This is a genomic window from Marinobacter antarcticus (assembly GCF_900142385.1).
Classification (GTDB): domain Bacteria; phylum Pseudomonadota; class Gammaproteobacteria; order Pseudomonadales; family Oleiphilaceae; genus Marinobacter; species Marinobacter antarcticus.
In genome coordinates this window covers 1,144,312-1,201,982 of record NZ_FRAQ01000001.1, presented here as the reverse complement: position 1 = coordinate 1,201,982, position 57,671 = coordinate 1,144,312, and the positions used below count along the sequence as shown (strand labels likewise).

General features: G+C 55.5%; 45 protein-coding genes and 1 tRNA gene (1 of these 46 running past the window's edge). 17 read left to right on the top strand and 29 right to left on the bottom strand.

Annotation, left to right across the window (positions count from 1 at the left end; all coding sequences use genetic code 11):
• Positions 1-43 precede the first annotated feature (43 nt).
• The 4 genes from BUA49_RS05590 (at position 44) to astE (ending at position 3,359) form a co-directional block, all read left to right on the top strand.
• Positions 44-796 carry a transporter substrate-binding domain-containing protein gene (locus BUA49_RS05590; RefSeq protein ID WP_072796177.1) on the top strand — a complete coding sequence of 251 codons (753 nt, stop codon included), beginning with the start codon at positions 44-46 and terminating at the stop codon, positions 794-796.
• 69 nt (positions 797-865) lie between these two features.
• Positions 866-1,570, top strand: coding sequence for an ABC transporter permease (locus tag BUA49_RS05585; protein ID WP_072796175.1), 705 nt, complete (start codon positions 866-868; stop codon positions 1,568-1,570).
• A gap of 2 nt (positions 1,571-1,572) precedes the next feature.
• Positions 1,573-2,295, top strand: a complete 723-nt coding sequence (locus BUA49_RS05580) for an ABC transporter permease (protein WP_072797690.1) — start codon at positions 1,573-1,575, stop codon at positions 2,293-2,295.
• 32 nt (positions 2,296-2,327) lie between these two features.
• The gene (astE, locus tag BUA49_RS05575) at positions 2,328-3,359 is read left to right on the top strand and encodes a succinylglutamate desuccinylase (RefSeq protein WP_072796174.1); all 1,032 of its coding nucleotides are present in this window, start codon (positions 2,328-2,330) and stop codon (positions 3,357-3,359) included.
• Between the two features lie 29 nt (positions 3,360-3,388).
• Here the strand turns inward: astE and BUA49_RS05570 are convergent, their stop codons facing one another.
• The gene (locus tag BUA49_RS05570) at positions 3,389-6,415 is read right to left on the bottom strand and encodes an efflux RND transporter permease subunit (protein WP_072796172.1); all 3,027 of its coding nucleotides are present in this window, start codon (positions 6,413-6,415) and stop codon (positions 3,389-3,391) included.
• Positions 6,415-7,494, bottom strand: coding sequence for an efflux RND transporter periplasmic adaptor subunit (locus BUA49_RS05565; RefSeq protein WP_084063495.1), 1,080 nt, complete (start codon positions 7,492-7,494; stop codon positions 6,415-6,417). Before BUA49_RS05565 ends, BUA49_RS05570 begins: the two co-directional genes overlap by 1 nt.
• A gap of 133 nt (positions 7,495-7,627) precedes the next feature.
• On the opposite strand from BUA49_RS05565, the gene BUA49_RS05560 reads away from it, so the two are divergent.
• Entirely contained in the window at positions 7,628-8,266 is a 639-nt protein-coding gene (locus BUA49_RS05560) for a TetR/AcrR family transcriptional regulator (RefSeq protein WP_072796170.1), read from the top strand.
• A gap of 17 nt (positions 8,267-8,283) precedes the next feature.
• On the opposite strand, the gene astB is transcribed toward BUA49_RS05560, so the two are convergent.
• From astB to BUA49_RS05530, 6 genes are all read right to left on the bottom strand, one after another.
• Positions 8,284-9,624, bottom strand: a complete 1,341-nt coding sequence (gene astB, locus BUA49_RS05555; protein ID WP_072796169.1) for an N-succinylarginine dihydrolase — start codon at positions 9,622-9,624, stop codon at positions 8,284-8,286.
• 39 nt (positions 9,625-9,663) lie between these two features.
• Positions 9,664-11,142, bottom strand: a complete 1,479-nt coding sequence (astD, locus tag BUA49_RS05550) for a succinylglutamate-semialdehyde dehydrogenase (RefSeq protein WP_072796168.1) — start codon at positions 11,140-11,142, stop codon at positions 9,664-9,666.
• Between the two features lie 44 nt (positions 11,143-11,186).
• A complete protein-coding gene (astA, locus tag BUA49_RS05545) occupies positions 11,187-12,251 on the bottom strand; it encodes an arginine N-succinyltransferase (RefSeq protein ID WP_072796167.1) in 1,065 nt (354 codons plus the stop codon).
• Complete coding sequence (locus tag BUA49_RS05540; RefSeq protein WP_072796166.1) at positions 12,245-13,273, bottom strand: arginine N-succinyltransferase; 1,029 nt, start codon at positions 13,271-13,273, stop codon at positions 12,245-12,247. The genes astA and BUA49_RS05540 overlap by 7 nt, the downstream gene beginning before the upstream one ends.
• 8 nt (positions 13,274-13,281) lie before the next feature.
• Positions 13,282-14,496, bottom strand: a complete 1,215-nt coding sequence (locus BUA49_RS05535; RefSeq protein ID WP_072796165.1) for an aspartate aminotransferase family protein — start codon at positions 14,494-14,496, stop codon at positions 13,282-13,284.
• A gap of 99 nt (positions 14,497-14,595) precedes the next feature.
• Positions 14,596-16,059 carry an exonuclease domain-containing protein gene (locus BUA49_RS05530; protein WP_072796164.1) on the bottom strand — a complete coding sequence of 488 codons (1,464 nt, stop codon included), beginning with the start codon at positions 16,057-16,059 and terminating at the stop codon, positions 14,596-14,598.
• A gap of 170 nt (positions 16,060-16,229) precedes the next feature.
• Between BUA49_RS05530 and BUA49_RS05525 the strand changes: the two genes are divergently transcribed.
• Entirely contained in the window at positions 16,230-17,360 is a 1,131-nt protein-coding gene (locus BUA49_RS05525; RefSeq protein WP_072796163.1) for a DcaP family trimeric outer membrane transporter, read from the top strand.
• A 62-nt stretch (positions 17,361-17,422) separates the two neighbouring features.
• Here the strand turns inward: BUA49_RS05525 and BUA49_RS05520 are convergent, their stop codons facing one another.
• The 3 genes from BUA49_RS05520 to aceE form a co-directional block, all read right to left on the bottom strand.
• Positions 17,423-17,941: a DUF2478 domain-containing protein gene (locus BUA49_RS05520; RefSeq protein WP_072796162.1), complete on the bottom strand. Its 519-nt coding sequence runs from the start codon at positions 17,939-17,941 to the stop codon at positions 17,423-17,425.
• A 157-nt stretch (positions 17,942-18,098) separates the two neighbouring features.
• On the bottom strand, positions 18,099-19,775 hold the full coding sequence (aceF, locus tag BUA49_RS05515) for a dihydrolipoyllysine-residue acetyltransferase (RefSeq protein WP_072796161.1): 1,677 nt from the start codon (positions 19,773-19,775) through the stop codon (positions 18,099-18,101).
• 10 nt (positions 19,776-19,785) lie between these two features.
• A complete protein-coding gene (gene aceE / locus BUA49_RS05510) occupies positions 19,786-22,452 on the bottom strand; it encodes a pyruvate dehydrogenase (acetyl-transferring), homodimeric type (RefSeq protein WP_072796160.1) in 2,667 nt (888 codons plus the stop codon).
• 653 nt (positions 22,453-23,105) lie between these two features.
• Between aceE and BUA49_RS05505 the strand changes: the two genes are divergently transcribed.
• Positions 23,106-24,470 carry a KamA family radical SAM protein gene (locus BUA49_RS05505; protein ID WP_072796158.1) on the top strand — a complete coding sequence of 455 codons (1,365 nt, stop codon included), beginning with the start codon at positions 23,106-23,108 and terminating at the stop codon, positions 24,468-24,470.
• Positions 24,471-24,578: 108 nt separating this feature from the next.
• Here the strand turns inward: BUA49_RS05505 and BUA49_RS05500 are convergent, their stop codons facing one another.
• Positions 24,579-25,442 carry a thioredoxin family protein gene (locus BUA49_RS05500; RefSeq protein WP_072796156.1) on the bottom strand — a complete coding sequence of 288 codons (864 nt, stop codon included), beginning with the start codon at positions 25,440-25,442 and terminating at the stop codon, positions 24,579-24,581.
• Between the two features lie 165 nt (positions 25,443-25,607).
• On the opposite strand from BUA49_RS05500, the gene lon reads away from it, so the two are divergent.
• Entirely contained in the window at positions 25,608-28,058 is a 2,451-nt protein-coding gene (gene lon, locus BUA49_RS05495; protein WP_072796154.1) for an endopeptidase La, read from the top strand.
• Between the two features lie 21 nt (positions 28,059-28,079).
• Here lon and BUA49_RS05490 read toward each other — a convergent pair whose 3' ends face one another.
• Positions 28,080-28,574 carry a MarR family winged helix-turn-helix transcriptional regulator gene (locus tag BUA49_RS05490; RefSeq protein WP_072796152.1) on the bottom strand — a complete coding sequence of 165 codons (495 nt, stop codon included), beginning with the start codon at positions 28,572-28,574 and terminating at the stop codon, positions 28,080-28,082.
• A gap of 326 nt (positions 28,575-28,900) precedes the next feature.
• On the opposite strand from BUA49_RS05490, the gene BUA49_RS05485 reads away from it, so the two are divergent.
• From BUA49_RS05485 to BUA49_RS05450, 8 genes are all read left to right on the top strand, one after another.
• On the top strand, positions 28,901-30,013 hold the full coding sequence (locus BUA49_RS05485) for a branched-chain amino acid ABC transporter substrate-binding protein (protein WP_072796150.1): 1,113 nt from the start codon (positions 28,901-28,903) through the stop codon (positions 30,011-30,013).
• A gap of 161 nt (positions 30,014-30,174) precedes the next feature.
• Positions 30,175-31,098, top strand: coding sequence for a high-affinity branched-chain amino acid ABC transporter permease LivH (livH, locus tag BUA49_RS05480; RefSeq protein WP_072796148.1), 924 nt, complete (start codon positions 30,175-30,177; stop codon positions 31,096-31,098).
• Entirely contained in the window at positions 31,098-32,369 is a 1,272-nt protein-coding gene (gene livM / locus BUA49_RS05475) for a high-affinity branched-chain amino acid ABC transporter permease LivM (RefSeq protein ID WP_072796146.1), read from the top strand. The genes livH and livM overlap by 1 nt, the downstream gene beginning before the upstream one ends.
• Before the next feature lie 6 nt (positions 32,370-32,375).
• Entirely contained in the window at positions 32,376-33,131 is a 756-nt protein-coding gene (gene livG, locus BUA49_RS05470) for a high-affinity branched-chain amino acid ABC transporter ATP-binding protein LivG (protein ID WP_072796145.1), read from the top strand.
• An 8-nt stretch (positions 33,132-33,139) separates the two neighbouring features.
• On the top strand, positions 33,140-33,841 hold the full coding sequence (locus tag BUA49_RS05465) for an ABC transporter ATP-binding protein (RefSeq protein ID WP_072797688.1): 702 nt from the start codon (positions 33,140-33,142) through the stop codon (positions 33,839-33,841).
• Between the two features lie 271 nt (positions 33,842-34,112).
• Positions 34,113-34,577: a DUF3015 domain-containing protein gene (locus tag BUA49_RS05460; protein ID WP_072796143.1), complete on the top strand. Its 465-nt coding sequence runs from the start codon at positions 34,113-34,115 to the stop codon at positions 34,575-34,577.
• 83 nt (positions 34,578-34,660) lie between these two features.
• Positions 34,661-36,526 (top strand): Lnb N-terminal periplasmic domain-containing protein, encoded by a 1,866-nt coding sequence (locus BUA49_RS05455; protein WP_072796142.1) that lies wholly within the window; start codon positions 34,661-34,663, stop codon positions 36,524-36,526.
• Positions 36,496-37,374 carry an alpha/beta hydrolase gene (locus BUA49_RS05450; protein ID WP_072796140.1) on the top strand — a complete coding sequence of 293 codons (879 nt, stop codon included), beginning with the start codon at positions 36,496-36,498 and terminating at the stop codon, positions 37,372-37,374. The genes BUA49_RS05455 and BUA49_RS05450 overlap by 31 nt, the downstream gene beginning before the upstream one ends.
• A gap of 197 nt (positions 37,375-37,571) precedes the next feature.
• On the opposite strand, the gene pnp is transcribed toward BUA49_RS05450, so the two are convergent.
• The 13 genes from pnp to ftsH all read right to left on the bottom strand — a co-directional run bounded on the left by pnp (position 37,572) and on the right by ftsH (position 52,137).
• Complete coding sequence (gene pnp, locus BUA49_RS05445; RefSeq protein ID WP_175547577.1) at positions 37,572-39,686, bottom strand: polyribonucleotide nucleotidyltransferase; 2,115 nt, start codon at positions 39,684-39,686, stop codon at positions 37,572-37,574.
• A 306-nt stretch (positions 39,687-39,992) separates the two neighbouring features.
• A complete protein-coding gene (gene rpsO / locus BUA49_RS05440) occupies positions 39,993-40,262 on the bottom strand; it encodes a 30S ribosomal protein S15 (protein ID WP_072796136.1) in 270 nt (89 codons plus the stop codon).
• Between the two features lie 77 nt (positions 40,263-40,339).
• Positions 40,340-41,269: a tRNA pseudouridine(55) synthase TruB gene (truB, locus tag BUA49_RS05435; RefSeq protein ID WP_072796134.1), complete on the bottom strand. Its 930-nt coding sequence runs from the start codon at positions 41,267-41,269 to the stop codon at positions 40,340-40,342.
• A complete protein-coding gene (rbfA, locus tag BUA49_RS05430) occupies positions 41,266-41,700 on the bottom strand; it encodes a 30S ribosome-binding factor RbfA (protein ID WP_072796133.1) in 435 nt (144 codons plus the stop codon). The genes truB and rbfA overlap by 4 nt, the downstream gene beginning before the upstream one ends.
• The gene (infB, locus tag BUA49_RS05425; protein ID WP_072796131.1) at positions 41,700-44,249 is read right to left on the bottom strand and encodes a translation initiation factor IF-2; all 2,550 of its coding nucleotides are present in this window, start codon (positions 44,247-44,249) and stop codon (positions 41,700-41,702) included. The genes rbfA and infB overlap by 1 nt, the downstream gene beginning before the upstream one ends.
• A 17-nt stretch (positions 44,250-44,266) precedes the next feature.
• Positions 44,267-45,760 carry a transcription termination factor NusA gene (nusA, locus tag BUA49_RS05420; RefSeq protein ID WP_072796129.1) on the bottom strand — a complete coding sequence of 498 codons (1,494 nt, stop codon included), beginning with the start codon at positions 45,758-45,760 and terminating at the stop codon, positions 44,267-44,269.
• A gap of 54 nt (positions 45,761-45,814) precedes the next feature.
• Positions 45,815-46,276, bottom strand: a complete 462-nt coding sequence (gene rimP / locus BUA49_RS05415) for a ribosome maturation factor RimP (RefSeq protein WP_072796127.1) — start codon at positions 46,274-46,276, stop codon at positions 45,815-45,817.
• A gap of 330 nt (positions 46,277-46,606) precedes the next feature.
• Positions 46,607-46,691: transfer RNA gene (locus tag BUA49_RS05410), tRNA-Leu, on the bottom strand.
• Between the two features lie 7 nt (positions 46,692-46,698).
• The gene (secG, locus tag BUA49_RS05405) at positions 46,699-47,079 is read right to left on the bottom strand and encodes a preprotein translocase subunit SecG (protein ID WP_072796125.1); all 381 of its coding nucleotides are present in this window, start codon (positions 47,077-47,079) and stop codon (positions 46,699-46,701) included.
• Between the two features lie 24 nt (positions 47,080-47,103).
• Complete coding sequence (gene tpiA / locus BUA49_RS05400; protein WP_072796123.1) at positions 47,104-47,862, bottom strand: triose-phosphate isomerase; 759 nt, start codon at positions 47,860-47,862, stop codon at positions 47,104-47,106.
• A gap of 76 nt (positions 47,863-47,938) precedes the next feature.
• On the bottom strand, positions 47,939-49,282 hold the full coding sequence (gene glmM, locus BUA49_RS05395) for a phosphoglucosamine mutase (protein ID WP_072796122.1): 1,344 nt from the start codon (positions 49,280-49,282) through the stop codon (positions 47,939-47,941).
• Complete coding sequence (gene folP / locus BUA49_RS05390) at positions 49,282-50,112, bottom strand: dihydropteroate synthase (RefSeq protein WP_072796120.1); 831 nt, start codon at positions 50,110-50,112, stop codon at positions 49,282-49,284. The genes glmM and folP overlap by 1 nt, the downstream gene beginning before the upstream one ends.
• Positions 50,113-50,190: 78 nt before the next feature.
• Complete coding sequence (gene ftsH, locus BUA49_RS05385) at positions 50,191-52,137, bottom strand: ATP-dependent zinc metalloprotease FtsH (protein ID WP_217650398.1); 1,947 nt, start codon at positions 52,135-52,137, stop codon at positions 50,191-50,193.
• A gap of 323 nt (positions 52,138-52,460) precedes the next feature.
• On the opposite strand from ftsH, the gene yhbY reads away from it, so the two are divergent.
• Positions 52,461-52,772, top strand: a complete 312-nt coding sequence (yhbY, locus tag BUA49_RS05380; protein ID WP_072796119.1) for a ribosome assembly RNA-binding protein YhbY — start codon at positions 52,461-52,463, stop codon at positions 52,770-52,772.
• Positions 52,773-52,857: 85 nt separating this feature from the next.
• Here yhbY and greA read toward each other — a convergent pair whose 3' ends face one another.
• From greA to carA, 3 genes are all read right to left on the bottom strand, one after another.
• Positions 52,858-53,319 (bottom strand): transcription elongation factor GreA, encoded by a 462-nt coding sequence (gene greA, locus BUA49_RS05375; RefSeq protein ID WP_407656687.1) that lies wholly within the window; start codon positions 53,317-53,319, stop codon positions 52,858-52,860.
• A 10-nt stretch (positions 53,320-53,329) separates the two neighbouring features.
• A complete protein-coding gene (gene carB / locus BUA49_RS05370) occupies positions 53,330-56,560 on the bottom strand; it encodes a carbamoyl-phosphate synthase large subunit (protein WP_072796117.1) in 3,231 nt (1,076 codons plus the stop codon).
• Between the two features lie 89 nt (positions 56,561-56,649).
• Positions 56,650-57,671, bottom strand: the 3' portion of a protein-coding gene (gene carA, locus BUA49_RS05365; protein ID WP_175547550.1) for a glutamine-hydrolyzing carbamoyl-phosphate synthase small subunit. It continues 109 nt past the right edge of the window; only the last 1,022 of its 1,131 coding nucleotides appear in the window; its start codon lies off the right edge, out of view — the gene reads right to left on this strand; the stop codon is at positions 56,650-56,652.

Sequence of the window (57,671 nt, the reverse complement as noted above, 5' to 3'; positions counted from 1 at the left end):
AAAAAAATAACGCCCGAGAGGCGATCTACTGGAGTAGTGACACATGAAAAAATTGATGATTGCAGCAAGCTGCGCCCTGGCCATGTTTGCCAGCGGTGCTCAGGCAGAAGAGCGCACTCTGCGCATTGCTTTTGACGTACCTTATGAGCCCTTCGAATACAAAGATGAAAATGGTGAGTTGACCGGCTTTGAAGTTGATCTGGCCACCGCCATGTGTGAAGAAATGAAGGCAGACTGCAAGTTTGTCATCCAGGCGTGGGATGGAATGATTCCCGGTCTGCTGGCTCGTAAATTCGATCTGATCATGTCTTCCATGTCGATCACAGCGGAGCGTGCAGAGCGGGTTCTGTTCTCCGAGCCGTATTACAACACTCCGGGCGGCTGGTTTGGCCCCAATAGCTTTGATACCGATGTCACCGATATGGACGCCATGAAGGGCAAAACCGTGGGCGTGCAGCGTGGCACGACTATGGATACCTTTGTAACCGAGAAAATGACCGGTGTAGTAACAATCAAGCGTTACACCACTGCAGATGACATGGTTCTGGACCTTGAAGGTCAGCGTTTGGACGCCGTATTTGTTGATTATCCGGTGGGCGAGCAGACTGTTCTGACCAAAGACGGTTTCAAGGAAATCGGCGAGCAGGTCAAGCTGGGTCAAGGCGTTGGTGTTGCCATGCGCAAGCGCGACAAAGACATTGCCGAAGAGGTGAATGCTGCTCTGCGCAAGCTGAAGGAAGACGGCACCTACGACGCCATCATGAAGAAGTACTTCGCTTACGATGTAAAGGCCTGACCGTCGAGATCTGATACTACCAGCCTCAGGGGCAGCCATTATGGCTGCCCCTGACTACCGGACACTCCCATGTTTGATCTGAAAGGCTATGGTCCGGCCCTGCTGAACGGGTCAATTATCACCATAGAACTTGCCTTCCTGTCTCTTGCCCTCGCATTAACTCTCGGGCTGATCGGCGCGGCTGCAAAGCTGTCAAACAGCCGAATAGCGGTTGGAATCGCTACGTCATACACCACTCTGATTCGTGGCGTTCCCGATCTGGTGATGATGCTGCTGTTCTATTATGGCGGCCAGGTGGCCGTGAACATGCTCTCGGACTATATCTGGGAAACCTATGAGGTCGACTTTTTCTTTCAGTTTGATCCGTTCATTTCCGGTGTAGTGACGATCGGGCTGATTTTTGGCGCCTATATGACGGAAACCTTCCGGGGCGCCTTTCTGGCAGTTGAAACCGGCCAGATTGAAGCAGCGCGCGCCTACGGCTTCAGCCGTTGGCACACTTTCCGTCGGGTGATGGTTCCGCAAATGCTGCGCCATGCCCTGCCTGGTATCGGCAACAACTGGCAGGTGCTGCTTAAAACCACAGCACTGGTTTCCATTATCGGCCTCACGGATATGGTGCGTGTGGCCGAGGAAGCAGCCAAGGCGGAGCGCATGCCGTTCCACTTTTTCATTCCCGTGGCGTTTGTATACCTCGCCCTCACGGCGGGCTCGGAGCTGTTCATAAAGTGGCTCGATAAACGAGCCAATGTCGGCGTGATTCAGGAGAATTGATGATGCCTGACTTTTTTGCCGCCTGGCTCGACAGGAACGACATTTTCACAGCCATGACCATCATGGAATACTGGAACGGGATGGTTACGACCGTTCAGCTGGTATTTCTGTGCCTCGTTATCGGGCTTGTTTTTGCGGTTCCGCTGGCCATTCTGCGTACGGTTAAAAACCCGTTCGTGTCCGGCCCGGTGTGGTTTTACACCTACCTGTTCCGCGGAACACCACTGCTGATTCAGCTATACATTATCTACTATGGCGTCGCCCAGATTCCCGGCATTCAGGAGACCTTCTGGTGGGAGATTTTCCGGGAACCCTTCTACCCTGCTCTGCTGGCTTTTACTTTGAATACCTGCGCTTACACCACCGAGATTATTCGTGGTGGGATTATTTCAACGCCCCATGGTGAGATTGAGGCTGCTAAGGCGTATGGCATGAGCTGGTTTATGCGGATGCGGCGGATTGTGCTTCCAAGCGCGGCGCGGCGGGCGGTTCAGGCCTACTCCAATGAGGTCATTTTCATGCTGCATTCGAGTGCGATTGCGAGTGTGGTGACCATTGTGGATCTGACGGGTGCAGCGCGGAACATTTACTCACGGTTCTATGCGCCGTTTGATGCGTTTATCTTTGTGGCGCTTTGCTACATGGTGCTGACGTTCATTCTGGTGTTTGTGTTCCGCAAGCTTGAAAATCATTTGTTGAGGCATCAGCAGCCCGCGGGCTCCTGAGCACCTCTCGATCATCAGGCTTTGGGGATTCTATGGCTGCTTATCCGGATCTTTTTGAATCCAGCTCTGACTGGCTATCACATACTCTCACCAATGCCTCTGCTGACCTCCCGGAGGTCAAAACCACGTTTCCTGACGGCACACGTATAAGCCGAAAGAGCGTTGGTGTTTTGCATTTCAGCCCGCCAGCCCGCCGTGTAAATCCGAATCAGGAGGCGCTGATTGTTTCCGCTGGCATTCACGGCAATGAAACCGCACCCATTGAGGTTCTTAACGCACTGGCTAGCGAGCTGCTGAACGGGGAATGGCAGCTGGCTTGTCCACTATTGCTGATTCTGGGCAACCCGCCAGCCATGGTGGCCGGGGCGCGGTTTTTGGATGCAAACCTGAACCGGTTGTTCAATGGGGCCCATGACAGGCCGGAATATGATGGGCTGCCAGAAGCGGCGCGGGCTCAGTTTCTGGAAGAGGCTTGTCGTCAGTTTGCCATGGCGCACCCGCAAGCTTTGTCCCATTACGATTTGCATACGGCCATAAGGCCGTCCCACCGTGAGAAGTTTGCGCTTTATCCGTTTGTTGCGGACCGGAAGGTGCCGGAGATGCAGTGTGACTTTCTGCTGGAGGCCGAGGTGGCGACCTTGTTGCTGCAACATAAGGCAGGCACAACGTTTTCTTCGTTTTCGTCATCCCTTCTGGGTGCAGAGAGCTATACCGTGGAATTGGGCAAGGTCAGGCCGTTTGGTGAGAATGATCTGCACCGTTTTGAGGGGATCAAGAAGGCACTGCGGCGTCGTTTTTGTGGCGAGGAAAGCCCGGCAAAGCAGCCACCGTTCAACCACCTCACGGTCTTTGAGGTGGTGCATGAAATTCTGAATACCGGAAAGAACTTCCAATTCCATATTCCGGATGATGTCGCCAATTTCACCGAGTACCCGCCAGGTACCGTCATCTGGGAGGATGACGATACCTGTTACCGGGTGGAACGCTCGCCTCAGGCGATTGTGTTTCCGAACCGCGATGTACCGGTTGGCCAGCGCGTAGGCCTGATGATCAGACCGCAGTGAACCACACCGGACACTCACATAATAAACCCCTAGGCCGGTGCGTTTTCCGGCTCGGCAACCCCAGCCTTTATCGACTGTGTGCATACCGCCGGGATCACCAGCAGGGTCAGTACGGTTGAAGCCAGCAGCCCCGAGATAATAGCCCAGGCCATGGGTGGCCAGAGTGTAGAACTGGAGAATGCCAGCGGCAACAGGCCCGCCACAGTGGTTGCCGTGGTCAACAGGATCGGCCGGGTTCTCTGCACAACGGCTTTGCGCATGGCTTCGTGGATGTTCTCACCGTTTTCCAGCTCCCTGTCCATCACATCGAGCAGCACGATAGCGTTGTTCACTACAATGCCTACCAATGCAATCACACCAAGCAGCGACTGGAACCCGAAGGGCGAGCCCGAGAGTACAAGACCGGGGAATATGCCAACGGTTGCCAGAGGCACCGTCAGCAGGATAATGCCGACACGCCGGAATGAGTTGAACTGCAGCAGCAGGAAGAAGAGCAGCAAGAGCACACCGATCGGCGCAGCGGTTAACAGAGCCCCGTTAGCATCACCGGAACCTTCGGCATCGCCACCCATTTCCAGGCGAGTGCCTTCAGGCAGGGGGTTGTCTTCCAGTGCGAGATTCAGGCCGCCCAGTGCCTGGCTAAAGCTGTAGCCTGTCAGCAGGTTGGCAGTGACGGTATTGAGACGCGTGCCGTTACGCAAATAGCGCGCGGCGGGCTCCCAGGTAGTTTCCACACTGGCAACAGCTGACAGCGGAACGGCATCACCACGGTCGTTATAGATATTAACGGAGAGCAGGCGTTCCAATGGCAGTGATGTACCTTCTTGCGACCGGAGTACCAGGGGAATCGGGTCTTCTTCCTGGCGGTAACGCTCGGCAACAACGCCAAAGCTCTGGCCATAGAGGCTCTGAGCAACATCAGCCCGGGTAAGTCCGAATCTTGCAGCGGTGGCGTCGTCTACATTAATCGCAATGCTGGGCACGCCGATATCCAGGTCGTGCCGGACATCCACTGTGCCCGCAACCTGGCGTAGCGCGACGAACAACTGCTCCACCGCCTGAGTACGCGCCTGGTCATCCGCGTGGTACACGCGCACCTCTACCGGCGCAATCCGTGGCGGCCCCTGCCCGAGAACGCCGACACTCACGTCCAGCTCCGGCATCTGTTCATTCACATGGGCGCGAATCCAGCGGATCATTTCGGTGGTATCTTCGAGCGTTGGTGTGGTCACCACAAGCCGGCCTCTGTTCGGCGCCTGCGGTGCGCGCTGGAGGTTGTAATAGAACGTGGGGCCGGTAAAACCGACAAACCGGTGAATTTCAAGCGCATTTGCACGGGAGCGGATGGCCTGTTCCAGATTGGCAGCGGCTTCAGCTGTGCGCACCTGATCGGTACCTTCCGGCATGAAGATCTCGACAATAACCTGAGGTCGATCCGCATCAGGGAAAAACTGCTGCGCCATAAACGGCGTCATCGCCAGACTGAGCACGACCAGCAAAGCTCCGGCTGCGATCAGCCGACGAGGATGACGGTAAACCAGACCACCAAGAAACCGCGCCAGACCAATCAGCCGGTCAGCCTCGGCATTGTGACGGGGCTTGAGGAATCGTGCCGCCAGCAGCGGCACCACCGAGATCGCCAGTAAATAACTGACGGACAGGGTCAGCATGATCATCACCGGCACGCCCCGGGTGAAGTCTGCTGCGCCACCTTTGGCGAGCAGCATTGGAGCAAAGGCCGCAAGTGTGGTGCCGGTGGATGCGCCAAGCGGCCCGGCCAGCTCGCCGACGGCTTTGCGCAGCGCGTCCATTCGGCGCATGCCCTCGTCCAGATGGCCCTGAATGTTTTCGACAACCACAATGGCGTTGTCGATCAGAATACCCAGGGAGATCACCATGCCGATCACCGCGATCTGATGCAGAACACCACCGCCAAGATCGTAAAGCCCGACACTGATCAACGCCACCATAGGCAGAATCGAGGCCACCAGTAAGCCCATTCGGATGCCCATGCCGGTGAACACTACCGCCACAATAATCAGGACGGAAAGCAACAGGCTCCAGGCCAGATTGTCCAGGCGCTCTGCAACCTTATCCGGCTGGAAGAACATCTCGCGGATTTCGTAAGGCTCAAAGTCCGGTCGTATCTGGGCAACCCGCTCCCGCACCCGCTCACCAAAGCGGATCGCGTCGGTCGTGCCCTCCTCCATGATCAGCGACAACAGCACCACCCTCTCGCCATCAAACCAGGTCTCTGGCTGGCGCGGCTCAGCAGGGCCGCGCCATACATAGGCAGCCGCTGCCAGCGGTACTTGGGAGCCATCAGGAAGCTCAATGGGGGTGGCGCGAATGGCATCTATATCTGCAAATTCAGTGTTGGGCAGCACCGATAACCGGCGACCATCGACTACAATGAAGCCACCGGGCGTAGTTTGATTGCGCTGCGCCAGGGTTTCCAGAATCCGGGCCGGCGAGATACCCAGCCGATAAAGTGCCGCATCGTCCAGAGCAAGTGTAATCTGTTCGTCCGCATCCCCTTCCAGCTCGATACGGGAAACACCGGTAAGACCGGAGAGATTCTGCTTGAGCCGTTCGGCCACATCCGACAACTCGCTCACTGAAGGCGAACCACCCACTGCGAGCACAATGGCCGGGTTATCGATCAGCCGGTCATCCAGAACCATCCGGCCGACGTCGTCCGGGAAATCCTGCTTTGCACGCTCCATCGCCTGGCGGATGCGATCCCAGGCAGGATCTGTGTCATATATGTCGTCATTGAGGCGCAGCTTGACAAGCGCTACGCCAGTACGAGCTGTGCTCTGGGAAAAGTCTACCTCTTCCACCTGGCGCAGCTCATCTACCAAAGGCCTGAGCACCAATCGCTCTACGGCGTCGGCGCTTGCCCCGGGATAGCTCACGCTAATCAGACCGGCCCGGTAAGGAAAAGAGGGATCTTCCTGGCGTGGCATAGTGCTGTATGCCGCGATACCCAGCAGACACAGCATGGTTACCACCATGCCCAGCAGGCGCTGATAATTGAGCAGCCGACGCGTCATTAACGCACCTCCACGGCATCACCGTCTGCGAGGCGGGTTGTGCCCGCATATACCACCTGATCACCTGGCGCCAGCTCACCCGTGCGCACGACAACGCGTTCACCCACCACACGCTCAACGTCTATTGGCACCCGTCGGGCCACGCCATCGCGCACGCGAAATACCGTCATGTTCCCGGCGCTACGGATCACGGACAGAAGTGGAACGGTGATTGCGGATTCCCGCACCGGTGTAATGCCCACTTCAACCGGCTCGCCCGCTTCAAGGGTATTGATCGGCAGGCTGACCAGAATCGGGTGCAACTCGCCACGGATTGCGCCGGCTTGAGCAATTTCAACAACGGAACCGGTGACCGGGGCCTGACTGCGATTTTGCACAGACCAAACCGGCACTTCCTGATCCAGCGACACATGAGCCAACAGATAGGCAGGCACCCGGGCTTCCACTTCCTTGCCCTCGGGCGAGGACAGCCGCATTACCGGCTGGCCGGCAGCGACAAACTCATCCCGCTCGACCAGAAGCGCCTCAACACGCCCGCCAAACGGCGCCCGCAACGTACTCTCTTGCAACAACTGAGTGGCCTCGGCCAGCGCGGCCCGGGCTGTGGCAACGCTGGCTTTCAGGGAATCACGACGGGCCGCGATCTGCTCAAGGCTCTGCTCGGAAACCACACCACGTTCGCGCAGACGGCTGGAGCGTTCCCACTCGCGCTTAGCCTGATCGTAACGGGTGTTCAGTTCGTCCAGTTTGGCGCTGGCCGAATCCCGCGCCGGCTCCAGTGCCGGGTTATACACCCGGGCGAGCACATCGCCGGCGGCAACAGTCTGGCCCAGCTCTACCGCCCGCTCTTTCAGAGTGCCGCTGACCTGAAATGTCAGTGTTGCCCTTTGGGTCGACCGAACAATGCCGGAAAAGCGCAAGGTTATTTCCTGGGCCTGCCCCCCGGTAACGTCGGAAACGCGCACCGACACCACATGCCTGGCAGACGCCTCCGGCGTATCATCAGTCTCGCAACCGGAAAGAAAAAGGCCGAAAGCAGCTAAAAAAATGAAGGCAACAGGGGTACGGAATGATGTCATAGGGTGTCCTTTCATCCATGCTCATGTGTTGTCGATACCGCTTCCTGCGGAAATCCGGTTTATTGGTTGCGACATAATGTCATTCTTTGACATTATGTCAATATTCCAAGAAGGACCCTGATGAGAGAGACAGATGACTGAACCGCTGAAAACACGCCGCGAACGGGAGAAACAGGCCCGCTATGACGCCATTCTGGATGCCGCCGAGGGGGCCTTCTCGGAGAAGGGTTACGAGCGCACATCCATGGACGATATTGCACGCACGGCCAGCCTGAGCCGGGCGCTGCTGTATGTGTACTTCAAGGATAAGGCCGCCATTCAGCGGGGCATTATGCTGAGGGCCGGGCACAGCCTGTCTGAGCGCTTCCGGGAAGCCAGGCAAACAGCCGACACCGGGCTGGCGCAGATACGGGCGATGGGGGAATCCTACTACCGTTTCTACCTGGAGGAGCCGGACTACTTCTCAGCGCTCACCAAAGCCTCAACCGCCATGGCGGAGGCAGACGAAACCCAGGCCATGGAAATGCTTTGTTCGAAATCAGAACTTATGGAAATGATGACAGAGGCCATCGAAATGGGGCTTGAAGACGGCACCATGAGCCGCCAGCGGATCCAAAGCCCTGAACAAACCGCCCTTTACCTGCGCGGGGCCCTGCATGGAACCATCCTGTTATGCCAGTCAGAAATAAGCGAGAGTGGCGGCAGCTTCCCCGCCGAAAGCCTCATTCGGCATACCATGGATATGCTGACCTCGTCGATCGCAGCCTCCTGATGAGGCTTTGAAAGCGCCTAAATCTGGAAGTCGTAGATAGAGCCCAACCCCAGAATACCGGTCAGCTCATCCAGCGCTTTGCGCACTTCATCCAGCAGCATCGAGTCGGCCAGATCTTCCCGGGCGAGCCGATCACGGTAATGGGCTTCAACCCAAGTGGTCAGGCGCTCGTATAGCGCATCGGTAATAATCACGCCGCGATGCATGGCCTGCAGCTCGTCATCATTCAGAACCACACGCAAACGCAGGCAAGCAGGGCCGCCGCCATTGCGCATGGACTGCTTCACATCAAACACTTCAACCGCCGTAATCGGCCCGCCAGCAGCAAGCAGCTTATCCAGATACTGACTGACAGACGCCACTTCCCTGCACTCGCCCGGAACCGCCAGCAGCATGCCATCGGGCGTATTCAGCAGCTGACTGTTGAACAGATATGAGGCCACTGCATCCTCCAGCGGCACCTCTGCACTGCTCACACGAACAGCCTCCAGTTCAGTTCCGGTCAGGCGGGAACGGATATCTGATAACACCTGCTCTTCGTTCAGGAATGCCATGTCGTGGTAGAACAGCGTGTTGCCGTTGCCCACAGCAATAACGTCGTTATGGAATACCCCGGCATCAATGGCGGCCGGGTTCTGCTGGGCAAACACCCGATTCCCGTCTTTCAGGCCGTGCAGGCGGGCAATGGCCTTTGAGGCCTCCAGGGTCTGCCGGGCCGGGTATTTTTCCGGAGCCGGTGCCTGTTCGTTGAACGCTGCCCGACCATACACAAACAGCTCCACACCCGGCTCTCCGTAATGGCCACAAAGCCGGGTGTGATTGGCCGCGCCCTCATCGCCAAAATGGCTGACCGAAGGCAGTGCGGGGTGATGGGCAAAATACCCCTCATCCGCGAAGATGGACTTCAGAGTGCGGCCAGTCACGGCATGCTCAATGGAACGGTGGAACTTGGCGCTCAGATTGGCAGGCGTAAAATTCACCCTGTGATCTGCGGTATCAGCACTGGGTGAAACGGTTGCGGCATTGGCTGTCCACATAGAGGAAGCCGAAGACACGGCCGCCAGAATCGACGGACTGGACTTTGCTGCCCGCTCCAGAATCTGTGCATCCGTGCCGCTGAACCCGAGCGCTCTGAGGGATGGGATATGAGGGCGCTCATGGGGAGGCAAAATGCCTTGAACATAACCTCGGTCAGCCAGGCGTTTCATTTTTTCCAGCCCCTGAAGTGCCGCCTCACGGGGATTGGATACCGCGTTCACATTGGATTTCGATGCCACGTTACCCCAGGACAGGCCCGCGTAATTGTGGGTGGGGCCAACCAGGCCATCAAAATTTGCTTCTACCGCATGCTTTACCATGACTTCGGCTACCGTCCGTCCGGGTTTAGAAAATAAAACTCAGGCATCAAAATTCAGGCCCGGTGCCAGGCTCTCCGGCACTTCGCTTTTGCCAGACTCAAGAGATGCCATGGGCCAGGCACAGTAATCCGCCGCATAATAGGCGCTGGCGCGATGGTTACCACTGGCGCCCACTCCACCAAAGGGCGCAGCGCTGCTAGCCCCGGTCAGCGGACGGTTCCAGTTCACAATGCCCGCCCTGGCCTCTTCCAGCAACCGCTCGTAAAGCTTTCGGTCGTCGGAAAGCAGGCCCGCCGAAAGCCCGTAGCGGGTGTTATTGGCGAGCTCCAAAGCATGGTCAAAACTCTTGTAACGATAAACCGTGAGCAGTGGCCCGAAGAACTCTTCATCAGGCAACTCCAGCCCGGTTACATCCACAATCCCCGGGGAGAGGAGGCCTGTGTCTGGTTTGATCTGTTTCATTTCCAATAGAGACGTCGCACCTTTCTCCAGCATGTCTGCCTGGGCAGCCAGGAGTTTTCCGGCCGCTTGCGCGGAAATAACCGAACCCATGAATGGCTGGGGCTTGGCATCAAACTCTCCCACCTGAATACGGGCAGACACAGCCACCAGGCGATCCAGAAATTCATCGCCCTTTTTGCCTTTGGGAACCAGTAAACGCCGGGCGCAGGTACAACGCTGGCCAGCCGACAGAAACGCCGATTGCAGGGCGTGGTGCACAGCGCCATCCACATCCGCAACATCCTGAACAATCAGCGGGTTATTACCGCCCATTTCCAAAGCAAGAATTTTTTCTGGCTGACCGCCAAGCTGCTGATGCAGCAAATGGCCAACCGTTGAGCTACCGGTAAAGAACAGGCCATCAATCATCGGGTGACTGGCAAGCGACTTGCCGGTATCGGCAGCACCTTGAACCAGACTGATCACGCCGTCCGGCAGACCGGCTTTTTCCCAGAGTTTAACCGTCAGCTCCGCAACGCCGGGCGTCAGCTCGCTGGGTTTGAATATGACCGTATTGCCTGCAAGCAGAGCCGGCACAATATGGCCATTGGGAAGGTGTCCGGGGAAATTATAGGGCCCAAACACAGCAACAACACCGTGGGGGCGATGCCGCAGCACCGCGTGACCACCTGCCATGTCGGATTCAGAGTGCCCGGTGCGATCGTTATAGGCTTTCACAGAGATGCCTATCTTGCCGATCATCGCCGCCACTTCCGTGCGAGACTCCCACAGGGGCTTGCCGGTCTCCAGACCAATCTGATGGGCAAGCTCCTCCTTGTTGGTTTCCAGAAGATCGCCAAAAGCCTCAACCACAGCCTGGCGCTCGGCAAAGCTCTTGCGCCGCCATTTCAGGAAGGCGGCCCGAGCCTCACGCGCTGCCGCATCCACATCCGCAAGGCTGGCGCCGGTACCTTCCCAGATGGTATCGCCGGTAACGGGCTGAACCGACTCAAACGCGTCGCCGTGGCCCTGAAGCCAAAGCCCGCCGATAAACAGTTCGCCTGTCAGATTTGCCATATAACTACATCTCCCGTTACTGGAATTTTTCAGATTTCCGCCTGCTATCTCTGCCGCTGTGCTTTCCACTTTCCTCTATCCTTCAGAGGGGCCAGCCGCACCGGGTCTCCCGATTCAATCTGTAAGGCTTCCGCCACAGCCGGTGACAAGCTGATTGTGTCGGTGCCAACGCAACTGGCGGGCACCGTCGTTACCCGGAAATTACGGAACGAGCGATTGGACACCATCACCCGTTCCGCAGCCGGCACATCAAGGTTAACGGCATTGCGGGTTACCATGGCGTGGCGATTCCTGCTGTCGCGAACCGTACGAATTGTGTTTACGAACGCTTCAACCACCGGACCACCATCAAATATGTCCACCATGCCGTTGAAGTTAAACCCTTCCGCCTGCAGCATCTTCAGCGCCGGAGCCGTATTGCCATGAACCCGGCCGATAACCGCCCGCGCCGAATCCGGCAACATGGGCAGATAAATCGGGTATTTGGGCATCAGCTCCGCAATAAACGCTTTGTTGCCAAGCCCGGAGAGCATGTCCGCTTCCGTAAACTCCATATCAAAGAACTTGCTGCCCAGTGCATCCCAAAGCGGGCTCAGACCCTGTTCATCAGATACTCCGCGCATTTCCGCAAATACTTTTTCAGAAAAGTGCTTATGGAACTCATCCAGATACATGAAGCGACAGCGCGAGAGTAGCAGTCCGTTCCCACCGCCCTGGTACTCATCGGAGAGCAGCAGGGAGCAAATCTCACTGGTGTCTGTCATATCGTTTGAGAGGTGCAGTGTTGGCGTCCGCACATGAACGCCCAACTCCTTGGAGGCGTTTACCGTAACGCTGAGCCGGTAGTTGTAGAACACCTCATCCAGACCGACCCGTGCCTGAATGCCACTAATACCCACAGCTTTTTTGGTTACCGTATCCTCCAGAGCAAACAGATAAAGACCCGCTTCCGGAGCACAGCGCTGATTGAAGGTTTCCCGGGCAAGGTTGATCTTGCGCTGCAACAGGTCTCGATCGGCAGGCAGCGTGGTCAGCCCCTTACCGGCCTTCTGTGCCATGGCGTAAAGATCGTCAAGATCGGTATCCTGAAGCGGGCGGATCACTAACATGGCGCTACCCTCACTTCGTCACCGGCTGTCTTGTCCAGCAGCTCCCAGATGCTCACCGGCACCTTGAGGGTGCCCTCAAGCGTATCGGCAACCGGGGCCAGGGTACAACGGAACCCGGCACCCTCACCCGCAGAAATCAGGCAGGTGTCTCCGCCTTCTTCGCTGGCACCATGCAAGGTTTTGGAGCGACTGGTGACCAGTGTATGCAAGGCATCTGTGCGCGCCTCAAGTACCGGCCCGGCGTCGAAGATGTCCAGATAGCAGCCAGCCTGAAATCCTTCCCGTTGCAGCAGCTCAAGATTCGGCACGGTCAGCTCATGGGGCTGGCCAAGTGCCGCCTGCGCGGCCTCGGAAAGCAAGGTGACATAGATCGGATTGGGCGGCATGAGTTCAGCAATAAAGGTTCTACTGAGCACGCCGGAGTGCTGATCAGCTGTCTCAAAATCCATATTGAAAAAATGACGCCCCAGACTGTCCCAGAAAGGAACGCCGCCATCCGCAAGCTGAACGCCCTGGATCTCCACCGTAATATGCTGAGCGAACCAGTCGCGATGCCCGGCAATGAACAGTATCCGGGCTCTGGATAGCAGCTCAAACGCCTCGGTATTACGCAGCTCGGGCGTGATGGAAAATGAGCAAAGCAACGTGTGATCGGTCAGCGCATGGCTGGGGTAAAGAACGTCTACCCGGCTGGAGATACCTAGCTCGTGGGACGCATGAATAAGCGCATCGCGGCGATAGTTATAAAACGGCTGGCCGTTACCAGCACGGGCATCGATACCCGCCGTGCCGTGAATCCTGCCGGTGACCGTGTCTTCCAGCACAAACAGGAACCGTGGCGGCTGACCACCGGCTGTGGCTTTACCGGCAAGAGAGGCAAGTGAGTGTTCTATTTTTTCCGCAAGAGCTTCGTGCTGCCTGGGCAGCGTGGATGAGAGGCGCGCGGTTTCTGAACCGGCAGCGCCCGCAATCTCAAGTATCTGGTTCACGTCATCCAATAGTGCCGGACGTACCAGCCACATAAAAACTCCTAGGTGGTAAGTTTCTTCACCGCTGCTTCAAAGCGCTCAAGCGCCTCATCAATATCGGTGTCCGGGATAATCAGCGAGGGCGCCAGTCGAATCACATCGGCGCCTGCGATCAACACCATTACGCCTTCATCCAGACCTGCATTCAGGAATTCCTTGGCCTTACCCTGCCATTTCTCAGTCAGCACACAGCCCAACAGAAGTCCGGCTCCGCGAACCTCACTGAAGATACCGTAGCGCTTCCCGATATCCATCATGCCTTTGCGCAGATAATCGGAGCGAGCCTTCACCCCTTTGAGGATATCCGGCTGACTCACCGTATCGATGACCTTCTGGGCAACGGCGCAGGCGAGCGCGTTGCCACCATAGGTGCTGCCATGGGTACCGACCCCGAGACTGGCCGCAACTTTTGCCGTGGTCAGCATGGCGGCAACCGGGAAACCACCGCCCAGGCCCTTGGCGCTGGTAAGAATGTCCGGCACCACTCCGTACATCTGATAGGCATAAAGATGGCCAGTACGGCCCACACCGGACTGAACCTCATCAAAAACGAGCAGCGCATCGTTGTCATCACAGAGCTGACGCAAACCCTTCAGAAACTCGGGGTCCCCTGGCATTACGCCACCTTCGCCCTGAATGGGCTCCACAACGACAGCGCAGGTTTTTTCCTTCGAGATCAGTTTCTTTACAGATTCGAGATCATTGAAGTCGGCATGGTGAATGCCACCCGGCGCCGGCTCAAAGCCCTCAAGATATTTTGGTTGGCCGCCCACACTCACGGTGAACAGAGTGCGACCGTGGAATGCGTTTTTGAAGGAAATGATCTCGTGCTTTTCCGGCCCGGAGTGTTCCCAGCTATAACGGCGCGCCAGTTTGAACGCCGCTTCGTTGGCCTCGCCTCCGGAGTTGGCAAAAAATACCCTTTCAGCAAAGGTCAGGTCGCAGAGTGTTTTCGCCAGCCGCAGAGCCGGCTCGTTGGTCATCACATTGGAGAGGTGCCAGATCTTCTCTGACTGCTCCTGGAGCGCTCGAACCAGCCCTGGGTGTGAATGCCCAAGGCAATTCACGGCAATACCACCCTGCAGATCTATAAACTCACGGCCGTCCTGATCCCAGATTCGGGAACCCTCGCCTCGCACCGGAATAATCGAACCGGGGGCGTAGTTGGGTACCATAACTTCATCAAAAAGTTCGCGGCTGACAGGTTCTTTGTGCATAGATCTCTCTCAGAAAAGCAGTTAAGCCAGTAAAAATAGTAGAATTGCCGTCGTGGGCAAGTACGTAGGTGTGCGGATCGATGGCTCATGATACGCCACTCAGGGCATAAGCACATCCGGCTCACCAATCGCAGACAGTTCAATCACCGAATATGCCTTCCGGCCCTGGCTCCTGCGCGGCGCCATCAGCGCCTTGACCAGCAGTTTGTAAGAGTCCAGATCAAACGTTATGGACTGGCCTCGCAGTGACAAATCATGGAGCTCCTGCTCATCGTGCAGCGTGGCAACATGCATCCAGTTGTAGACCACCAGAATATCAGGCTTCATCTGATTTTCCCGGCGCTCCACAATCGCTACCGGCCCTTTCCATGGCCAGGTTCGCAAACGCAGCTCGTGGAAGGCAATCTGCACCCGAAGGTTGTAGCGAGCGACATCCTCGGTGCCCTCACAGGCGCCTTTGCATCGCCCCAGCGCGCGTTGGAAACAGGGGCCCTCATGTTCCGGCTCAAGACCCAGCAGTCGGTTGCACAGCTCATTTTTTGCAGCAATTCCACTTAACGCCCGCTCGGCATCCCGCTTGCTGCGAAACAGCCCGAAGTAATTTCCCAGCTGGTGCGGCTCAATTTCCCGAACCAGCCGCGCCTGCAGGTAGCCGGACTCGTTTGAGGCCAGTTCAACACTCACCAGGTTTTTGGCTGCGCGGGAGCGGCGGTTAAAAAGAGGATTCAGGGTTTTGATCTGTCGGAGCTCCAACAGCAAGGCCCCGAGTTCGCCGGCGGTTTCGGTGCACTCCACCCGGCGCAGGCTTTCTGAAATCCGTACACCGCGACTTGTGTTGTGATCCCCGGAAAAGTGCGAAGCCACCCGCTGTGCGATGTTGGTGCTCTTTCCGACATATAAAAGCACATCGTTCTCACCGTAGAACCGGTAAACGCCCGGGTTCTGCGGCAAATCGCTCAAGGTATCCAGAGGCAGGTGCGAGGGAATGCTCGGCCGTTGCAACAGCGCGGCAACAGCCTCCTCAAGTTCCGTATCACCCTTCTCTGCCAGCGCATGAGTAAAGAATGCCAGCATTGCAGAGACATCCCCCATGGCCCGGTGCCGCTGCACCTGCTCCAGCCCGTGGCGCTCAATCAGCGCATCCATGTTGTGTCGGCGATATTCAGGATACAGCCGCCGGGAAAGCTTCACTGTGCACAGCACTCGTGCAGAAAACAGGCGCCCCAGCCTGCGGAACTCCGATTTAATAAAACCGTAATCAAAGCGCGCATTGTGGGCGACAAACACTGTACCCCGCAGCTTTTCTTCCAAAATATCGGCCACCGCTTCAAACGGTGGCGCGCCGGAGACCATTTCGTTGGAAATACCCGTCAATTGCTCGATGAAAGGAGAAATGCGGGCACCCGGGCTCAGCAACGTTTGCCACTCCCCCACCGTCTCACCCGCGCGCCAGAAGCGGATTCCGATCTCGGTAATGCGGTCGTGGGACGAATTGCCGCCGGTAGTCTCGATATCGAGAAACGCAAACGTGGTTTGTCTGAGATGGGTACTTTTGGACGTCATAAAATCATCTTAATGCTGAAAGGAACACGCAGGCATCTGTATAGAAAAGAAAACATTCCATAGACCTTCGTCTAACTATTGCGCAAATTTATTTGAATTGTCATGCAATGGTAACTATCTTGTCTGCGGGTCCTACAAAAATAATTGTCTAATGCGTGGAGACAACAACAATGCAAAGCAACAAATTAAGAATGGCCATTCGTGCAACAGCGGCTGCGGCCGTGCTGAGTATAGCTGGCCAAGCGAATGCCGTGAGCCTGAACGTTGGCGACGACGTTGAAGCCAGCCTCTATGGTTACGCCCGCCTGAACATGAGCTATGATCTGGATGGTAACCGTGCGGTATCTACTCGCGCAGGTACGTTTAGCCCATCTGCTAACGAAGATATTACCGGGCACTTCGGCGCTGACGTTCAGCAAAGCCGTGTGGGCATCAAAATCAATCACGCTTCCGGCGTAGCCATCACCGTTGAAGGTGACTTCCGCGGCTCCGGCAACGGCGCTGGCAGCCTTCGTATGCGTCATGCATACGGCGAATACATGGGGTTTCTGGCTGGTCGCACCTGGTCTAACTCTATCAGCTTCGTAAGCAATACCCCGACTCTGGATTTCGACGGTATCGCAGGTAGCTTCGGCAGCTGGGATCGTACCGAGCAGCTTCGTTACACCACTGGTCCGATGTCCTTCTCTATCGAGGATCCGAGCGCGCAAGCAACCGTTGACGGCCAAGGCCGCACTTCGGCGCCGGCGCTAACGGCCCGCTTTCAACAGTCCACAGATGCGCTTTCGTATGCTGCATCAGCGGTTGTAAACCAGGTCACATCCGACGACGGTACCACCGATGACAGCGCCATGGGCTATGCGGTAGCCGGTGGTCTCAAGCTGAAACTGAGCGACATGTTTTCTGTTCAGGGCACACTTAACTACACCGATGGTGCTACCGGCTATCTGTGGCGCTCCGGCAGCAACTACTATGGCCCAAGCGCATACATGGACGGGAACAGCATCGAAACCATCGCAGCTTATGGTGGTAACGTCGGTGTCAGCATGGCACTGGGTGGCGGCCGCAGCATCAACGTCGCCTATGGCATGACGAAAATGGATCTGGACGACGCGATTGCAAATTCTTCGCTGACCAATGGCGCACCAGAAACCAACCAGAACATGTTCGTCAACTATATGTGGACACCGGTCAAAAACGTGATGATGGGCGTTGAATACGGTTACTTCGATCAGGAAACCGTTGCAGGCGACTCTGCAGACGCAAATCGTCTGATGTTCGCAGCGCAGTACAGCTTCTAAACCGTACTGTTAAGCAAAACACTCATACGCCCCGGATTTCCGGGGCGTATTTGTTTCTGGCCTTACTTGTTCAAAACCTCATCACACCACTGCTGCACCGCCGCCTCAGAAAACGGCAGATCAACCGCTTCCCCACCACTGAACTCATGCCACTGCGTGACAAATTTACGCTTCACCACCGTCAAAACGGGTATGCCCGCATCAAGTAGTTGCAGAAACTCAGCACGACATCCTTTACCACCTATTTCCTGCTGACCAAACCGGTTCACGATTGCCAATTTGGGCGGCTGTTCCAGCAAAGCGCGCAGCGCCCCGGTCGCCTCTGCCAGACCATAAGGGTCCAGGCAACAGGATTGCGATTCTTTTCCCAGGTTCTGGGCAATGGAATATTCCCGGCCAGTCTCCAGATCCTGCAGCGCCATAGGCTTACGCCGCAAGCCCTGCTCATTTAATACCATGGCCAACCCGGCCACTCTGTCGCCACGGCCGTTGAGTCTCGCTGCAACGCTATGCAGCAGTGCATCAACGTGCTGGTCGTTACTATCGTAGATAATGGCTGCCAAGTTAAACTCTGTGCCCATACACGCTCCTAACAGGAAAGCCCTGCTTACACTCTGACTACACTACGAAAAAAGGGGTGCAGATTGCTCTGCACCCCTTTTGCACTTTACATACGCCCAGTCTAGCCGGTTTCAGCCAGCGTCCTGTTGCGCTGGATCAGGAACCTGCAATGCAGATCTACAGCAGCAAGGTACGAATATCTCCAAGCAGCTGGCCAAGCAACGAAGTGAATCGCGCCGCATCGGCGCCGTTCACCGCACGATGATCGTAGGACAGCGACAGCGGCAGCAGCAGCCTTGGCTGGAACTCGCTACCGTCCCACACCGGCTTCATCGCCGCCTTGGAGACACCAAGAATCGCCACCTCCGGAGCATTCACGATTGGTGTAAACGCCGTGCCGCCGATACCACCCAGGCTTGTGATGGTAAAACAGGCACCCTGCATCTCTGCCGGTTTCAACTTCTTGTCCCGGGCTTTCTGGGCAAGCTCTGCGCTTTCTGCCGCCAGTTCCCAGAGGCCCTTCTTGTCCACATCGCGAATCACCGGAACCATCAGCCCGTTCGGCGTATCCACAGCAATACCAATGTGAATGTAGTGCTTGCGAACCACCTCTTTGCGCTCCATGTCCAGAGACACATTAAACTGCGGCAGTTCTGACAGCGCAGTTGCACAGGCCTTCAGCAGGAACGGCAGCGGCGTCATTTTCACACCCTTTTTCTCACCGGCCGCTTTCTGGGATTTGCGGAACGCCTCCATATCGGTGATGTCCGCGTCCTCAAACTGGGTCACGTGGGGCACGTTCAGCCAGCTACGCTGCATATTCGCAGCCGTAACCGCCATCATTCGCGACATTGTTTCTTTCTCAATGTCACCAAACTGACTGAAGTCCGGCAGCTTAACGCCCGGAATACCAGAACCGGTTGCCACAGCGCTGCCCTGCTGAGCCTGTTGCAGCTGGTTCTTCACATAAGCCTGCACATCGTCTTTCAGGATCCGGCTTTTTGGCCCAGAACCCTTGATGCGGGTCATGTCTGCACCCAATTCCCGGGCCAGCTTGCGCACCGCAGGGCCGGCATGAACCTTGGCGCCCGGCGCAGGCGGCTCGTCAGCTGAGGTCTGCGACTGTAGCGTTGGTTCTTTCTGCTGCGCTTTCTCACCTGTTTTAGGCTCAGGCTTTGCCTCCTGGCCAGAGTCAACGGGCGCCTCATCTTGCTCGTCGTCTTCTTCGCCGCCGTCTTCGGCAACGGTCAACTCCAGAAGCTTGTCGCCCTCAGACAACTTGTCGCCTTCGGCCACCAGAATTTTGACCACTTTGCCGCTATAAGGCGACGGGATTTCCATGGAAGCCTTATCGGACTCAACGGTTACCAAGGCATCATCAGCCTCAACGGTATCGCCTTCAGATACGTTGATTTCGATAACCGGCACATTCTCCATGCCATCCAGGGGCGGAACCAGCACGGTTTCGTTGCGGGAGCCTCCGGACTTTTTCTTCGGTGCGGGCTTGCTCTGTTCCGGTTCATCCTGGCTTTTGGAGCTGGGTTTTTTCTCCGGCTTTTCCTCGGTTTTCGCTTCCGGCTCATCACCCGAATCTTCAACAGAGTCATCGGAACCGCCGCTGGATTCGATCACGCCCACGACGTCGCCTTCTTTCACCTTGTCACCTACCTTTACGGTGAGCTTGATGATCTTGCCAGCGCCGGGGGATGGCAGCTCTACAGAGGCTTTATCGGTCTCCACGGTCAGAATCGGATCTTCTGCTTCAACCGAATCGCCGGCGCTTACCAGAAGTTCAATAACCTCAACTTCGTCTGCCCCGCCTAAATCGGGAACCCTGATTTCCTGTTCGCTCATAGCGGTCTCCTTAGCGGTGCGCCGGGTTCGGTGTATTGCGATCGATTCCGTACTTGCGCATGGCTTCAAGAACCTGCTCGTGCTTGATCTCGCCGTCTTTGGCCAGAGCGGACAACGCCGCTACGGCAACGTGGTAGCGATCAACCTCAAAGAAATCACGCAGTTTTTCACGGGTGTCGCTGCGGCCAAAGCCATCCGTACCCAAGGTCAGGAAGGTTTTGGGGATAAACGCACGCAGCTGTTCGGAATGCAGCTTGACGTAGTCAGTGGAAGACACAACCGGGCCAACCTGATTTTCCAGACACTGGGTTACATAGGCTTTACGCCCCTGGTCATCCGGGTGCATCAGATTCCAACGCTCTACGTGCTGGCCGTCGCGGGCCAGTTCGTTAAAGCTGGTTACACTCCACACGTCAGAGCTGACACCCCAGTCGTCTTTCAGCAGATCGGCCGCAGCATTGACCTCGTTCAGAATGGCGCCGGAGCCCAGCAGCTGAACCCGCTGTTTGGTCTTGCTCTTGCCTTTGGCTTCCACCGAGCTGAACTTGTACATGCCCTTGATGATGCCATCTTCACACCCTTCAGGCATCGCCGGCTGAACGTAGTTCTCGTTCTCCATGGTGATGTAGTAGTAGACGTTTATGTTGTCTTCGTACATCTCCTTCATGCCGTGATGAATCACCACCGCCATTTCATAGGCGTAAGCCGGATCGTAGGCTTTGCAGTTAGGAATGGTGTTGGCCAGAATATGGCTGTGACCGTCCTGGTGCTGCAGGCCCTCGCCGTTCAGCGTGGTGCGCCCGGCAGTGCCGCCAATCAGGAAACCCCGGGCCTGCATATCACCGGCCGCCCAAGCCAGATCGCCAACGCGCTGGAAGCCAAACATGGAATAAAATGCGTAAAACGGAATCAGCGGAAAGTTGTTGTTGCTGTAAGACGTGGCAGCCGCAATCCAGGCAGCCATGGAACCGCCTTCGTTAATGCCTTCCTGCAGGATCTGACCTTTTTTGTCCTCACGGTAATACATGATCTGGTCGCGATCCTGCGGCACGTACTTCTGGCCTTCCGAGGTATAAATACCCAGCTGGCGGAACATGCCTTCCATGCCAAAGGTACGGGCCTCATCCGGCACAATCGGCACTACCCGCTTGCCCACACGCTTATCTTTCACCAACGCACTCAGAATGCGCACGAACGACATGGTGGTGGAAATTTCACGGCCGTTGGAGCCTTCCAGCACCTGCTTGAAAATGCTCAGGTCGGGAATCTGCAGCGGCTGGCTGTCTTTGCGACGCTTGGGATAGAAGCCACCCAGATCCTGCCGGCGCTTCTTCATGTACACCAGCTCCGGACTGTCTGGCGCCGGACGGTAGTAAGGCACGTCGTCCAACTCTTCGTCTTTCAGCGGAATCGCAAAGCGATCGCGGAAGTCTTTCAGGGTTTCGGTATCCAGCTTTTTCAGCGAGTGAGCCGTGTTGGTAGCCTCGCCAGCAGCACCAAAGCCATAACCTTTGATGGTGTGGGCCAGAATCACGGTCGGCTTCCCATTGGCTTGTGTGGCCGCTTTTTTGTAAGCCGCATAAACCTTGTACGGGTCGTGGCCGCCACGATTGAGTTTTTTGATGTCGTCGTCAGTCCAGTTTTCAATCATCTTGGCAAGCTTCGGATACTTGCCGAAGAACTGTTTGCGCGTTGCCGCTGGACCACCGTTGGTAAAACTCTGCAGCTCGCCGTCAACCACTTCATCCATGGCGCGCTGCAGGGTGCCGTCTTCATCCTGCTCGAACAGCGGGTCCCACATGCGACCCCAAACCACTTTGATCACGTTCCAGCCAGCACCGCGGAAGGAGCCTTCCAGTTCCTGGATAATTTTGCCATTGCCGCGCACCGGGCCGTCCAGGCGTTGCAGGTTGCAGTTCACTACAAACACCAGGTTATCGAGATTTTCGCGACCGGCTTTAGATATACAACCCAAGGTTTCCGGCTCATCGGTTTCGCCGTCTCCCACAAAGCACCACACTTTGCGATTTCCCATCTCGACCAGCTCGCGGCTGTCGAGATACTTCATGATGTGCGCCTGATAAATGGCCTGAATCGGCCCCAGCCCCATAGACACCGTAGGAAACTGCCAGTAGTCCGGCATCAGCCATGGGTGCGGGTAAGATGACAAACCGCCGCCGTCGACTTCTTCGCGATACTTGTCCAGTTGCGACTCTTCAAACCTGCCTTCCAGATAGGAACGGGCGTAAATGCCCGGCGAAGCGTGACCCTGGAAATACACAAGGTCTGACTCGCGCTCTTCATCACCGCCGTGGAAGAAATAGTTGAAGCCGACATCGTACAGAGTGGCCGCCGAAGAGAACGTGGAAATGTGGCCACCCAGGTCGCCCGGGCGCTTGTTGGCGCGCACCACCATGGCCATCGCGTTCCAGCGAATCAGCGAGCGAATACGACGCTCCATGAACAGATCACCCGGCATGCGCGCTTCCTGCGCGAGCGGGATGGTGTTCCGGAACGGTGTGGTTATTGCATAGGGCAGCTCGGTGCCATCCCGACTGGCGCGCTCAGAGAGCCGCTCCAGAATGTACTTTACCCGGTCTATACCTTCGTTCTCGATCAGTGACTCTAGCGCGTCAAGCCATTCACCGGTTTCAATGGGATCATCATCCTGGTACATCAAACCTCCCCCTTCACATCAAAAAGTGCAGCAGGTGCCGAGACCGGCATCCGCGCTTGCGGTATCGATGAGCTGCGAAAATACAGCTTCTTTGCAATGAGTAATCTGCCGGAAGATGCACCGGCCAACGGCACAAACTGTGTTCATCAAGCATAGAACAGCTTTTACACTTTTACCGCCCGACTCCACGGCGGAATGACCAGTTTCTGACCAGAACCCGCCAAAGGCTTGCCAGTCAAAACCAGATTTCCGTAGTATTTTTACTACGAACAACCCAAGAACTCTGACCGAAACGTGAAACCTTCTGACAAACCATAAAGATAATTACGATTAGTTACGTAATAATGCCTTTTTTTAGAACACCAAACAACCAGACTCAGACCATCGTCGTAGTCGTTGAAGCGTTTATTTTTTCATTACCGTGCTAAATGATATGGACGCAAGCTCTTGTGAATGACTGACATTATTTTTTCTTTAATTTCATGCTGTTAAAATAAAAATGGAAAACCTTTTACACACCTCTCCCGACTTTTTAATTAGACCTGAAACTAAACGCCAATTTATGTATACTCGCCTGCCCATTTTTTGACCACCGGAGCGGCATCAATTTTGCCCTCCTGACATTTCATACTTTCAACCACAGAGGGCGAGCCATGAACTCCATCGTCACCTTTCCCAATCGGATTCCCACCGCAGAATTCGAGGAACGACGCTTCAAGGTTTACACAGACCGCCAGCTAGACAAGATCGAGATAATACAAAACCTCCCCGAGGACACCCTGTTTGAGATGAAGGTGGTTGCAAGCGTGCTGCCCTTCCGGGTGAATGAGTATGTGATCAACGAACTGATCAACTGGGACAAGGTGCCCAACGATCCCATCTATCAGCTGGTCTTCCCACAAAAAGGCATGCTGAAAGACGAGCATTTCGAACGCATGGCCAGGATGCACCGGGAAGGTGCCGAGAAAAAGGAGATTCAGGCGGTCGCAAAAGAAATCCGCGAGGAACTGAACCCTCACCCAGCCGGCCAGATGGAAATGAACATGCCAGAGCTGGAAGGCGAAGTTCTCGACGGTGTACAGCACAAGTACCGCGAGACAGTGCTGTTCTTCCCTGCCCAGGGCCAGACCTGCCACTCTTATTGCACTTTCTGTTTCCGCTGGGCGCAGTTCGTGGGCGATAAAGACCTGAAGATGTCCAGCACCGAGGCCGGGAAACTGCATGGCTATCTGCAGGAGCACACCGAAGTAACCGATCTTCTGGTCACCGGTGGCGATCCCATGGTAATGAAAACCAAGAGCCTGGTTCAGTACCTTGAACCACTGCTACAGCCAGAGTTCGATCACATCCAGACCATCCGCATCGGCACCAAGGCCCTGACCTTCTGGCCATACCGTTTCGTGACCGACAAGGATGCAGATGAGCTGATCGACCTGTTCGCGAGACTTGTGGACGCAGGCAAGCATGTTGCGATCATGGCGCATTACAACCACTGGCAGGAAATCACCACCGACATCGCCGAAGAGGCCATCCGCCGTATCCGCGCTACCGGCGCCGAAATCCGCGCGCAAGGCCCGCTGATCAAACACGTGAACGATGACGCAGATGCCTGGGCCAAGCTCTGGAAGAAGGAAGTCCAACTCGGCATCATTCCTTACTACATGTTTGTAGAGCGCGACACCGGCGCCAAGAACTACTTTGAAGTGCCCCTTGCGGAAGCCTTCCAGATTTACCGCGAAGCCATGAAAAAAGTCAGCGGCCTGGCACGCACCGCCCGCGGCCCCAGCATGAGTGCCGGCCCTGGCAAGGTGGAGATTCAGGGGATAGCTGAGGTTCACGGCGAGAAAGTCTTTGTGCTGCGCTTCCTGCAGGGCCGTAACCCGGACTGGGTGCAGCGTCCGTTCTTTGCCAAGTACAGTGAGACAGCCACCTGGCTGCACGAGCTGGAGCCTGCGTTCGGAGAGGAGAAGTTCTTCTTTGAAGAGGAGTTTGAGCAGATGAAAAGAGGGAACGGATAGGCATTAGCCACACAACTTCTAAAACCCGGGCATCGCGCCCGGCTTTTAGAAACGCTACAAGTCGGGCACACTTTCTCCTGACTTGTTTTTACCCTGTCGGGTCCCGGATCAATGCATCATCGTATAGAGCTTACGCCGATAGGTACGCACATCCGGATTGTTATTACCCAGTTTCTCAAACAGCTCAACCAACGTGGTTCTGGCAACTTCATCCTTGTACTTGCTGTCTACACGCATCAGCCGAATCAGTAACTCCATCGCTTCAGCATTTTTTTCCAGCAACACATTATGAAGTGCCAGCAAGTGCAAAGCATTGGGATCTTTCGGATCCTGCTCCAGTGCCATTTCCAGATCCTTCACGGGCGGCAACTCTGCAGACTGCTTCAGAAACTTTATTCTGGCTGCCAGCTGTTTTGCCTGGTGTTGCAGTTTTTCCTCCGGCGGCAAGCTTTCAAGAACCTGCTCAGCGGTTTCAAGATCACCGGCTTCGGCTTTCAGCTGGGCAAGGTCGATCAGCACCTTCAGGTTCTCCGGATCTTTTTGGTTCATCTCGGTAAGAATACCCAGCGCGCCGTCGGTATCGCCTTCGTCCCAGATGCGATGAGCCTTCTCGTACGGATCCTCCTCAGGCAGCGCCACGTGCTTCTCCAGCACCTTGCGGATTTCGCTCTCTGGCAGGGCTGAGTTAAAGCCATCCACAGCCTGGCCATCTTTCACAAGAATAATCGTGGGCAGGCTGCGCACACCCAGGCTGGATGTGAGCTGTTCCTGCTCATCCGCATTCACTTTGGCAAGCCGGAATGCACCCTGGTATTCGTTTACCAGCTTTTCCAACAGGGGCATAAGCTGTTTACAAGGCGCACACCATTCAGCCCATACATCCACAAGCACGGGTGCGGACGAGGATGCATCCATGACCTCTTGCTGAAAGTTTTCCATGGTGGCTTCAAATATATGGGGAGAGCTGCTCATGTCGGGCACCTGAAATGTTCATTGTTGGTTAGTGCCTAGATGGGGCACCCGGCCTCGGAATTCAAGAGTCTCAAATCAAGGTATTAACCGCACCTATGCTTGAAAATATGACTTTAGGCTCTAGTTAGTGGGAAGACACTCCTCTCTTCAGGAAGCAGATACCGCATGAATCACGACAACGGCAAAGACTCGCTGGAAGATTTCGAGGAAGACGTTACCGAATACATCGGCAAAAACGAACACAGCAAAGACCTGGCTTTGCCCCAGCAATCCATGCCCAAGCGGATGTATGTGCTGCCCGTGTCAAACCGGCCGTTTTTCCCGGCACAGGTGCAGCCTGTCATGGTCAATCAGAACCCGTGGCAGGAGACACTCAAACGCGTGAGTGAAACTGACCACAAAATGCTGGGGATCTGTTTTGTCGATGATCAACAGTCCGGGCAAAACGTACCCCAGAGCAGCGAGCTGGCTACCGTTGGCTGCGCTGTGCGCGTTCATCACGCACAGAATAAAGACGGCAATGTTCAGTTTATTGCACAGGGTCTGCAGCGTTTTCGTATTGTGCAGTGGTTACGCCGCAAGCCTCCGTATCTGGTGGAGGTTGAGTACCCGCAAGAGCCTGAAGAAGATGCTGATGAAACCAAAGCCTATACTCTGGCGATCATCAGTGCGATCAAAGAACTCCTTCGCACCAACCCGCTGTATGGCGAGGAAGTAAAACAGTACCTTTCGCGCTTTGGCCCGGAAGACAGCTCCCCTCTTACAGATTTTGGCGCCTCCATGACCAGCGCCCCCGGCAAGGAACTGCAAGACATCCTTAGCACATTACCCTTGCTGAGGCGCATGGAGAAAGTACTTCTATTGATGCGCAAAGAACTGGAAGTGGCACGCCTGCAGTCTGAAATCAGCGAAGAAGTGAATGAGAAGGTACAGAAGCACCAGCGTGATTTCTTCCTGAAAGAACAGCTAAAAGTTATCCAGCGCGAGCTGGGCATGTCGAAGGACGATAAAACGGCGGATGCCGAGCGCTTTGAAAACCGAATGGCGGAGTTGAACCCGCCTGAGGCAGTGCAAGAGCGTTTTGACGAGGAGTTGCAGAAGCTGCAAATTCTGGAGCAGGGTTCGCCGGAGTATGGTGTTACCCGCAATTATCTGGATTGGCTGACGCAGGTGCCCTGGGGCCAGCACTCTGAGGATCAGTTTGATCTGGCAGAGGGTCGCCGTATCCTGGATCAGGATCACGATGGCCTTGGCGATGTAAAAGATCGAATTATCGAGTTCCTTGCAGAAGGCACATTCAAAGGCGAAGTCAGCGGGTCAATTCTTCTGCTCGTTGGCCCGCCGGGCGTTGGTAAAACCTCCATTGGCCATTCCGTGGCGGATGCTCTCGGGCGCAAGTTCTATCGGTTCAGCGTGGGCGGCATGCGCGATGAGGCTGAGATCAAAGGCCACAGGCGCACCTATATCGGCGCCATGCCCGGCAAGTTTGTGCAGGCCCTGAAAGACACCAAGGTAGCCAACCCGGTAATCATGCTCGACGAGATCGACAAAATCGGCGCCTCCTATCAGGGTGACCCCGCCTCTGCCCTTCTGGAAACTCTGGACCCGGAGCAGAACAAGGAGTTTCTGGATCACTACCTGGATGTCCGCATGGACCTGTCCAAGGTGTTGTTCATCTGCACGGCCAACCAGCTCGATACCATTCCCCGGCCGCTTCTGGACCGTATGGATGTGATCCGTCTGTCTGGCTATATCGGCGAAGAAAAGCTGGCCATCGCGAAGCATCATTTATTGCCGCGCCTGCTGAAGCGGGCCGGGCTTCTGAAGAAGCAATTCAACATTAGCGATGCCGCGATCCGGCAGGTAATCGAGGGCTATGCCCGTGAAGCGGGCGTCCGGAATCTGGAAAAGCTACTGCACAAAGTCATGCGCAAAGGCATCGTAAAACTACTGGAAGCCCCGGACGAACCAGTGAAGGTAGGCGTAGCAGACCTGCAGGAATATCTGGGACAACCGGCGTTCCGGAAAGAGAAATCACTCAAGGGTGTTGGAGTGGTAACCGGCCTCGCCTGGACTGCCATGGGCGGCGTAACACTCAACATAGAAGCCACCCGGGTGCACACCAGCCAGCGTGGCTTCAAACTGACCGGCCAGCTGGGTGATGTAATGAAAGAATCGGCAGAAATCGCCTACAGCTACATCTGCTCAAACCTGAAGCGGTTCAAGGGCGACCCTGGTTTTTTCGATAAATCCTTCGTGCACCTGCATGTACCGGAAGGTGCAACACCCAAGGACGGCCCCAGTGCCGGCGTCACTATGGCAACGGCCCTGCTGTCTATCGCCCGCAGGGAAGCGCCTCAGCAAAATACGGCAATGACCGGCGAGCTGACACTCACCGGCCAGGTTCTTCCCGTGGGAGGCATACGCGAGAAAGTCATCGCAGCCCGTCGGCAGAAAATCAGCAACCTGATTCTGCCTGAAGCGAACCGCGGGGATTACGAGGAGCTGCCGGATTATCTCCGGGAAGGCCTGACCGTCAACTTCGCCAAGCATTACAACGATGTGTTTCAGGTGTGCTTTGGCAATAAGCCCCGCACAGGCTCCTCCGTGCACTGAAGCGATGGAGAAAGAAAAGGCTTACGCCTTTTCTTTCCAGCCATCGTCCTTCAGCACAGGGCCGACGTCGAGCACGGGTGATGCGTCTATGTCGTCAGCATCCATCATGTTCGCGACACGCTGAAGAGACGCGAGGATCATGTTCTGTTCCCACTCATGAAGATTCTGGAACTTCTTGATGAAGTCTTCCTGCAGAGGGTTCGGGGCACGGGAAAGTATGTCCGCACCATCCTCGGTCAAGTGCGCGTGAACCTTGCGCTTGTCCTGCGTGCTGCGAACACGGTAGACCAATTGCCGGTGCTCCAGGCGATCGAGGATGGTCGTAACCGTGGCCTGGCTGAGGCTGACCTTGTCGGCGATGGTGCCGATGGTAACCTCACCCAGATCCCGGATTGTCCGCATGATCAATAGTTGCGGGCCAGTAAGCCCGGCATTCTTGCTAAGACGCTTGGAATGAAGATCCGTTGCCCGGATAACACGTCTGAGTGCCACCAGAACATGCTCATGATTGTTCACTGTGTTACTGCTCCGCTGAAGCCTTCCGACTTTTTGTTTACACCACTAACTATTAGAGGTCCTCGCACCCTCGAATGCAAGTAGCGGTTTCCCCTCAGATGAACTCAAGGCGGTGCGTTGGTCGATGCCAGCTTCGAAAAGTTGCATGACCAAGACAGCTTCCGCACACTGGCGTTCCCGGATCATCCCGACAGCACCAAAGCTTGAACCGGAGAATGTCAAATAATCAAAGAAGCCTCAGGCTAGCTTGACAAGGCAGGATGTGTAGTGTTTGTTTAGCACTCTGAGAACATAAGAATAACCCTGAACCAAACAGGATAGACATAATGACAACTTCACTGAAAAAACTCGTAACCGCCGTTAGCGCTACTGTTGCCCTCATGGGCGCCGGCCACGCAGCCGCGGAAATTCAGATCGGTATCGCAGGCCCAATGACCGGGCCCGTTGCCCAATATGGTGACATGCAGTTCTCCGGCGCGCGTATGGCCATTGAGCGGATCAACGCCAAAGGCGGCGTGATGGGCGAGAAGCTCGTCGCCGTAGAATACGATGACGTGTGTGACCCCAAGCAGGCCGTTACGGTCGCAAACCGACTGGTTAACGACGGCGTCCGATATGTTATCGGCCACCTCTGCTCCAGCTCGACCCAGCCCGCCTCAGACATTTATGAGGACGAAGGCATTCTGATGATAACACCAGCCTCAACCAGCCCGGAGATCACCGAGCGTGGTTATGAGCTGATCTTCCGCACCATTGGCCTCGACAGCATGCAAGGCCCGGTTGCCGGGAACTACATCGCGAGCCAGAACCCGAAGAGTGTTGCGATCATTCACGATAAGCAGCAGTACGGTGAGGGCATTGCGACTGCAGTCCGTGACACGCTGAAAGACAAAGGCATCGAAATTGCCATGTTTGAAGGTGTTACCGCCGGCGCCAAAGACTTCTCATCCCTGGTAACCAAGCTCAAGCAAGCCAATGTGGATTTCGTGTACTATGGTGGCTATCACCCTGAGCTGGGCCTCATCCTGCGCCAGGCGCGTCAGGCAGGCCTGGATGCCAAATTCATGGGTCCTGAAGGTGTTGGTAACAAAGACATCAACACCATTGCGGGTGAAGCCGCTGAAGGGCTTCTGGTAACCCTGCCACCAAGCTTCAACGAAAAAGCAGAAAACCAGGATCTGGTAAAGGCATTCGAAGCCAAGGGTGAAGACCCTTCAGGCCCGTTCGTGCTGACCTCCTACGCCGCCGTTCAGCTGGTTGCTGACGGTATCGAAGCTGCGCAATCGAAAGACCCGTTCGACGTTGCTGCGGCCTTGCGCAGCGGCAGCTTTGAAACACCGATCGGTACTGTGCAGTACGATAAAGCCGGCGATATGAAGTCATTTGAGTTTGTTGTGTTCGAATGGCATTCAGATGGCAGCAAAACTCCGGTAAACTAAGCCTGATCGTTAATAAACGGTAATCATGAGAACACCTTCTCACCGCGATCCGGGAGAAGGTGTTTTTCTAGGCTCCTTTTGATCCTGTCTCACTTTCGGCCCGGTTATCCCGTGTCTGGGGTGTTTCAGGGGAGGGAGCGGGCATCCGGAGTCAAATAACAATGCAAGACCTCCTGTATTTCTCTCAGCAGTTCATCAATGGGCTGACGATCGGGAGCGCCTATGCCCTGATCGCCATCGGTTACACGATGGTCTACGGCATCATAGGCATGATCAACTTTGCCCATGGTGAGATCTATATGATCGGCGCCTATACCGCGCTTATCGCCATTACAGGCCTGACAGCTCTCGGCGCTGCCTGGCTCCCTCTGATTCTTATCGTTGCGCTTCTATGCGCCATGATCGTTTCCAGCACCATGGGCTGGGCGGTGGAACGGGTTGCCTATCGCCCGGTGCGCGGCCGTCATCGCCTGATCCCGCTGATCTCTGCAATCGGTATGTCCATCTTCCTGCAGAACTACGTTCATCTCGCACAGGGCTCCCGCAACATTGGCTTTCCGGCACTTATTGAAGGCGGATTCAATTTTGGCTCTGATGGGCATTTCAAGATGTCACTGTCTTACATGCAGATCACTATTTTTGTGACCACGCTGATCTGTATGACGGCACTCTCGCTGTTCATTTCCCGCTCCCGTACCGGCCGCGCCTGCCGGGCAGTTTCTCAGGATCTTGGCATGGCCAGCCTGCTGGGCATTGATACCAACCGTATTATCTCTGCCACCTTTATAATTGGTGCCGCACTGGCAGCAGTTGCTGGCCTGCTCCTGGGCATGTATTACGGCTCGGTTGACCCATTGTTCGGCTTTATCGCAGGGCTCAAGGCCTTTACCGCAGCCGTGCTCGGTGGCATTGGCAGCATTCCCGGTGCAATGCTTGGCGGCCTGATTCTTGGCGTGTCGGAAAGCATGACCTCCGGCTATCTCAGCGGTGAATACAAAGACGTTGTCTCCTTCGGCTTGCTGATCCTCATTCTGCTGTTCAAACCCACGGGCCTGCTTGGAAAACCGGAGGTTGAGAAGATCTGATGGCTGCTAACAACTATAGACACGCGCTGTTCTGTGCAATTGTCACGCTGATTATTTCTGTCCCGATCCTCGGGCTCAATCTGGAAGCCGAGGGCATCAACATCACGCTCACCGGAGCCAAAACTTCAACGTACATTGCTATTGCACTGGCCGCCGTTGCAGTATTTGTATTCCAGGCGTTTCGTGATTCGCTCTTGAGCGTGCTGGGCACACTGCCCAAGCTTAACCCTCTCGCAAACAAAGAACCCATGGAGCAATCCAAGCGGGTAAAACTGGAATCCTGGGTAATGACCGGGCTCGTCGTGCTCGCCCTGTTCTGGCCATTTTTTGTTTCCCGGGGCTCTGTCGATCTGGCCACACTGGTGCTGATTTACATCATGCTGGCGCTGGGCCTTAACGTGGTCGTCGGCCTCGCCGGCCTGCTCGACCTTGGGTATGTTGCCTTCTATGCGGTTGGCGCCTACACCTTCGCCCTGTTATCACAGTACACAGGCATTTCGTTCTGGATGGCTCTGCCCATAGGGGCTTTGCTTGCTGGGCTGTTCGGCCTGCTGTTGGGCTTTCCAGTATTGCGCCTGCGCGGGGATTATCTGGCCATCGTCACCCTTGGCTTTGGCGAAATTATTCGCATCCTGCTTAATAACTGGACAAGCCTGACCGGTGGCCCGAATGGCATAGGTGGCATTCCTGACCCCACTCTGTTCGGTATGGAGTTTGGCCGACGCGTCAAGGAAGAAGGCAATACGTCGTTCCATGAAACCTTTGGTATTGCATACAACAGTGAACACAAAATAATTTTTCTGTATTTGATTGCCCTGGTGCTTGCGGTTATCACCGCTCTGGTTATCCGCCGCTTTATGCGCATGCCGGTAGGGCGCGCGTGGGAGGCCCTGCGGGAAGATGAGATAGCAGCTCGCTCTCTCGGCCTCAGCCGCACCGCGGTCAAGCTCTCAGCCTTCACCATTGGAGCGTTCTTCGCCGGTTTTGCAGGTACGGTATTTGCCTCCAAGCAAGGCTTTATCAGCCCGGAATCCTTTGTGTTCCTGGAATCTGCGATCATTCTGGCGATTGTGGTTCTCGGCGGTATGGGGTCGCAGCTTGGCGTCATACTGGCGGCGATTGCGGTGACCGTTCTGCCGGAACTGGCAAGGGAGTTTTCCGAATACCGCATGTTGATTTTCGGTGCTGCCATGGTGTTGATGATGGTCTGGCGACCACAGGGTCTGCTGCCTATGCGCCGCATACATATCAAACTGAACAAGCAGGAGTGACAGACAATGCTTGAAGTACAGAATCTGTCCATGCGCTTTGGCGGCCTGCTTGCGGTAGACCAGGTTTCACTGGACGTTCAGGAACGGGAAATTGTTTCCATTATCGGCCCGAACGGGGCCGGTAAAACCACCGTATTCAACTGCATGAGCGGGTTTTACAAGCCTACCGGTGGCAAGATCCTCTTCGAAGGCAAGGAAATGCAAGGCAAGCCGGACTACAAGATTTCCCGGCTGGGCATGGTGAGAACCTTCCAGCACGTTCGTCTGTTCACTCAGATGTCCGTTGTGGAAAACCTGCTTGTTGCCCAACACCGCCACCTCAATACCAACATGCTTGCTGGACTTCTTGGCACACCCAACTACAAGAAGCGGGAGCAGAAAGCGCTTGATCGCGCCGCTTACTGGCTTGAGCGTGTAGGCCTTCTGGACCTCGCCAACAGGGATGCAGGCAACCTTGCATACGGCCAGCAGCGACGCCTTGAAATAGCACGCTGCATGGTCACAGAACCCAAACTTCTGATGCTGGACGAGCCGGCGGCCGGCCTCAACCCTGCGGAAACCAAAGAACTCAATCAACTTATCGTAAGTCTGAAAGAGGACTACAACGTTTCCGTGGTGCTGATTGAGCACGACATGAGCCTGGTAATGGATATTTCCGACCGGATTAACGTCATCAACCAAGGGCGCCCCCTTGCCAGTGGCACTCCGGAAGAAATCCGCCAGAACGACGACGTGATCAAAGCTTACCTGGGCGAGGCCTGAATATGAGCATGCTTGTACTAGAAGACGTACACACCCATTACGGCAAAATCGAGGCTTTGCACGGGGTTTCTGTTGAAGTTAACCGAGGTGAAATTGTCTCACTGATCGGCGCCAACGGTGCCGGGAAAACCACTCTGCTGATGACCGTATGCGGAACCCCACAAGCCAGTTCAGGGCGCATCATCCTGGAAGGTCAGGATATCACCAACAAGCCCACTGCGCAGATCATGCGTTCAGGTTTGGCGATAGTGCCCGAAGGCCGGCGCATATTTTCCGGCCTGACGGTTGAAGAAAATCTGCACATGGGTGGGTTCTTCAATACCAAATCCGAGATCCGCAAAAGCCAGGCGCACGTTTACGAGCTGTTTCCCCGCCTGCAAGAAAGGGAGCACCAGCGCGCGGGCACCATGTCTGGTGGTGAGCAACAGATGCTGGCCATAGGGCGGGCCCTGATGAGCCGGCCAACCATGATTATTCTGGATGAACCATCACTGGGCCTGGCCCCGCTGGTGATCAAACAGATCTTCGAGATCATCGGTCATCTTCGGGACGAGGGTATTACCGTGTTTCTGGTAGAACAGAATGCTCATAAAGCTCTGCATCTCGCAGATCGTGGCTATGTGCTGGAGACGGGGAAAATCCGCCTGCACGATACAGGGAAAAATCTGTTGGCCAATCCTGATGTGCAGAACGCTTACCTGGGCGGCTAATCCAGCTCTCGCGACACCTTTAAACCGGAGCAGGCTCCGGTTTTTTTATACCCCGGATTTACATCGCTATCCACTGATGAAGCCAAATAGTCTGTTAAAATCAGACAGTCACAGAAGTATAGACTTGCCGTTACCAAATCTGCACTATACTTGAGGTAACGGTCTTTGTGCTTGTTTCCCAGGAATCCGTCGGGGCCGTTCCCGCACAGTCAGCGATAGAGTTGGCTATGTGGTTTTTGCGACGACTATAAAATATACAAAGGAGTGGATAATGAAAAAACTGATCGCAGGTGCAATTCTTCTCGGTGCCTCTTCCATGGCCTTTGCCCAACCGGGCTGCGGCGTTGGCGCCATGATCTGGAAGGGACAATCCGGCATTGCTCCCCACGTACTGGCCGCAACAACCAACGGTTCGTTCGGCAACCAGACATTCGGCATGACCACTGGAACGCTTGGCTGCCAGACCAACGAATCTGTGCAGTCCATGGCCATGTATATGGACAGCAACATCGACAAGGTAGCCCGCGACATGTCTCGCGGTAATGGCGAAAACCTGGACACCCTGGCCGTTCTTCTGGGCGTTGAGGAAGCAGACCGCGGCGCTTTCCGCCAGGTTCTGCAGGATAACTTCGCTGCTATTTTCCCAAGCTCCGACACCACCTCTGGTGAAGCAGTAGACGCGATTGTCGCCCTGCTGGAAAAGAATGAGTCGCTGAGCAAATACGTAGCGGCCTGATAACTGATCTGCAGGGATGCCCGAGCGCCAAGGATGGCGCACTTCCCCGTTTCACCATCTTCTACCGGAACTCGCACATACCCATGGGCAACTCGCTTCGCATTGGGCCAGCTGTGCTTTGGCTCATCATCAGCTTACCTCTGCAGGCTCAGACACAAGCCGCCGACAGCTCACTGCATCTCGACCCGGCATGGCTCACACTCAATCACTACCAGCCCGACAGATTTGGCAACGGCTATACCAGCCAGGCAGATGACCCTGCGTTTTTTCTGAGCGAGGATGGCAAGACCTCTCCAAAAGCCGAACTGGAAGCAACGCTGAATGCGATACAGCAACCGGGAAATGGCAACGATCATGCCCGGTGCCGCTTTCCAGCCCGGGATTCCTGGCTTCGGGAACAGCTTGATTTACCAGCAGAACCAGCAGACTGCCCGGATTACGAGGAATGGACGAAAACGCTTAACACCGAAAGCGTAACCCTGGTTTTTGCAGCCTCATACCTCAACAGCCCGTCATCGATGTTCGGTCACACCTTTCTCAGGCTGGATCCGCCACAAGAAGATGAGCAAACAAACCTACTGCTCGCCAATACGATTTCCTATGCCGCCGATGCCGCCGCCCATGACAGCGAGCTTTTGTTTGCATATCGGGGAATATTCGGAGGCTATCCGGGCATTACCAGCGTGCGACCCTACTACGAAAAAATCCGGCTCTACTCCGATATCGAGCACCGGGATCTGTGGGAATACAAACTGAACCTGAACCAGCAAGAAGTGGACTTCATGCTGGCTCATGCCTGGGAAATCCGGGATCGAAATTTTGACTACTATTTTTTCGATGAAAATTGCGCCTATCGTCTGCTTGCACTCATCGACGTCGCCCGGCCCGGAACAAACCTTCTGGATGAAGTCAGCACGCACGCCATACCGTCCGACACCGTTCGCTGGGTAGTGGACAAAGATCTTGTGGAAAGTGTTCACTATCGCGCATCGGCAGCCACCGCCGTGGCTCACAGCCTGTCGGCGCTGCCCAAATCCCACCAGACACTTGCAGCCGCTATGGCTAATGGGTACGTGGAACCGGACAGCGACGAGGTACTTGCTCTTCCACCCAGGGACCGTGCTCATGTGCTCGATGCCACCTACGACTATGTGCGCTACCAGAGCGAAGCGGACGGCTGGCCAAGGGAGATTGCTGCCCCGCTGTCTCATAACCTGCTGCTGGAGCGCAGTAAAATTGACGGTATTGCACCACTCGAACAACCGCCAGAGCCGCAAGTTCGTGACGATCAGGGCCACGATACGTTTCGTGTGAGCCTCGGCGCGGGGCAACTGGCCCATCGCGAGTTTACCCAACTATCATTCCGGCCCGCCTACCACGATATTCTCGACCCTCCCGCCGGTTACCGCAGAGGCGCCCAACTGCAATTTCTCCGTCTGGATGCACGCTATTACATGGACAACGACGAACTGCAACTGGAACAGCTCACCGGTGTCGAAATCCGCTCCCTGAGCCCCAGAAACGTGTTCTTTTCACCATTGTCCTGGCAGGTTGGCTTTGGTGGCCGCCGCACCGATACCGGCGAAAAACGGGTGCTGACGCCCTACCTTGAAGGTGGCGCGGGCGGCAGCTGGCGCCTCAACCAGCAAACACAGGCCTTTGCCATTGCCACTGCAGATCTGGAAATCGACGACGACCTGCGCCGAGGTTACGATGCCGCTCCCGGCGTCGACATTGGCCTGCTGCATCAGAACAACCGCTTCAGCCTGACCGCCGGCGCCAAAACCAAAGCCTGGATCGCCAGCAGCCAGCACCGGCAAGATCAGGTATACGCAAAAGCCAACTGGCACATCGGCCGTGAATTCAGCCTGTTCGCCGAATTCAGCCGGGAAGATCACTACGACAGGTACCAGAGCACATGGCAAGCCGGACTGCACGCCTACTTCTGAAAACGCCCAAGCTGGGAACATCCTTACTGGCTCTGTTTCTCTCAACTGCTGCGCTGCTGCAAAGCGGCTGCAGCAGCCTGTTCTTCTTCCCGGACAGAACCACCTACATAACGCCGGACCGTCTCAATCTGGCCTACGAAAACGTCTATCTCGACACAGCCGACGGCGAAACCCTCCACGGCTGGTGGCTCCCCGCTGAAAGCGAGCCCCTTGGCACCATCTATTTCCTGCACGGCAACGCCCAGAACATCAGCAGCCACCTGCTCAACGTTGCCTGGCTGCCCGCAGAGGGCTACAACGTCTTCACCATCGACTATCGAGGCTACGGCAAATCCACCGGCGCACCAGACATAGAAGGCGCCCTCCACGACTCCGAGACCGGCCTGCGCTGGCTCACCAGCCAGCCTGACGTCAAGAACACGCCTGTATTCCTCCTGGGCCAAAGCCTGGGCGGTGCTTTAGGGCTGGCCCTCGCCAGTGAATGGGAACAACGAAACGAAACGCCTGAACTCAACGGCGTCATCCTGGATGGCACCTTCTCCGGCTTCCGCGGCATAGCCAGAGAAAAGCTCGCAAACTTCTGGCTCACCTGGCCACTCCAGGCCCCCCTGAGCTGGACGATTCCTGGCGAGTACGAAGGCATGGATCAGATTGCCAACATCAGCCCCGTGCCCATCATGATCATTCACAGCGTCCGTGACGGCATCATCCCCTTCCACCACGGCCAGGCACTCTATGAGGCAGCCGGCGAACCGAAGGAATTCCTGCAGACAGATACGCCCCACGCAGCAACCTTTGTGATTCCGGCTTACAGAAACGCTGTGCTGGAATTTTTAGACCACAAGTAAGTTCTCCGGCGGCGGGTATTGGGTAGGGCTTTTCAAAACTGTGCGGAGCCATGGATGGCGGAGCCAAGCGTACAGGGAAGTATTCACAACGTGTTTTGAAAAGCCCTACCCAATACCGGCTACCTCCAGGCTAGAAGCCAGGAAACAAAAAACCCGCCAATCCAGAGGAAAGGCGGGTTTTTAGTAGCTGCTAGCTATCAGTCAGAAAAGTCAGTCGGCTGCTCGCCTTCTTTCACTTCCTTCATAGACAGCTTCACACGGCCACGATTGTCCACATCCAGAACTTTAACCAGAACTTCCTGACCTTCTTTAAGCTCGTCAGTTACGTTCTCGATCCGGCGATCAGAGATCTGGGAAATGTGCACCAGACCATCCTTGCCAGGCAGGATGTTAACAAAGGCACCGAAGTCCACAATGCGCTCAACGCGACCCTTGTAGATAGCACCAACCTCGATCTCTGCAGTGATTTCCTTAACCCGGTTAACCGCCGCCTGGGCCGCTTCCTGATTATCTGCGTAGATCTTCACGTTACCGTCGTCATCCAGATCAATGGAAGCACCGGTCTCGTCACAGATAGAGCGGATCATAGAACCACCCTTACCGATAACGTCACGGATCTTCTCAGGGTTGATCTTGATTGTGGTAATACTGGGAGCGCGCGGAGAAAGCTCGGTACGCGACTCGGAGATAACCTTGTTCATCTCACCCAGAATGTGCTGACGGGCTCCATTAGCCTGCTCCAGAGCAAGCTCCATGATCTCGTCGGTAATGCCCTGGATCTTGATGTCCATCTGCAGAGCAGTAATACCATCTTTGGTGCCGGCAACCTTGAAGTCCATGTCGCCCAGGTGATCTTCATCACCCAGAATGTCGGTCAGAATGGCAAACTTGTCGCCTTCCTTGACCAGACCCATGGCGATACCAGCTACTGCAGCTTTCAGCGGTACACCAGCATCCATCAGCGCGAGGCTTGAACCACAAACAGACGCCATGGAGCTGGATCCGTTGGATTCAGTGATCTCGGAGACCGCACGAATGGCATACGGGAACTCTTCCATTGTCGGCATAACCGCCATCACACCGCGTTTGGCCAAACGACCGTGACCAACTTCACGACGACCAGGGGTACCAACACGGCCAGCTTCGCCTACGGAATACGGAGGGAAGTTGTAATGGAACAGGAACGGATCCTTACGCTCGCCTTCCAGCGCGTCGATCGTCTGCACGTCACGGGAAGTACCCAGAGTCGTCGTAACAATCGCCTGAGTTTCACCACGGGTGAACAGCGCAGAACCGTGAACGCTTGGCAGAATGCCCACTTCAATTTCGATCGGACGAACCGTTTTGTTGTCACGGCCATCGATGCGCGGTTTGCCATCAATAACCTGCTGGCGAACCACTGACTTCTCGATCTTGCCAAAGTTCTTTTTAACGTCGTCTGCGGAAGGCTGGCCTTCCTCTTCGCCTGCCAGCTTCTCGACTGCAGCCGCTTTGATTTCGCCAAGGCGCTCGTAACGGGCCATCTTGTCGTGAATGCCATAGGCTTCTTCGATAGCACCGGCAAACTCTGACCTGATCGCGGCCAGCAATTCGGTGTTTTCAGCAGCTGGCTGCCAATCCCAACGCGGCTTGCCATTTTCAGCGGCAAATTCCTTGATCGCTGCAACGGCTGTCTGCATTTCCTGATGCGCAAACAAAACGCCACCCAGCATCTGATCTTCGCTCAGGCCTTTGGCTTCGGACTCAACCATCAAAACCGCATCTTCAGTGCCGGCAACGATCATGTCCAGCAGGGAGGTTTTCAGGTCTTCGAAACTCGGGTTCAGGAAGTAACCCTTCTCGTTGGTGTAACCAACGCGGCTGGCACCGATTGGGCCGGCAAAAGGAATGCCGGAAATTGCCAGGGCTGCCGAAGCGGCCAGCATTGCGGCAATGTCCGGATCCTGGTTTTTGCTGGATGACATAACCGTACAGATAACCTGTGTCTCATTCATATAGCCGTTCGGGAACAGCGGACGAATCGGACGGTCGATCAGACGGGATGTCAGGGTTTCTTTCTCGGAAGGACGACCTTCGCGCTTGAAGAAGCCACCAGGAATTTTACCAACGGCATAGGTTTTTTCGAAATAGTTAACAGTCAGCGGGAAAAACGGCTGACCCGGCTTGGCTGTCTTGGCACCTACAACGGTGCCAAGAACCGAAATATCACCCACGGTGACCAGAACGGAACCTGTCGCCTGACGGGCAATACGGCCCGTTTCCAGAGTGACGGTTTCGCCACCCAGTTCAAATGATTTCTTACGCGGTTGCAGATCCACAACGAACTCCTGCGTTATCTGTTCAGAATGATTGAAGTGCGACTCTGAAGTTGCTCTGCCTGAAAGCTAACAGGCTGTTGTAAAACCCCGGCCAGGCAATCGATACGCTGCAATTGCGTATCGCCCGGGCTTTCAACAACCTGCTATCAACTTCGGCTTTCCAATGCGACAGAAAATTCCAGATTCACTAAAATACTTGATGCGGTGATGAAAAACACAACCGGCAGGCCCCCTGAGGAACCCGCCGGCTGGTGGCTACCACCGAAACTCTGGTGCAGCCGTCAGGTCGTAAGACCGGATTTAGCGGCGCAGTCCCAGACGCTTGATCAGCTCCAGGTAACGGTCACCGTTCTTCCGACGAAGGTAGTCCAACAGTTTACGACGCTGGTTTACCATCCGGATCAGACCACGGCGGGAATGATGATCCTGCTTGTTGATCTTGAAGTGATCCTGCAGCTTGTTGATGTTGGCGCTCAGCAGTGCAACCTGCACTTCCGGGGAACCAGTATCACCATCAGCTTGCTGATAATCTTGAACGATCTGTGCCTTCTCGTTGGCATCTAATGCCATAAATCACCTCATGTTTGCGATGCTGTCAAATCCGGCCGAACCGCGCATCTCTACAGCCCGGCTATACAGCGGTTTACTTATCGTTTACCGCTGTCACTTACCAGCCGGCGGGGCACCAGTTTGGTTTCCTCCCCTTCCGGCAATGCTTCTGCGAGCCCAACAAAACCTTCGTTGCCGTAAATGCGCACGAAGCCGTCAAAGGCCCGACCCGGTATTCTAACCGGTTGTCCGTTCAATATCGACACCAAAGGCTGGCCCGACAGGCGGTGCTCCGGGAACATAGAGAGCGCAGCATCAGGCGCAACCAACAGGCCGTCCAGGCTTTCTCCACGCTCACGTATGGCCTCAAGATCAGGCACTGCATGGACATCGGCAAGAGTAAACCCTGCCGCCAGCGTACGTCTAAGTGCAATAACATGAGCACCGCAACCCAGAACCTCGCCGATATCTTCAACGAGTGAGCGAATGTACGTACCCTTGGTACACTTCACGGCGATATCCATTTCGTTCTCTCGTACATCAAGAAGCCGGAGTTCATAAATGGTTACCGGGCGCGCAGGGCGCTCCACTTCAATGCCTTCACGGGCATATTCGTAAAGCGGGCGTCCATTGTGTTTGAGCGCGGAATACATGGAGGGAACTTGCTGGATATTGCCACGAAACTGCTCGAGCACGGGCTCAAGCACTTCCGGTGACAAGCCTGCCGGCACCGGCTTTGTAGCTACGACAGAGCCTTCGCTGTCACCCGTTTCGGTGCGCTCGCCGAGCCTTGCCGTAGCAATGTATGCCTTGTCACTGTCCAGCATCATCTGCGAGAACTTTGTAGCCTCTCCGAAACAAAGAGGAAGCACGCCGGTCGCCAGCGGGTCCAGAGCACCGGTATGACCCGCCTTGGCCGCGCCGTAAAGGCGCTTGACCTCCTGCAGGATACCGTTAGAGGTAATACCCAGTGGCTTGTCGATTACCAGAATGCCATTAACATCACGGCCTTTACGTCTGCGGCTCAAGCCTTTGACTCCGGATCGCTCTGATTATCACTCTGGCTGTCGTCATTCCGCTCAACGGGTGACTTATCACCAACGGCTTCACGGATCAGACTGTCCATCCTGCGGCTATAGCCCTGCAGCGCATCAAAGTGGAACCGTAACTGCGGTACAACCCGCAGTTTCATGGCTCTTCCCACTTGCCCGCGAAGGAACCCGGCAGCCCTATTCAGTACAGAAATCGAATCCTTGACCTCGGGAGACTCAGCGGTGAGTTCCTCGGTAGTCAACAGAGAGACATAGATATCGGCGTAGCCAAGGTCACGACTGACCTTGACTGCATTGACCGTTACCATGCCTAACCGTGGATCCTTGACCTCGCGCTGAATCAGCTGGGCAAGCTCACGCTGCATCTGATCGCCAATGCGATCAATACGACTGAACTCTCTAGCCATCAGGCCCCCGTAGATTCGAGTTTACGCTCGACTCTGACACGATCGAAGACTTCGATCTGGTCACCGACCTTCACGTCGTAGCCTTTAACGCCGATACCACATTCCATACCGTTGCGGACTTCAGGCACGTCGTCCTTGAAGCGGCGCAGGGATTCCAGCTCGCCTTCGAAGATAACCACGTTGTCACGCAGTACACGAATCGGCTTGTTCCGGTAAACATTGCCTTCAGTCACCATGCAGCCAGCAACCTGACCGAACTTCGGTGAACGGAACACATCGCGAACGTCTGCAATCCCGATGATGTCTTCGCGGAATTCCGGCGCCAGCATGCCGGTCAACGCTGCTTTCACATCGTCCAGCAGGTTATAAATGATGCTGTAATAGCGAAGATCCAGACCTTCCTGCTCAACCAGACGCTTGGAAGCCGTATCCGCACGCACGTTGAAGCCGAAAATAACGGCGTTGGTGGCCATTGCAAGGCTTACGTCCGTTTCGGCAATACCACCGACACCGGAGGACACGATCTTCACCTGAACTTCTTCATTGCCCAGATCCATCAGCGACTTGGTGATCGCCTCAAGAGAGCCGCGAACGTCCGTTTTAAGGACAACATTGAGGCTTTTCACTTCGTCCTTGCCCATGTTCTCGAACAAGTTCTCCAGCTTGGCAGCCTGCTGACGCTGCAGCCGCTGCTCGCGCTCACGGATGTGGCGGAACTCAGCCAGCTCTTTGGCCTTGCGCTCGTCGGCTACTGCAAAGAACTCGTCGCCCGCATTCGGCGTGCCATTGAGGCCAAGAATTTCGACCGGAATAGACGGACCAGCTTCTTTCACCTGTTTGCCAGCTTCGTCGGTCATAGCGCGCACCTTGCCGAAGCAGGAGCCTGCAACAACCATATCTCCCTGGCGCAGCGTACCGTTCTGAACAAGCACTGTCGCTACAGAACCGCGGCCACGCTCAAGGCTGGATTCAACCACAACGCCTTGTGCAGGCGAGTCGGGTGAAGCTTGCAGCTCAAGAATCTCTGCTTGCAGAAGCACTGCTTCCAGCAGATTGTCGACGCCATCACCTGAGTGAGCGGAGATAGGCACGAACTGAACGTCGCCGCCCCAGTCTTCCGGAATAACGTCAATCGCCGCCAACTCGTTCTTCACGCGGTCGGGGTCTGCCTGTTCTTTGTCCATCTTGGTAATGGCGACAACAATAGGCACACCGGCAGAGCGGGCATGCTGTACCGCTTCTTTAGTTTGCGGCATGACGCCATCATCTGACGCTACAACCAGGATAACGATATCCGTGCATTGGGCACCACGGGCACGCATCGCGGTGAAAGCCGCGTGGCCCGGAGTATCCAGGAACGAGATCATGCCGTGATCAGTTTCCACATGGTACGCACCGATATGCTGGGTAATACCACCGGATTCGCCAGAGGCAACCTTGGTACGCCGGATGTAATCCAGCAGCGACGTTTTACCGTGGTCAACGTGGCCCATCACACTCACAACAGGAGCGCGCTTGGCCATTTCCTTGCCTTCGATGCTGAATTCGCTGAGCACACCCTCTTCAAAAGCATCGTCACTGATCGGCTTGGCTTTGTGGCCCAGCTCTTCAACGACCAGCGTGGATGTTGCCTGATCCAGCGGTTGATTAATGGTTGCCATCACGCCCATGCCCATCAAGGTCTTGATGACATCACCGGATTTGACGGCCATCCGCTGGGCAAGATCGCCAACGGTAATAATTTCAGGAATTTCTACTTCTCTGACCATTGGTTTGGTCGGCCTCTCGAAGCCATGACGCTTCTCTTTGGGTTTCTTTTTCGCACGCAGTGGTTTACGTAACGTGGTGTCATCGTCGTCTTCCGAGATCACCAGCGGCTCATCTGTGGAGCGACTGCGTGGACCACGATGGCCAGCCTGTTTCTTCTTGGGCTTGCCGTCGTCAGTTTCGTCGCCGCGCTCACGAACTTTTTCTTTCTTTTTCTTCGGCTTCCGGTCCTTGCCATCACCTTCTGGCGGCGGCATCGGCATATCTTCCGGAGCTGGAACCGGCTCGGGTTCTGGAGCTTTTTTCGGTTCAGCCTTCTCAGCAGAAGCCTTATCTTCAGCAACCGGCTCTTCCGCTTTCACCGCGTCATCAGCAGCTTCTGCACCTGCCTGCGTCGGCGCCACGTTGACGGCCGGCCCTTCCTGAGGCTGCTCCACCTTCGGCGCTTCTTGCAACTCTTCCGGAGCCTCTGCTTCTGGCTCAGGCGCATTCTCTGCGCGCTTTACATAAGTGCGCCGCTTGCGCACCTCAACATTGACGGTCTTGGCCTTACCAGCCTTGAGCGTGGTTGTCGTTTTGCGCTTCAGCGTAATCTTGTTCGGCTCAGCGTCTGCTTCACCGTGGGTCTTTCTCAGATAAGCCAGCAACTGCTGCTTCTCATCACTGGATACAGCGTCGTTTTCTGAGCGGGCTTTCAAGCCGGCTTCCACGATCTGCTTCAGCAAACGATCCACGGGAGCGCCTACATCTTCGGCCAGTTGTTTTACCGTTACTTCAGCCATACTGGTCTCCTCCCGAATTAAGCCTGGTCTTCAAACCAGGGGGCGCGTGCGGTCATAATCAGTTGTCCTGCACGCTCTTCATCCATACCTTCGATTTCAAGCAAGTCGTCAACCGACTGCTCCGCCAGATCTTCCATGGTACGCACACCCATGCCGGCGAGTTTAAACGCCAGGCCGCGATCCATTCCGTCCATACTCAGAAGATCTTCTGCCGGCTCCGCGCCGTCGAGGGCTTCTTCGCTGGCCAAGGCCTGATTCAACAGGGCATCCTTGGCGCGACGGCGTAGTTCCGTGACGGTGTCTTCGTCAAAACCTTCAATCGCCAGCATCTCTTCCATGGGCACATAGGCGACTTCCTCAATAGAGGTAAAGCCCTCTTCAATCAGCACACCGGCGAACTCTTCATCAACGTCGAGGTGGGCGGTAAAGTGCTCAACCAAGGTATTATACTCCTGCTCCTGGCGCTGACCGGCTTCTTCTTCCGTCATCACATTCAGCGTCCAGCCTGTGAGTTCGGTAGCCAGGCGCACATTCTGCCCATTACGGCCGATAGCCTGCGCCAGATTGTCCTCTGCAACGGCTACTTCCATAGTATGACGATCTTCGTCCATCACAATGGAAGCCACTTCTGCAGGGGCCATAGCGTTAATCACCAGCTGCGCGGGATTATCATCCCATAGAACTATGTCTACACGCTCACCGCCCAGTTCGTTGGAAACAGCCTGAACGCGGGAGCCGCGCATGCCGACACAGGCGCCAACCGGATCAATACGACGGTCGTTGGTTTTAACCGCAATCTTTGCGCGTGAACCGCAATCCCGGGCTGCACCGCGGATTTCAATCAGCTCTTCTGCGATCTCGGGCACTTCAATGCGAAACAGTTCAATCAGCATCTGCGGTGCAGAACGGCTCAGAATCAGCTGGGGGCCGCGATGATCGGTGCGAATTTCGAGCAGCAATGAACGTACCCGATCACCCATGCGGAATGTCTCGCGTGGGATCAGATGTTCTCTGGGCAGCAGCGCTTCGGCGTTAGCACCAAGATCCACAATGACGTTGTCACGGGTGACCTTCTTCACGGTACCCGAAACCAGTTCGCCAACGCGATCACGATAGCTATCGACGATTTTACTGCGCTCAGCCTCGCGCACTTTCTGGAAGATGATCTGCTTCGCAGCCTGAGCACCGATGCGACCAAACGCAACCGACTCTGCTTTCTCTTCGTATATATCACCCGGCTTCAGCGCAGGATCAATTTCCTGGGCTTCCTGGAACGTCAGCTCCGTACCCAATGCAGGCACAGCATCGTTATCAACAATCAGCCAACGACGGAAGGTTTCGTACTCACCCGTGCGACGGTCAATCGACACGCGCACATCAGACTCTTCATCTTCGTAACGTTTTTTGGCAGCGGTGGCGAGTGCCAGCTCGATCGCCTCGAATATCACGTCCTTCTCGACGCCTTTTTCGTTCGAGACGGCTTCAACCACCAGCAAGATCTCTTTACTCATTGGATTGCCCTGCTCTGAAAATAAACTGTGCATCTACTGAGTTGTTCAAACGGTTCACTCGAATACCGGAATAATCTGGGCTTTATCAATACTGTCAAAAGGCAGCAGATACTCGTGGTCATCAACAACCACGACAATATCCTCACCCTCAACACCTTTAATAAGCCCCTGAAACTTGCGCCGACCTTCAAACGCCATGCGCAAGCGGATTTGTACCTGATGCCCTACAAATGCCTGATACTGTTCAGGCCGAAACAGCGGGCGATCCATCCCCGGAGAAGAAACCTCCAGTGTGTACTCGGTCTTGATAGGATCTTCAACATCCATCACGCCACTGACCTGACGACTGACTTTCTCGCAGTCCTCGATGCCGATGCCGTTCTCGACATCGTCTATAAAGACTCGCAGCAGAGATTGATAGCCCTGGGAACGGAACTCAATGCCCCAGAACTCGTAACCCAAACCTTCCACCACTGGCCGAAGAATGTCTTCCAATTGTTTAAGCTTGCCTGACAAGTTAGGCGGTCTCCATTATCAAATTTACCGGCACCAAAAACAAAAAAAGGGCTGTTAATCAGCCCTTTTTACGCACCAGGGCCCGTTGCGCCAGGCCCCTTAATCAAAAAGCCCCGATAACTGGGGCTCTTTGTTGCAAGAACTCGCAGGAAGCAAACCGGTAAACCGCTTCCTGCTGACAGACACCTGGCCTGCCAGAAACCCAACAACAAAAGGTGTCAGGCTCCAATATCCGCCGGAGTATAGAGACGCCGAACGGACTGGTCAAGGACTGACCAAAAAAACGGCTTGGATAGTTCAAGCCTAGTCCAAGCCGCTTTTCTTCTTAATTGGTGCCCAAGGCCGGACTCGAACCGGCACGACTTTCGCCACTACCCCCTCAAGATAGCGTGTCTACCAATTCCACCACTTGGGCAACACTCTTACTCGAGCACGGGGAGATCAGACTCCCCGCTCCCGGTTTCGCTTTTGGCAGCATCAGCATTATCGGCAGCACCCTGAGCAGGGGCCTGACGGGATTCCTTAACAACCGGAATACCTGCCTCACCTGCCACTTCCGCGCGCTGCTTGGCAAACACTGCCAGCGAGAAACTTGTTACAAAGAATACGATTGCGAGCATAGCTGTCATGCGGGTCAGAAAACTGCCACTGCCCTGACTACCGAATACAGTCTGAGACGCACCGCCACCACCAAAGGCTGCACCTGCGTCCGCACCTTTACCCTGCTGGATCAGTACCAGACCCACCAGCGCCACCGCGATCACCACGTGCACAACAACTACTAGTGTTTCTATCCAATCCATATTGACTCTCGCGAACCTTTAACTTTAGGCACCCGTCGGAAAAGACCGACAGATACTCATAAATTCTTTTGCGACCAGCGATGCGCCGCCAATTAAACCGCCGTCTACATCCGGCTCTGAAAAAAGAGCAGCTGCATTATCCGATTTTACACTGCCGCCGTAAAGCAGCGAAATCTCTTCGGCCGGGGCGCCCATATCTTTCAGGACGCTCCGTATAGCTGCGTGCATAGCCTGAGCATCATCTGAGGTTGCCGTTTTACCGGTACCAATTGCCCAGACCGGCTCGTAAGCTACCACGATACTCTGCCACTCACCTTGTGACACCGACGATAAGCCTGTGCGCACCTGGCCAGCAACCACTGCTTCAGCCTGCCCGGACTCACGCTCTTCCAGTGTTTCGCCAACACACACAATGGCGTTCAAACCACTGGCAACAACAAGCGACACTTTCTCCGCAACCATCTCGTCGGATTCACCGAAAAGCTGGCGGCGCTCAGAGTGACCTACGAGCACATAGCGGCAACCTGAATCTTTAGCCATACCCGGGGAAATCTCCCCAGTATAAGCACCCGACTGCCACCGACCTACATTCTGAACGCCAACTGATACGGCGCCTTGGGCCTGTTTCACCACATCCCCGATATAAATTGCGGGAGGAATAATAACAACCTCTACGCCGTTATCAAGAGACACGGCCTCGGACCGGACATCGCCAACCAGTTTTTCCGAGAGGTCTTTCGACCCGTTCATCTTCCAGTTTCCGGCTACAATCCTGCGTCGCATAACAGTTCCCGAATGTAAGGGAGGGCGCACTATACAGCAGTCCCTCAAAGCAGACAACCGCCCGAAACCAACAAAATCAGGGCGTTGAATTTTCCACGACTTGCACGAGCTTTTCGACGACACGACGGATATCGTCAGCACTCTGACCTTCCGCCATTACGCGGATCAAAGGCTCCGTCCCGGAGGCCCGCAGCAGTATCCTGCCCGAACTGCCAAGCTCTGACTCAGCCTTCTGAACCGCCGCAACAATATCATCGCGACTGAAAGGGTCAAAACGCTTGGAAACACGCACATTGATCATCGTCTGGGGCAGCCTGCTCATACCTTGGCGCAACTCAGCGAGCGTTTTACCAGACTTGACGATAGATAGCAGCACCTGGAGCGCAGAGACAATGCCATCGCCGGTGCTTGTGCAGTCGCGGATGACAAGGTGGCCGGAACCTTCTCCGCCGAGCACCCAGTTATTGGCCAGCAGGCGCTCCATTACATAGCGGTCGCCGACATTGGCACGCTCAAATGCAATACCCATTTCTGTCAGCGCCAACTCAACCCCAAAATTGGTCATCAGCGTGCCGACCACACCACCTTTAAGGCGACCCTCGGCAAACCGCTGGGAGGCAATCACATACAGCAGCTCATCTCCGTCTACTTCGGAGCCGTCGCGATCAACCATCAGAACCCGGTCGCCATCGCCATCAAAAGCAATACCCAGATCCGCGCCCTTATCAATAACAGCCTGCTTGAGGGCACCCATATGCGTTGAGCCAACATTGAGATTGATGTTAAGCCCGTCCGGCTCTGCACCAATAACTGATACCTGCGCGCCCAATTCGCGGAACACTTTTGGAGCAACGTGATAAGTTGCCCCGTGAGCGCAATCCAGGACAATCTTCATATGATCCAGTGTGAACTCGTTCGGCACCGTGCTTTTACAAAACTCGACGTAGCGCCCCGGAGCATCTTCCACCCGTGACGCCTTGCCCAGCTCGCCCGGACTACAGACCTCAATCGGCTTATCCAGCCAGCGCTCAATTTCTGCTTCCAGCGCATCATCCAGCTTGGTGCCATCAGCAGAGAAGAACTTGATGCCATTATCATGATGCGGGTTATGGGAGGCACTGATAACGATACCCAAGGATGCACGGAAGGTGCGAGTCAGGTAAGCAATGGCCGGCGTTGGCATGGGGCCCAACAGCTTCACATCCACGCCCGCAGCCGACAACCCGGACTCCAGAGCTGATTCGAACATGTAACCTGACAGCCGGGTATCCTTGCCAATCAGCACACTGTTCCGTTGACCAGTCCGCTTGAAGGCCTGCCCGGCGGCCCACCCCAGATGCAACATGAATTCCGGCGTAATCGGGGACTCACCCACCCTGCCGCGTATTCCATCCGTGCCAAAATATTTTCTTCCGGCCATTAAACTGCCTCCTTTACGGCCGTCACCACTTTGACGGCATCTACAGTTTCCCTGACATCGTGCACGCGAACAATACTTGCGCCCTTCAACGCCGCTATTGTCGCGGCCGCAAGGCTCGCGGGCAACCTTTCATCAACCTCCCGCCCCGTAATCTGGCCAAGCATGGATTTTCTGGACATTCCCACCAGCAGGGGGTGACCCAGAATCTGCAATTGCTCCAGTGACGCGAGCAGACGCAGATTATGCTGGAGGTTTTTCCCGAACCCGAAACCCGGGTCCAGAATTATATTGTGCGCCGGTATCCCTGCCTTCTCCGCCGCTCGAACGCGCCCGGTCAGGAACTCGCCGACCTCACGCAGCACATTCCGATAGTCGGGCTGATCCTGCATGGTTTCCGGCTCACCCTGAATGTGCATGATGCATACGGGCACTCCCGCAGTTGCTGCGGCAGTCAGAGCACCATCCCTCTGCAGCGCTCTCACATCGTTAATCAGCCCGGCACCGAGCTCAGTCGTCCGAGACATCACTTCGGGAGTGCTGGTATCTACGGAAACAATCACATCCAGCTCCCGTGCAAGCGCTTCGACCACCGGACAAACGCGGTCCAGCTCTTCCTGAACCGACACTCTGGCTGCACCTGGGCGGGTGGACTCTCCGCCCACATCAATAAACGTCGCGCCATCAGCGACCATTTGGCGAGCCTTTAAAAGCGCTACATCCAACTGGTTGAACCGACCACCATCAGAGAACGAGTCAGGCGTCACATTGAGAACGCCCATTACATGACAGCGGGACATATCCAGCACTCGCCCCGCAAACTTCATTTCCATAAAATAATCTCAATAAAAACAAACGCCGCCCAAAATCAGGGCGGCGCGAGTCAACTCAGACATCTGAAGCCAGGAGCCTTAATGCTCTCCAGCAGGCCGACCCAAATCAGACCGACGGCCATCATCAGAAGGCTTAGCTCCGGAAGTCTGCTCCGGATCGTCAGCCTTGGCACCACCTGCAGAGCCCCTGTCATCCCAACCTTTCGGCGGACGCGGCGCGCGGCCCTCCATGATGTCATCGATCTGGTAGCGATCGATAGTTTCATACTTCATCAACGCCTGAGCCATGAGATCCAGCTTATCCCGGTTATCGACCAGAATTTTCGTAGCCTTCTCGTAACAGGTATCGATGATATTGCGGACTTCCTCATCAATACGCTGCGCCGTTTCGGGCGAGTAGACCGTCTGGGACTGCCCAGCAGAGCGCCCAAGGAACGGCTCTTCACTGTCGGTATCATACTGCAGCGGCCCGAGTTTCTCAGACAGCCCCCAGCGGGTGACCATGTTACGGGCCAGGCTGGTAGCTCGCTCGATGTCATTCGATGCGCCGGTAGTCACGCCATCAAAACCCAGCGTCAGCTCTTCGGCAATACGACCACCAAAGAGGCTGCAAATGGAGCTGATCAGGAAACGTTTGCTATGACTGTACCTGTCCTCCTCGGGGAGGAACATCGTCACACCCAAGGCGCGCCCACGGGGAATAATGCTCACCTTGTAAACCGGGTCATGCTCCGGCATCAGCCGGCCAACAATCGCGTGACCAGACTCGTGGTAAGCCGTGTTGAGCTTTTCTTTTTCGCTCATCACCATGGACTTGCGCTCGGCGCCCATCAGGATCTTGTCTTTTGCCAGCTCAAACTCTTCCATGGAGACCAGGCGCATATTTCGACGAGCCGCAACAAGCGCTGCTTCGTTAACCAGGTTCGCAAGATCGGCACCGGAGAAGCCTGGGGTGCCACGTGCAATAAGCGCGGGCTCAACATTTTCATCCAGGGGCACTTTCTTCATGTGCACCTTGAGAATCTGCTCACGACCAATAATGTCGGGCAGCCCAACCACGACCTGACGGTCAAAACGTCCCGGGCGCAACAGTGCCGGGTCAAGAACGTCCGGGCGGTTGGTCGCAGCAATAACGATAACGCCTTCATTACCCTCAAAGCCGTCCATTTCAACCAGTAGCGCGTTCAAGGTCTGCTCACGCTCATCGTGACCACCACCCATGCCGGCACCACGATGGCGGCCGACCGCATCGATTTCGTCGATGAAGATAATGCAGGGGCTTTGCTTCTTGGCTTGTTCGAACATGTCTCGCACACGGGATGCACCGACACCTACGAACATTTCCACGAAGTCGGAACCGGAAATCGAGAAGAACGGAACTTTTGCTTCACCAGCGATGGCCTTGGCCAGCAGTGTTTTACCGGTACCCGGCTGCCCCACCATCAAGACGCCTTTGGGAATGCTGCCACCAAGACGCTGGAACTTGCTGGGATCCCGAAGGAAGTCCACCAACTCCTTAACATCTTCTTTGGCCTCATCCACACCGGCCACATCGGCAAACGTGGTCTTGATCTGGTCTTCACTCATCAGCTTCGCTTTGCTTTTACCAAACGACATGGGGCCTTTGCCGCCAGCCCCGCCGCCCTGCATCTGGCGCATAAAGAACACGAACAGTGCGATTATGATCAGTATCGGGAATGCCGCCACCAGCAACTGCGTCCACAAGCTCTGCCGCTCCGGCTCCTTGCCGATCACTTCTACTTGATTCGCGAGCAGATCGTCCATCAGCTTGTTATCCGCCACCTGTGGGCGAATCGTCTGAAACTGGGAACCATCGGCGCGGGTGCCCTCAATTTCCAGACCATCAATAGTGACTTTGTTGACTTGGCCCTGCTGAACCATTTCAACGAATTGGGAATAATTGACTTGCTGACCGCTGGTGGTGGGAGAGAAATTCTGAAACACCATCAGCAGTACTGCGGCTATTATAAGCCAGAGAACCAGATTTTTTGCCATATCGTTCAAGGATCGCCACCTGTGAATTGAGAGCAGACCTGCGAAGCAACTACTCTTTACTGATACCTTACACCAATTGTACGTCTATCCACCAGAAACGGCCTACCCGAAACTGCTACAGAAAAACGTAGCTGCGGATCTCAACCTGAAGACGTTCCTGAACGCCGGATAAACCCCCGCATCCCTTGTATGTGGGCCCCATCTCGGAAATTACAACGCCCGCAAGGTGATCTGTTATACAAGGTTGTCTGTTACAATCCAAAAATTATACGACGTTGCCAGCGAATATGCCGCTGACCTTTTGTTAATTGCACCGATAAAGAGATTACATCATGAGCCTTTCACCGGAACAGCGCCGGGAGTACCGGGCTATTGCCCATAACCTGAAGCCCGTCATTATTGTGGGTGACAAGGGCCTGACCGAGAACCTTCAGGAAGAGCTGGAGCGCGCCCTGAACGACCACGAACTCATCAAGATTAAAGTGGCGAGCCAGGACCGCGAAGGCCGCCAGGAAGCGATCAGAACCCTGTGCGAGTCCAGCGGCGCAGAAGTGGTGCAGACCATTGGCAAGATTGCGGTAATTATGCGCAGGGCAAAGAAGCCCAACCCAAAACTGTCCAATCTGCTGCGCCACAAAAACTGACATCAGTAGAACAAAAAACCGGCTGTGCGCATAACACAGCCGGTTTTTTGTTCTTGTGCGCCGGCAAAGGCCAGCGCCGCACGAATCAGATGTATTCCACCTTTTCGATTTCGTACTCCACGGTGCCGGAGGGCACGCGGATAGCCACAACATCGTCTTCGCTCTTGCCAACCAGAGCGCGGGCAATGGGCGACGAGATGGAAAGCTTGCCTTTTTTGATGTCAGCTTCGTCTTCACCAACGATCTTGTATACAACCTGCTCATCCGTATCCATGTTCATCAGATGAACAGTGGTTCCGAAGATAACCCGACCGGTATTCTCCATGTCGGTGACATCAATCACCTGAGCAGCTGAAAGCTTGCCTTCGATTTCCTGAATACGGCCTTCTATGAAGCTCTGCTGCTCCCGGGCAGCATGATACTCAGCGTTTTCTTTCAGATCACCATGCTCTCGCGCATCCGAAATCGCGGCGATAACCCTGGGACGATCCTCAGACTTCAGCTTCTGGAGCTCTTCACGAAGGCGGGTCTCGCCCGCTTTTGTCATAGGTACTCTTTCACTCATAATCATACTTCCCTGCGTGAAGGTCTTGCAGACGGCGTACTGTTCGCTCCGGGCCGAACCTGATGGCCCGACAGAAGGCTTCGCCGCCCGCCAGTGTTGTTGTGTAGGCTACTTTGGTCTGCAGAGCTGACTGGCGAATCTGCGCCGAATCGGACACTGCCTTGCGCCCCTCAGTTGTATTAATAATAAGCTGAACCTGGCCGTTCTTGATAGCGTCCACTATGTGGGGCCGCCCCTCACCCACCTTGTTCACCCGCGCCACCTCAAGCCCCGCCTCGCGAAAGGCTTTAGCGGTGCCGGTGGTGGCAATAAGCCTGAACCCGGTGCTAACCAGATCGCGGGCAACCTGAATGGCACCGGCCTTGTCCACATCGCGAACCGACATGAACACTGTTCCTTCGGACGGCAGCCGCTCTCCGATGGCCAGTGAAGCCTTGGCAAAAGCCTCATCAAAGCTGTCACCAAGCCCCATAACCTCACCTGTGGATTTCATCTCCGGTCCGAGGATCGGGTCAACGGACGGGAACTTGTTGAACGGGAAGACAGACTCTTTTACAGCGTAATAACTGGGCACCACTTCTTTAGTAAAGCCCTGCTCCGCAAGAGACGTCCCCGCCATGACCCTCGCCGCCACCTTGGCCAGCGATACACCGATGGCTTTGGAGACAAAGGGCACGGTCCTTGAAGCACGGGGGTTAACTTCAATCACGTAAATCTCATCATCCTGCCAGGCCAGCTGCACGTTCATCAGGCCCACTACTTCCAGCTCAATGGCCATTTTCCTTACGGCCTCGCGCATGGCGTCCTGCACGTCGGACGGCAGAGTGTATGGCGGTAGCGAGCATGCAGAGTCACCGGAATGAATACCCGCTTGCTCAATGTGCTGCATAATACCGCCGATAACCACATCTTTGCCGTCGCAGATAGCATCAATATCCACCTCGATTGCGGCATTGAGGAAGTGGTCCAGCAATACCGGGCTATCGTTGGAGACCAATACGGCACTGCGCATATAGCGCACCAGCTCTTCCTCTCCGTAAACAATTTCCATGGCTCGGCCGCCCAGCACGTATGACGGGCGCACCACCAGCGGATAACCGATCTCACGGGCAGCCAGAATACCTTCCTCATGGCTACGCACAGTGGCGTTTTCCGGCTGCTTGAGCCCCAGGCGATTAATCATCTGCTGAAACCGCTCACGATCTTCCGCGCGGTCAATCGCATCCGGGCTGGTACCAATAATGGGTACGCCGGCAGCCTCCAGCCCTCGGGCCAGCTTCAACGGTGTCTGGCCGCCGTACTGGACGATCACGCCTTTAGGCTTCTCTATGTGGATAATTTCCAGCACGTCCTCGAGCGTAATCGGCTCAAAGTACAACCGGTCGGAGGTGTCGTAGTCGGTCGATACAGTCTCCGGGTTACAGTTGATCATGATGGTTTCATAGCCGTCTTCACGCATGGCGAGGGCCGCGTGCACACAGCAGTAATCAAATTCGATGCCTTGGCCAATCCGGTTAGGACCGCCGCCGATAACCACGATTTTCTCACGATCGCTGGCATCCGCTTCGCACTCTTCCTCATAGGTGGAGTACATATAGGCGGTATCAGAAGCAAACTCCGCCGCACAGGTGTCCACGCGCTTGTAAACCGGGCGAATGTTCAGATCATGCCGCAGCTTGCGCAGGCTCGCTTCGGTTATGCCCAACAACTTGGCCAGACGCGCATCGGAGAAACCCTTGCGCTTGAGTCGGAACATAGTGGCATGATCAATATCAGCCTTGCCGGCGGACTTCAGAGCCTGCTCTTCACGGATAAGATCTTCGATCTGCACCAGATACCAGGGATCAACCTTGGTGTACTGGAACACGTCATCCACGCTCAGCCCGGCCCGGAAAGCATCACCGATGTACCAGATACGCTCGGCACCGGGAACGCTGAGCTCGCGGGTGAGCGTTTCACGAGAACTTTCCGAGGTAAACTCTTCAAGCTGCTCATCAAAACCATCAGAACCAACCTCCAGACCCCGAAGAGCTTTCTGCAGAGATTCCTGAAAGGTGCGACCAATGGCCATGACTTCACCCACAGATTTCATCTGGGTAGTCAGGCGAGCATCGGCCTGGGGGAACTTCTCAAAGGTAAATCTCGGAATCTTGGTAACAACATAGTCGATGCTGGGCTCGAACGACGCAGGCGTTACGCCACCGGTTATCTCGTTGCGTAGCTCATCGAGTGTGTAACCGACCGCCAGCTTGGCTGCCACTTTGGCAATCGGGAAACCGGTAGCCTTGGAAGCCAGTGCCGATGAACGCGAAACCCTCGGGTTCATCTCGATAACGACCATCCGGCCAGTGTCCGGATTGATGCCAAACTGTACGTTGGAGCCGCCGGTTTCCACACCTATCTCACGCAGCACTGCCAAAGAGGCATTGCGCATGATCTGGTATTCTTTGTCGGTCAGCGTCTGCGCCGGCGCGACGGTTATGGAATCCCCGGTATGCACGCCCATGGCGTCGAAGTTCTCAATGGCGCATACAATGATGCAGTTGTCCGCCTTGTCGCGAACCACTTCCATCTCATACTCTTTCCAGCCAATCAACGACTCATCAATAAGCAGCTCGTTGGTGGGTGAGAGATCAAGACCGCGGGTGCAGATCTCTTCAAATTCGTCCCGGTTGTATGCAATACCGCCGCCAGAACCGCCCATGGTGAACGATGGGCGGATGATGCATGGAAAGCCGATGTCTTCAGCAACTGTCCAGGCTTCTGCCATAGTGTGGGCAATGGAGGCACGCGGGCATTCAAGACCAATGGCTTTCATGGCCTTGTCGAAGCGACTCCGGTCTTCTGCCTTATCGATAGTGTCGGCGTTGGCGCCGATCATTTCCACACCATGCTCCGCCAGCACGCCGTGCTTTTCGAGATCAAGCGCACAGTTAAGCGCGGTCTGCCCACCCATGGTGGGCAGCAGTGCGTCAGGCTTTTCTTTTTCAATGATCTTGGCGACGGTCTGCCAGTTAATCGGCTCGATGTAGGTGGCATCCGCCATCACCGGGTCGGTCATGATGGTGGCCGGGTTCGAGTTAACCAGGATCACCCGGTAACCTTCTTCACGCAGGGCTTTGCAGGCCTGAGCGCCGGAGTAATCAAATTCGCACGCCTGCCCGATCACAATCGGGCCTGCGCCCAGAATCAGGATGCTTTTAATATCGGTCCGTTTTGGCATGTCTTGGTAAACCTGTCAGCAACGTTTAAATTCTTGCAGCGCAAAAAGCAGCGCGTGTCTGGGATGACGTATCTGTCGGTGAGCCGGCGCTATCCCTTCCGGGCTTCCATCAAATGGATAAACTCATCAAACAAGGGCGCCACATCACTAGGACCCGGGCTCGCCTCAGGATGCCCCTGAAAACTGAAGGCCGGCTTATCGGTACGGCGGATACCCTGCAAAGTGCCATCGAACAGCGACTTATAGGTAACTTCCAGCACAGCAGGAAGGGAGGCTTCATCTACCGCAAAGCCGTGATTCTGGCTTGTAATCATGACGGTGCCATTTTCAAGACGCTGAACCGGGTGGTTAGCGCCATGATGGCCATGCCCCATCTTCACACTTTTCGCACCGCTGGCCAGTGCCAGAAGCTGGTGCCCCAGGCATATGCCAAACACCGGAATCTCGGTTTCCAGCACTTCCTGAATCGCCTTGATTGCGTAATCACAGGGCTCAGGATCGCCCGGGCCGTTGGACAGGAATATGCCATCCGGATTCATCGCCAGTACTTCTGAAGCCGGAGTTTGCGCGGGTACAACGGTAATATCGCAGCCACGGGATGCGAGCATACGCAGAATGTTGAACTTGACGCCGTAGTCCCAAGCTACAACCTTGAACTTCGACTCGCCACCCTTCGCGTAGCCTTCGCCGAGTGTCCACTCGCCCTGAGTCCACTTATAGGATTTGTCGCAGGTGACCTCTTTGGCCAGGTCCATACCTTTCAACCCCGGAAATGCGTTAGCCAGTTCCAGCGCACGCTCGGCAGTGGCGTCAGCTCCAGCCACAATAGCCCCGCTCTGTGAGCCTTTGTCACGGAGAATGCGCGTCAGGCGCCGGGTATCTATATCGGCAATTCCGACAATGCTGCTGCTTCGCAGGTAGTCGTCCAGTGACCCGGTGCTGCGCCAGTTGCTGGCGACCAGAGGCAGATCGCGAATAATCAGGCCGGCGGCCTGAATGCGGTCTGACTCGACATCTTCTTCATTCACACCGGTGTTACCGATGTGAGGATAAGTCAGGGTAACGAGCTGGCGTGCATAAGACGGATCGGTCAGTATTTCCTGATAACCGG

What these genes read in the sequence shown, in the direction of transcription:
- BUA49_RS05590 (WP_072796177.1), top strand. Translation starts at nt 44, where the DNA reads ATGAAAAAATTGATGATTGCAGCAAGCTGCGCCCTGGCCATGTTTGCC.
- BUA49_RS05585 (WP_072796175.1), top strand. Translation starts at nt 866, where the DNA reads ATGTTTGATCTGAAAGGCTATGGTCCGGCCCTGCTGAACGGGTCAATT.
- BUA49_RS05580 (WP_072797690.1), top strand. Translation starts at nt 1,573, where the DNA reads ATGCCTGACTTTTTTGCCGCCTGGCTCGACAGGAACGACATTTTCACA.
- astE (WP_072796174.1), top strand. Translation starts at nt 2,328, where the DNA reads ATGGCTGCTTATCCGGATCTTTTTGAATCCAGCTCTGACTGGCTATCA.
- BUA49_RS05570 (WP_072796172.1), bottom strand. Translation starts at nt 6,415, where the DNA reads ATGACGCGTCGGCTGCTCAATTATCAGCGCCTGCTGGGCATGGTGGTA.
- BUA49_RS05565 (WP_084063495.1), bottom strand. Translation starts at nt 7,494, where the DNA reads ATGACATCATTCCGTACCCCTGTTGCCTTCATTTTTTTAGCTGCTTTC.
- BUA49_RS05560 (WP_072796170.1), top strand. Translation starts at nt 7,628, where the DNA reads ATGACTGAACCGCTGAAAACACGCCGCGAACGGGAGAAACAGGCCCGC.
- astB (WP_072796169.1), bottom strand. Translation starts at nt 9,624, where the DNA reads ATGGTAAAGCATGCGGTAGAAGCAAATTTTGATGGCCTGGTTGGCCCC.
- astD (WP_072796168.1), bottom strand. Translation starts at nt 11,142, where the DNA reads ATGGCAAATCTGACAGGCGAACTGTTTATCGGCGGGCTTTGGCTTCAG.
- astA (WP_072796167.1), bottom strand. Translation starts at nt 12,251, where the DNA reads ATGTTAGTGATCCGCCCGCTTCAGGATACCGATCTTGACGATCTTTAC.
- BUA49_RS05540 (WP_072796166.1), bottom strand. Translation starts at nt 13,273, where the DNA reads ATGTGGCTGGTACGTCCGGCACTATTGGATGACGTGAACCAGATACTT.
- BUA49_RS05535 (WP_072796165.1), bottom strand. Translation starts at nt 14,496, where the DNA reads ATGCACAAAGAACCTGTCAGCCGCGAACTTTTTGATGAAGTTATGGTA.
- BUA49_RS05530 (WP_072796164.1), bottom strand. Translation starts at nt 16,059, where the DNA reads ATGACGTCCAAAAGTACCCATCTCAGACAAACCACGTTTGCGTTTCTC.
- BUA49_RS05525 (WP_072796163.1), top strand. Translation starts at nt 16,230, where the DNA reads ATGCAAAGCAACAAATTAAGAATGGCCATTCGTGCAACAGCGGCTGCG.
- BUA49_RS05520 (WP_072796162.1), bottom strand. Translation starts at nt 17,941, where the DNA reads ATGGGCACAGAGTTTAACTTGGCAGCCATTATCTACGATAGTAACGAC.
- aceF (WP_072796161.1), bottom strand. Translation starts at nt 19,775, where the DNA reads ATGAGCGAACAGGAAATCAGGGTTCCCGATTTAGGCGGGGCAGACGAA.
- aceE (WP_072796160.1), bottom strand. Translation starts at nt 22,452, where the DNA reads ATGTACCAGGATGATGATCCCATTGAAACCGGTGAATGGCTTGACGCG.
- BUA49_RS05505 (WP_072796158.1), top strand. Translation starts at nt 23,106, where the DNA reads ATGAACTCCATCGTCACCTTTCCCAATCGGATTCCCACCGCAGAATTC.
- BUA49_RS05500 (WP_072796156.1), bottom strand. Translation starts at nt 25,442, where the DNA reads ATGAGCAGCTCTCCCCATATATTTGAAGCCACCATGGAAAACTTTCAG.
- lon (WP_072796154.1), top strand. Translation starts at nt 25,608, where the DNA reads ATGAATCACGACAACGGCAAAGACTCGCTGGAAGATTTCGAGGAAGAC.
- BUA49_RS05485 (WP_072796150.1), top strand. Translation starts at nt 28,901, where the DNA reads ATGACAACTTCACTGAAAAAACTCGTAACCGCCGTTAGCGCTACTGTT.
- livH (WP_072796148.1), top strand. Translation starts at nt 30,175, where the DNA reads ATGCAAGACCTCCTGTATTTCTCTCAGCAGTTCATCAATGGGCTGACG.
- livM (WP_072796146.1), top strand. Translation starts at nt 31,098, where the DNA reads ATGGCTGCTAACAACTATAGACACGCGCTGTTCTGTGCAATTGTCACG.
- livG (WP_072796145.1), top strand. Translation starts at nt 32,376, where the DNA reads ATGCTTGAAGTACAGAATCTGTCCATGCGCTTTGGCGGCCTGCTTGCG.
- BUA49_RS05465 (WP_072797688.1), top strand. Translation starts at nt 33,140, where the DNA reads ATGCTTGTACTAGAAGACGTACACACCCATTACGGCAAAATCGAGGCT.
- BUA49_RS05460 (WP_072796143.1), top strand. Translation starts at nt 34,113, where the DNA reads ATGAAAAAACTGATCGCAGGTGCAATTCTTCTCGGTGCCTCTTCCATG.
- BUA49_RS05455 (WP_072796142.1), top strand. Translation starts at nt 34,661, where the DNA reads ATGGGCAACTCGCTTCGCATTGGGCCAGCTGTGCTTTGGCTCATCATC.
- BUA49_RS05450 (WP_072796140.1), top strand. Translation starts at nt 36,496, where the DNA reads ATGGCAAGCCGGACTGCACGCCTACTTCTGAAAACGCCCAAGCTGGGA.
- rpsO (WP_072796136.1), bottom strand. Translation starts at nt 40,262, where the DNA reads ATGGCATTAGATGCCAACGAGAAGGCACAGATCGTTCAAGATTATCAG.
- rbfA (WP_072796133.1), bottom strand. Translation starts at nt 41,700, where the DNA reads ATGGCTAGAGAGTTCAGTCGTATTGATCGCATTGGCGATCAGATGCAG.
- infB (WP_072796131.1), bottom strand. Translation starts at nt 44,249, where the DNA reads ATGGCTGAAGTAACGGTAAAACAACTGGCCGAAGATGTAGGCGCTCCC.
- nusA (WP_072796129.1), bottom strand. Translation starts at nt 45,760, where the DNA reads ATGAGTAAAGAGATCTTGCTGGTGGTTGAAGCCGTCTCGAACGAAAAA.
- secG (WP_072796125.1), bottom strand. Translation starts at nt 47,079, where the DNA reads ATGGATTGGATAGAAACACTAGTAGTTGTTGTGCACGTGGTGATCGCG.
- tpiA (WP_072796123.1), bottom strand. Translation starts at nt 47,862, where the DNA reads ATGCGACGCAGGATTGTAGCCGGAAACTGGAAGATGAACGGGTCGAAA.
- glmM (WP_072796122.1), bottom strand. Translation starts at nt 49,282, where the DNA reads ATGGCCGGAAGAAAATATTTTGGCACGGATGGAATACGCGGCAGGGTG.
- folP (WP_072796120.1), bottom strand. Translation starts at nt 50,112, where the DNA reads ATGGAAATGAAGTTTGCGGGGCGAGTGCTGGATATGTCCCGCTGTCAT.
- yhbY (WP_072796119.1), top strand. Translation starts at nt 52,461, where the DNA reads ATGAGCCTTTCACCGGAACAGCGCCGGGAGTACCGGGCTATTGCCCAT.
- greA (WP_407656687.1), bottom strand. Translation starts at nt 53,319, where the DNA reads ATGACAAAAGCGGGCGAGACCCGCCTTCGTGAAGAGCTCCAGAAGCTG.
- carB (WP_072796117.1), bottom strand. Translation starts at nt 56,560, where the DNA reads ATGCCAAAACGGACCGATATTAAAAGCATCCTGATTCTGGGCGCAGGC.